Raw genomic sequence first — 57,671 nt, 5'->3', positions numbered from 1 at the left:
GGCCAACCCATGTGGGGCTCGATCGGTTATACCTTGCCCGCTGCACTGGGTGTGGCGATTGCGCGCCCAGAAGATCGCGCGGTGCTGCTCATTGGTGACGGTTCCGCGCAACTGACGGTCCAAGAGATCGGAACGATGCTGCGCGAGAAGGTCAATCCGATCATCGTGTTGATCAACAACAACGGCTATACCGTGGAGCGCGCCATCCATGGACCTGAACGCGGCTACAACGACATTGTCGCCTACGACTGGGCGAAACTTCCGGAAGTCTTCGGCGGCAATGCGGAAAATTACCGCGCCCTGGAGGCCAGCACGCCTGCGGAACTGCGTTCGGCGCTGCAGCAGGCACAAGGGGACGTCGACAAGCTTGTTCTCCTGCAAGTGCATACCAAGAAGATGGATCTTCCCGTGCTTCTTCGATCTGTGGCCAGGGTGCTGCAGGGCAAGCCGCCGCACGGGGATGACTAAAAAGCCCCGCTCAGAAAGCGGGGCAGTGGTCTTAGACGAAGTCGAGGCGGTAATGATCCGGGCGGATGATGCCCGCGCGCTCGAAGAGTCGTACGAACACGATGGAGAGCAGCAAGGGCACCACAATGAAGATGCCGATGATGATCAGCACGTTTCCGAAGGTCCAACCCCAGCCCTCTGCGTTGAGCGCGGTGACTGGCCCCACCAGGCCGGAGATACCGAAGCCCGCAGAAATCGGCGTGCCGGAGATACCCAGCCAGCCGCCGATTGCGCCCACGATAGCCGAGGTGCACAAGATGGGAAGGAAGTTCAGCGGGCGACCCATGATATTGGCCATGTGTACCTTTGGTGAGCCAATCACGGGCAACAGGGACGCGGCCACAGGATTCGCGCGCCAACCGGCAACACACACGCCGAAGGATGCGCAGACACAACCCAGGTTCGCGGTACCAGAAGCAACACCGGCGAGGAAGATCGCCGTGGCGATTCCCACCGTGGAAATTGGGCTCAGGATGAGGAAGGCAAACACCATCGCCATGATGGCGCCCATCAAAATCGGCTGAAGATCTGTGGCACCCACGATGACCTGGCCAAGCCAGCGGCTGAACACGTTGACTACAGGATAGGTGACCAACCAGCCGATGCCGCCTGCAACCACCACCACGATCATGGGCAGGAACAACACAATGTACTGGCCAAGCTTCGGCCCAATGTACTTGGCGAGCAACACGGCGATGGCGGCGGTGACACCGGCGTTAATCACCAAACCGGTGCCCTGAAGGTGGAAGCCACCGTCTGGATCCACCTTCGCCACACCTGAACCCAAGACGGCGGCTACAGCAACCGTGGCGTTTTGGATGGGGTTCAGTTTGAACTGCATGCCCACGAGGAAGCCGATGATCGCGGGCAGCATGGAAGCTGACAGTGCGATGAGCGCGAGGAACTGCTGCAGCGACGGGTAGGAGGGGACAAGGGCTTTGAGCAACTCGCCAAGCAACGCCTGAGGAACAAGTGCCACCACCACGGCAATGGAAATGCCGTTGAGCACCTTCATGGTGAAGCTGCCCACGGTTTCTCGGCTCGGGGGAGTGGTGGAAACATTCGGATTAGCTACTGGCTGCTGCGGCTCCTTGGCCGCGTGTGTCGCTGCAGTGGTCATAATTGCGTCATCTTTCATCCTTGAAAAACGGTCAGGGTAGGTTGCCTGCGGGCGCAGACCCCTTGACTGATAGCGCAGTGGGATTCCATTTTGTTATCAGTTCGATGCAAAAATGTACCGCTTTGTTCGTCCGGAGCCTAAATCCTGCCCCTGATATCGCCCCTACTCGGATGGTCCTGCCGGGCTCTCAAGGTGCGGGGTTCGAGCATGGCGCGGGATAAACTTCGGGCATGTCAAGATTTTTCGATCCCCGCAATGCCCTCAAATCCAAGGAACATATTGAAGTGGCGGCTATCTATGAGCTTGCCTATACCATTGTCGATGTGATCGCTGCCCTCACGTTTTTGGTTGGCTCCTTCTTCTTTTTCAGCGATTCGACGATGGTAGCCGGAACTTGGTTGTTCGTGATCGGCTCGGTGCTGTTCGGCTTGCGACCATGCATCCGTTTGGTGAAGGAATACAAGCTGATGAAGATCGGGGATTTCGCGGACGCGGCCTCAGTGTGAGGTTGAGCGCCATCGGCTTGATCCTCGGGGCGGGTTACTCCCTTCAGGAAAGCCGAAAGGCGGCAAGCGTCGTGCTTGCCGCCATAACGGGGTGGTGATTAGCAGTCGTAGTACAGCTCGAACTCCTGCGGGGTGGGGCGCAGGCGAACCGGGGTGATCTCGTTGTCGTACTTCAGCTTGATGTAGGTGTCAATGAGATCCTCGGTGAACACGTCGTTGTCGGTGAGGAACTCGTGATCCTCTTCCAGAGCCTTGAGCGACTCCACCAAGGAGGTGGGTGCCTGCGGGATGGAAGCGGCTTCCTCCGGGGGCAGTTCGTAGAGATCCTTGTCCACGGGGGCATGCGGCTCGATGCGGTTCTTGATGCCGTCGAGGCCGGCGAGCATCATGGCAGCGAAACCAAAGTAGGGGTTGCCCGATGGGTCCGGCGCACGGAATTCGATGCGCTTGGCCTTCGGGTTGGAGCCTGTGATCGGGATACGCACGGCTGCGGAGCGGTTGCGCTGCGAGTACACCAGGTTGATCGGGGCCTCGAAGCCGGGAACCAGACGGTGGTAGGAGTTCAGCGTCGGGTTGGTGAACGCCAGCACTGCGCCTGCGTGGTGCAGGATGCCGCCGATGTAGTAGCGGGCGATATCGGAAAGTCCTGCGTAACCGGCCTCGTCGTGGAACAGTGGCTTGCCGTCCTTCCACAGCGACTGGTGGGCGTGCATGCCCGAGCCGTTGTCGCCGGCCAGTGGCTTCGGCATGAAGGTGACGGATTTGCCGTGCTGCACGGCGGTGTTCTTGATGATGTACTTGAAGGACTGTAGGTCGTCAGCAGCGTGCAGGAGGGTATTGAACTTGTAGTTGATTTCCTGCTGGCCGCCGGTGCCCACCTCGTGGTGGAAACGCTCGATCTCGAACCCGCACTGCATGAGATTGCGCGTCATTTCGTCGCGAAGCTCAAGGGTCTGATCGTATGGGGGGACCGGGAAGTAACCGCCCTTGAGGCGAGTTTTGTAACCAAGGTTGGGGGTGCCGTCGAGCTTGGTGTCTTTGCCGCGGTTCCACCAGCCTTCGTCTGAGTCAACCTCGTAGAATCCGGCGTGTGCGTCGGTGGCGTAGCGAACCTTGTCAAAGAGGTAGAACTCAGCCTCGGCACCGAAGAAGCAGGTGTCGGCGATGCCGGTGGATGCCAGGTATTCCTCTGCCTTGCGTGCCACGTTGCGCGGATCGCGGGAGAAGGGCTCGCGGGTGAAGGGGTCGTGGACGAAGAACTTCATGTTCAGCGTCTTGGACTTGCGGAAGGGGTCGATCTTAGCGGTGGCGAGGTCCGGCAGCAGGTTCATGTCGGATTCGTCAATGGTGGTGAAGCCGCGAACGGAAGAGCCGTCGAAGGCGAGGCCTTCTTCAATGGCGTCTTCGTCGAGGATATTCGCGGGGATCGAGAAATGCTGCTCGATGCCGGGAACGTCCGTGAATCGGATATCGATGAATTCGACTTCTTCGTCCTTGATGAACTTCAGAACGTCGTCAGCGGATTGAAATGCCACGATGTCTCCTAATAACCACGGGCCGGTGCCGGGGTCGGTTGCGTTGTGCTGTGCCCGGTGTGGGTACAGCAACGAGTGTAATCACTTTTCTATAGCCTGACCAAAATTCGTAGAACTTCTGAGGCGCACTCACCACTATCCTAACCAAACTATTAAGGTGAAGGCCTATGAATAGCTCTGAAAAAAAGCCCCGCAAAGGCGCAGGAACCCCCAAACGTAGCTGGCTCGATGGCCCCCAAATCCCCGCGCAATTCGACGGCGAACGCCCAGCACGCTGGCCCGGAGAGCACCTAGGCTTGCCCAAATCCGGGCCCGGAGCACTTGCCTCGGTCATGCGACGCACCGGCGGCGTGTTCATCGATTGGTTTCTATGTCTCATCCTCGCCAACGGCGTCGTGACCCTCACCAGCGCGCTCGGCGGCGTCTCCACCGTCACCCCCATGATCTACCTCATCATCGGGGTGCTCTCCGTCTGGCTTTTTGCCCGCACCCCAGGTCAAGCGGTGCTCGGCATGGGGGTCGCTCGCGTTGACGCCAACGAGCGCGTCAACTTCCTTCGCGCCTTCGCTCGCACCTTCTTCACCCTTTTCATCTTCCCCGCAGTGCTTGTCGACGCCGACGGTCGTGGTATCCACGACCGAGCCACCGGCACCGCTGTCGTCTTTGGCTAATGCGCCAGCAGGGCGGGTGCGGGGCGTCGAAAAGCCAAAAAATCCCGCCCTAAGGCGGGAGGAGGGCTAGCCCTTCTTGTTGCGCTCAGCGGCGCGGCGAGCAGCGCGATTCATGCCGGACATCTTGCCGCCACCGGGCAACGGCCCCTTGGGAAGCGGCTGACCGGAATTCACCGCGTCCATAGCCTCCAGGCGACCAGCGATCTGATACACCTCATCCTTCTTGTAGCGCTTGGGCATCTTCATCAAGTGGCGCTGCAGGTTCTTCAGAGGTACCTGATCCTTCTCGGAACCAACCGTTACAACCTCAACCGGCACGCCGGGCACCAGCTTTTCAATGCGGCGCTTTTGTTGGTTTACCAAATTCTTCAGGTGATTGGGGTTGCCTTCGCCGACCAGTACCACGCCGGACACACCCACAACGCGGTGCAGGACATCCATCTGGCGGGTCATCGCCACGGCAGTCTTCGTACGCCAGGCAATGCCCATACCGGAGCGGAGATTCTCCAGAGCCCAACCAGCGGCACCAGTTTGGCCATCGGCGCGGTCGTACACACTGTTTTGCAGACGGCGGCTAAACAGCCACATGGCAAGCGCTGCACCAAAGCTCAAGCCCACGATGAGCATGATCCACTGGCCGCCCCACCAAGAACCAAGGAGGAAGAACAGCAATCCCATGCCCAAAAACGCCGCAAGCATGATCGGCACAAGGGCCTTGTCCTGCTTGCGCTGCATCTGGAATGCCTGCCAGATTTGCTTACGGGTGTTCTTGCGCTGCTCGCGCTTCGCCCGCTTCTGAGCCTTCTTGGCTTCCTTGAAATCCTGATTCTTCGAATCTGCCATGTTGAATAACCTTACAAGCTCCGCAGGTGGGATTAGGAATTGGCGCGCGAGGACGTCACCGGGGTGTCCTCGGAGGCACCGTACTTCTTTAGCAGCGTGGTGGCTTCCTGCGCAGTCGATCCGTGTGCGGTTTGCGCGAGGTGGCTCAGGTGCTCGGGGAGTTGTTCGCCACGGGACTCCAGAGCCTCCGCGTAGAGCTTGCCTGCGCGGTAGGAAGAACGCACCAAGGGGCCAGACATCACGGCGCCAAAACCGATTTCGCGGGCGTAGTCGGCGTGCTCGATGAACTCCTCAGGCTTCACCCATCGGTCGATCGGATGGTACATCGGGCCGGGGCGCAGGTACTGGGTGATGGTGATTATGTCGCAGCCAGCGTCGTGGAGATCACACAGCGCCTCCCGGATTTCTTCCACAGTCTCACCCATACCCAGAATCAGGTTGGACTTGGTTACCAAACCATAATCACGAGCTTGGCGGATTACATCGAGGGAACGCTCATAGCGGAAGGCGGGGCGGATTCTCTTGAAGATGCGAGGCACCGTCTCCACGTTGTGCGCGAACACTTCGGGGCGCGATTCAAATACCTGCTCCAGCAGCTCGGGCTTGCCAGAGAAGTCCGGCACGAGGTTTTCCACGCCGGTGTTCGGGTTGAGCGCGTGGATCTGGCGCACCACTTCCGCGTAGAGCCAAGCGCCTTCGTCTTCGAGGTCGTCGCGGGTCACGCCGGTGATAGTGGAGTAGTTGAGCTGCATCTCGCGCACCGATTCAGCAACGCGGCGTGGCTCGTCGCGGTCCAGTGGCTCCGGCTTGGCGGAATTGATCTGGCAGAAATCGCAGCGTCGTGAGCAATTGGCGCCGCCGATGAGGAAGGTGGCTTCGCGGGATTCCCAGCATTCGTGGATATTGGGGCAACCGGCCTCCTGGCACACGGTGTGCAGGCTGGCACCAGAAACCTTCTTCTTCATGTCCTGATACTCGGGCCCGGTTTTCACCGCGGTACGAATCCAGCGAGGCTTGCTCTCGATGGGAGTTTGAGAGTTGCGAGCCTCAACTCTTAACAGTTTGCGTCCTTCGGGTGCAGTAGTCACCCCACGTACCCTACTCGTCTGTAGAAGAACCTGCCGAAGTGCCCCTTGACTTGCGCTTGAGCCCTTTCGTGGGATCGGGAGCAATATCGAATGTGTGATCCGCCACCACAAGTTCTCCGGCGAGAGCTCGCCTGACCTCAGTCACGAGTGGCTGCGTCATGTCCTCGGTGCTCACCTCACGCCTAAGTTCTTGGCTCATGGTGGTCACACCTGCATCGTCGATGCCGCAGGGAATGATGTGTTCATAGAACTCCAAAGTGTTATTGCAGTTCAATGCCAGTCCGTGCATCGTCACGCCACGAGTAATACGGATGCCTAGCGCCGCCACCTTGCGGTGCTGCCCGCCATTCGTGCCGGGCACCCATACCCCGGAACGGCCATCAATGCGTCCGGCGGTGCTGATTCCGGCTTGGCGAACCGTCTGAATCAACGCCTCCTCCAAACGCCGCACATAATCCACCACGTCCACGGGCTCCGCCAAGCGGATAATTGGATAGATCACCAGCTGCCCCTCACCATGCCAAGTAATCCGCCCGCCACGATTCACGTCGATCACTGGCAGCCCATTGGTGGGACGATCTTCTGGTTGTGTACGTTTGCCGGCGGTGTACACGTTGGGGTGTTCAAGCACGAGCACCACATCGCCAATTTCTTCACGGGCTCGCTGCGCCGCCAGTTCGGTCTGCATATCGAAGGCCTGCTGATAATCTATGGTGCCCAAGCATCGCACCTCAATGGGCTCTTTGGAGGCTCGAATTGATTTGTGGGCCGGGAAGAACGGTTCGCGCGGGGCTGTCATGGGCAACAAGGCTACTCCCAACACAAAAGGCGCCGCATATCAATGCGACGCCCTGAAGTTCTGTGTCCGCCAGTGTTAGCTCACGCCATTGGCCTCAGCGTACTCATCGGCGCTCATCAGCTCGCCCACGGACTCCACCTCGACTTCGAACAGCCAGCCTTCACCGAAGGGGTCGTTATTGACCACAGCATAGTCGTCGTGAACAGCGTCGTTGACGGCGGTCACGGTTCCGGTGACGGGGGAGTAGAGGTCAGAGACGGACTTCGTGGATTCCACTTCACCACAGGTCTCGCCTGCTTCTACGGTGTCGCCGACCTCTGGTAGTTCAGCGAACACCACTTCGCCTAGGCGATCGGCGGCAACGGAGGTGATTCCCACGCGCACGGTTTGGCCCACGACCTCATCGGCGGCGGCGTTGATCCACTCGTGATCCTCGGAATATGAGAATGCTTCTGGCAAGTTGGACATGTTCTTTTCCTTTCAGTTCTTTCAAGCTTTTCGACGTTCCCACGCCAGCGCTTACTTAGCGCGCCTATAAAAGGGCAGCGCCGCCACCCTGAAGGGCAAACGCTTGCCGCGCACATCAGCTTCAAGCTGGGTGCCCTCGGCTGTGTGCTCGCGATCCACGTACGCCAATGCGATGGGGTGGCCCAAGGTTGGAGATGGCTGCCCGGAGGTGACCTCGCCCACCTGCTGATCGCCGACAAAGAGCGCTGCCCCGTGGCGGGCGGCGCGGCGTTGCTCGGAGCTCAGTCCCACCAGAAGCTGCTGTGGTTCCGCGGCGCCCAGCATGGCATCCTTTCCCACGAAGTCGCCTTCCTTCTTCTTGCTCACCAGCACCCTCAGGCCCGCATCGGCCGGCGTGCGTTGCAGGCTGAGCTCATTGCCGTAGAGCGGCATTCCTGCCTCCAAGCGAAGCGAATCACGAGCTGCCAAGCCGCAGGGGGTGAGGCCGAAGTCCTCGCCCATGGTGGAGATGGCTCGCCACAAATCAGCGGCCTCCTCATTAGGGATGTAGAGCTCGAAACCGTCCTCACCTGTGTAGCCGGTGCGCGCCAGCAGCGCGCGGTGGCCAGCAACCACGAGCGGAATTGCAGCGTAGTAGCTGAGTTCCTGCACCTTCTCTGCGTCCTCGGGCTGAACAAGGGCCTCCACTAATGCGGCAGAGTTCGGACCTTGCACGGCGATCAGGGCTGTGGAACGGGATTCGTCGACAAGCTCAACATCGAAATCTTTCGAACGCTGCTGAAATTCCTTGAAGACGGTTTCGGCGTTACCCGCGTTCGGGACGACCAGGAATTCTTCCTCACCAAGACGATAGCTAATCAAATCATCGATGATGCCACCGTCGTAATTGACGATCATCGAATACTTCGCCTTGCCAACCTTCAGCGCAGAAAGCTGAGAGACCAGAGCAAAGTCAAGGAACGCGGCGGCGTCCGGGCCGGTGACACGAACCTCGCCCATGTGTGAGAGATCAAAGATGCCACAGGACTCACGTACAGCGCGGTGTTCGGCGAGTTCGGAGCCGTATTTCAGCGGCATATTCCACGCGCCGAAAGGGGTGAAGCTGGCGCCGAGCTCCTCGTGAATTTCATGTAAAGGTGACTGCAAAAGTTCGCTCATTGTTCGCTCCTATCCAGTGCAGCAGAAGTTACGGTCGCCATAGGCCTCGTCCAGGCGGCGAACCGGCGGGAAATACTTGGCTTCGCGCAGCGTGTCTACCGGGTACACAGCTTCGCTACGGCTGAAGGCATAAGGCCATTCATCGCTGCAAGCAATCTCAGCCGTAAATGGCGCGTGGCGCAGCATGGATTCCTCGTAGTCGGTGTTGCCCTGCTCAATCTGCGCAATCTCCTTACGGATGGTGTGCATGGCTTCGATGAAGCGATTCAGCTCGGCTACGTCCTCGGACTCAGTTGGCTCCACCATCAGTGTGCCCGCCACGGGGAAGGACAAAGTGGGCGCATGGAAGCCGAAGTCGATCAGGCGCTTGGCTACATCGGTGGCGGTCACACCAGTAGCGTCGGTGAGCGCGCGCAGATCCAGAATGCACTCATGCGCCACCAAACCACCGGGGCCCGTGTACAGCACGGGGAAATCCTCATGCAGCGCTTTGGCAATGTAGTTGGCGTTCAAGATGGCTTGGGCGGTGGCGTCTCGAAGTCCTCGCCCACCCATCATCGCGATATAAGCCCAAGAAATTGGCAGCACGCCCGCAGAGCCGTAGCGCGCAGATGCAATGGGCACACCGGCGTCGCCGGGCGCAGGGCAGTGAGGATCGGTGCTCAAGGGATCGGCAGGCAAGAAAGGCACGAGGTGCTCGGCCACGCACACCGGACCAACACCCGGGCCGCCACCGCCGTGAGGGATGGTGAAGGTCTTGTGCAGATTCAGGTGCGAGACATCGCCGCCGAACTCACCTGGCTTGGCAATGCCGGCGAGGGCGTTCATGTTGGCGCCGTCGATATACACCTGGCCGCCGTGAGCGTGAATCTTCTTGCACACCTCCCGCACGCTGGCTTCAAATACTCCGTGCGTGGAGGGATATGTAATCATGATGCCGGCTAGGCGGTCCCCAACCTTCTCAATCTGGGCATCAAGATCGTCCAGATCAATAGATCCTTCCTTGGGATCATTCTTGACCACCACGACGTTCATGTTGGCCAGCTTCGCCGACGCCGCATTGGTGCCGTGTGCAGAGGTGGGAATCAGCACCACGTCACGCTGGTCTTCGCCGCGCGCCACGTGATAGCGACGAATCGCCAACAGGCCCGCGAGTTCGCCTTGAGAACCCGCATTCGGCTGCACCGAAACTTTCGCGTATCCGGTGATCGCTTCAAGCCACTGCTCGAGCTCCTCAATCAAATGACGCCAGCCCTTGGTGTGATGCTCAGGTGCAAAGGGGTGGACATTGGCGAATCCCGGCCAGGAAATCGGCTCGAGCCCCGCTGTGGGATTGAGCTTCATTGTGCAGGAACCGAGCGGGATCATGGTGCGATCCAGCGCGAGGTCGCGATCTGAAAGCTTGCGCAGATAACGCAGCATTTGAGTTTCAGAATGCATCGAGGAAAAGACCGGGTGGGTCAACGTCTCACTAGCTCGCCGGAGAGCCTCGGGAATGCGGCTGCAGGAACCTGACTGGGCATCCTGCGCGGCAACGCCGAATACTTCTGCGAGCGTGCGCACGTCATCTTCCGAAGCGGATTCGCCAAAGCTCACGCTGACCTTGTCCTCGCCGATGGCGCGCAGCAGGTAGCCAGCTTCTTCTGCCTTTTGCACGATCGCCTGGGCGCTACCGGGGGTATGAACCGTGACCGTGTCAAAGAAGTGCTCCTGGGCAAGCTCAACAGAGCCAGAGACGGCGGCGGCGAAGCTGCATGCGCGCTCATGTACTCGTTGCGCCATCCGCTTGAGCCCATCGGCACCATGCCAAATGGCATACATCGTGGCGGTGACGGCCAGGAGAGCTTGTGCCGTGCAGATGTTGCTCGTGGCCTTCTCACGGCGAATATGTTGCTCGCGAGTCTGTAGTGCAAGACGCAGCGCGGGGTTGCCCTCAGCATCGCGGGCGATGCCAACCACGCGGCCGGGCAGTTGGCGGGTGAGCTTCGCGGTCACGGCCATGAACGCGGCGTGCGGGCCGCCAAAGAATAGCGGCACCCCGAAGCGTTGTGAAGAGCCAAACGCCACGTCCGCTCCCAAAGTGCCCGGAGATTCCAGCAACTGCAGCGCCAGCAGATCACAGGCCACGGCGGCGAGGCCACCTCGGGAGTGAATATCCTCAATCGCTTGGCGGATATCCGCGACGTCTCCTTTGGTGCCGGGATATGCCAGCACCACGCCGACTAGATCCTCGCCGACCAAGCCTTCGGAAGCGTTGGTGATTTCTACTTCAAGCGCGAGAGTACGGGCGCGCTCTGCGGCAACGGCGAGCACCTGAGGGTGGAGACGCTCATCAAGGATTACGCGGTTGCCTTTGCGGCCGACTCTCGCCATCAGTGCCACGGCTTCGGCGGCGGCCGAGGCCTCGTCGAGAAGTGAAGCTCCAGCCACCGGCAGACCGGTGAGCTCGCTGACCATGTTCTGGAAATGCAGGAGCGCTTCGAGGCGGCCCTGGGAAATTTCCGGCTGGTACGGGGTGTATGCGGTGTACCAGGCCGGGGATTCGAGCACGTTGCGCCGGATCACAGGGGGCGTGGACGTTTCATGAAAGCCCTGCCCGTAGAAAGGTTTGAGCACCACATTCTCAGCGGCGTATGCGCGCAGGCGATCCAGTGCCTGATCTTCGCTCAGCGCCGCGGGAAGCTCTAGTGTCTCAGCGTGTATATCGTTTGGGACGGCGGCGTCAATGAGCGCCTGAAAAGAATCGAAGCCCAGGCCTTGCAGCATCTCGCTGCGATCACCGGCTGTTGGGCCGAGGTGCCGGGCTAGATATGGCGAGGTGGTGGATGTTGAACCCATGAACCTAGTGTCTCCTCACAACGGTGTATGTAGTGACCCTCGTCATTATAGGGGAGTTTGGGTGGGTTGGTTCACGGGATTGCCGTCCGTTGTCAGCGCGAGATGTCAAACACCCCGCCACCTGCTTGCTTGAAGCGGGGGTGGCGGGGTGGGGGGCTGTGCGGCGAATCGAACTAGAGGTTCAGATCCGATTCGAAGTCGCCGGTTTCCAGACGATCCTTGATCGTTGCGGTGAAACGGCCTGCGTCTGCGCCGTCTACGATCTGGTGATCGTAGGAGAAGGGCAGGTAGCACATCTGGCGGATCGCAATGGCGTCTACGCCGTGCTCGGTAACAACCACGGGGCGCTTCTGGATAGCAGCGGTGCCCAGGATGCCTGCCTGCGGCGGCACGAGGATCGGGGTGTCGGACAATGCACCTTCGGAACCAATATTGGTGATGGTGAAGGTAGCGCCCGAGAGATCCTGTGGCTTCAGCTTGTTGTTGCGAGCCTTGTCTGCCAGGTCAGCAATGGCCTGAGCCAATTCCGGCAAGGTCTTCTCCTGTGCCTTGTGGATCACCGGGGTGAGCAGACCACGCGGGGTGTCCACAGCGATCGCCACGTTGACGTCCGCGTGGTAGGTCATTTCCTTGGTCTCCGCGTTGTATGACGCGTTGACGTTCGGGTGGCTGACCAAAGCTTCAACTGCGGCCTTCACAAAGAACGGCAAGTAGGTGAGGTTCAGACCGTACTTCTCCTTGAAGGCAGGCTTTGCGTTCTTACGCAGCTCGGCAACCTTGGTCACGTCTACCTCTTGAAGGTGGGTGAGCTGTGCGGAGATCTGCAGTGCCTCAACCATCTTCTTGGCAGTGATCTCGCGAATACGAGAGACCTTCTGGGTGGTGCCAATCAGTTCAGCCTTGGCAGGATCCACAGACTTGGTGGACCAGTTGGAGCGCTCGCCCTTCGGAGCCTCCTGCTTGGCTTCTTTCGCAGGAGCTTCCTCAGCGGAACCGCCTTCAGCAGCAGCGAGCACGTCCTGCTTGCGGATTCGGCCGCCGATGCCGGTGCCCTCGATGGAGTTCAGATCTACGCCGTGCTTGTCGGCAAGCTTGCGTACCAGTGGGGTGACATAAGGAACCTTGCCGGTGTTCTTCTTGGCAGGCTTCTCCTCGGTCTTTTCGGTCTTCTCAGCCTTGGGCTCAGGCTTTGGCTCTTCCTTCGCCTCGGGCTTCTCCTCAGCTTTTTCTTGCTTGGACTCTTCCTTGGGCTCTGGCTTGGATTCGCTCTTGGCTGCGGAGGCGTCGCCGATGCGGACGATCACTTCGCCAACATCGACGGTGTCGTCTTCTTCGGCGAGGATTTCGAGGATGGTGCCTGCAACCGGGGAAGGTACTTCGGTGTCGACCTTGTCGGTGGATACCTCGAGCAGTGGTTCATCGACCTCGACGGTGTCGCCGACGGACTTGAGCCACTGGGTGATGGTGCCTTCGGTGACGGATTCGCCGAGCTCAGGCATTTCCACGTCGGTAGCTTCACCGGAACCGGAGGCGTCAGAGGGCGAAGACTGAGCGGATTTCGCCTCTTCGACGGTGTCGTTCTGATCCTTGTTCTCAGCTTCCTGGATGGCTTCCTCAGAAGGAACGTCGCGCTCTTCTTCAGGCTTGTCTTCCTTGGGCTCTGGCTTGGATTCGCTCTTGGCTGCGGAGGCGTCGCCGATGCGGACGATCACTTCGCCAACATCGACGGTGTCGTCTTCTTCGGCGAGGATTTCGAGGATGGTGCCTGCAACCGGGGAAGGTACTTCGGTGTCGACCTTGTCGGTGGATACCTCGAGCAGTGGTTCATCGACCTCGACGGTGTCGCCGACGGACTTGAGCCACTGGGTGATGGTGCCTTCGGTGACGGATTCGCCGAGCTCAGGCATTTCCACGTCGGTAGCTTCACCGGAAGCGCTGGAAGACTCCTGCTTCGGCTCTTCCGTAGGCTCCTCAGCGGGCTTTTCTTCAGCAGCCTTCTCGTTGGAGCTGCCGGAATCGGAGGCTTCGTCGGCATCGCCAATGATGGCGATCACTTCACCAACGTCAACGGTGTCGTCTTCCTCGGCGCGGATCTCCAAAATGGTGCCTGCGACGGGGGAGGGAACCTCGGTATCGACCTTGTCGGTGGATACCTCAAGTAATGGCTCATCGACCTCGACAGTGTCGCCGACGGACTTGAGCCACTGGGTGATGGTGCCTTCGGTGACGGATTCGCCAAGCTCAGGCATCTCTACGGAGTGCGCCATGTGAAAAGACTCCTCGAAAGTTTGCGTAATCGAACGTATATATCTTCAGACAGTACCGTGTTTTGGGCGCGAATGTGACCTTGACCAAGCAAGCGCAGGACGTCAAGGCGTTCTTGCTTGTCCACGCCCCACGCCCCGCACTTGATTCTGGGCCTGGCGTGATTACTGCGCTAGGTGCTCAAGCCCAGCTAGGAAGGTGCGCACGGGAGCGCCGGTACCGCGTTTGGGGGTGTAACCATAGGCGCTGGAAGCATAGGCAGGGCCTGCGATATCGAAGTGCACCCACTCCACACCTTCACCAACGAAGTTGCTGAGGTACCAGGCAGCCACCATCATGCCGCCGAAGCGATCTCGGGCAATATTTTGCAGATCCGCCACGGGCGACTTGATGGCCTCACCCATCTCCTCAGGCATTGGCATGGCCCACGCATTCTCTCCTACTTCGTTGCCTTTATCGGCCATGAAGTCGCGGAAGTCATCGGAGCCCATGACACCTGCTGTGCGGCTGCCGAGCGCCACCAACTGTGCGCCGGTAAGGGTGGCAACCTCGATCAGATAATCTGGCTCGTCCTCCGATGCGCGCGCGATGGCGTCGGCAAGCACCAAGCGCCCCTCTGCATCGGTGTTCAGGATCTCGGAGGTGAGCCCACCGTAGTGGGTGATCACGTCGCCTGGGCGGTAAGCACCGCCGCCAGGCATGTTCTCAGCCAGGGGGATAGTGGCGGTGACCTCGACGGGCAGTTGCAAACGCGCAGCACCGACGATCGTGCCAACCACCGCTGCAGAACCGCCCATGTCCGAGATCATGTCGTCCATCGACGCGCCCGGCTTGATGGAAATGCCGCCGGTATCGAAGGTGATGCCCTTGCCCACCAACGCCACGCGCTTCTTGGCATGCTCGGGAGACCAACGCAGGCGGACCAGCCGCGGCTTTCGAATTGATCCCCCGCCAACAGCCACGATGCCGCCGAAGCCTTTCTGCCGAAGTTGCTCATAGTCGAGAACCTCAACCTCAAGATCATAGGTTTCAGCCAGTGTTACGAGCTCGTCTGCGTATGACTCGGGATAAAGGTGGGAGGAGGCGGTGTTCACCAGATCTCGGGCAAGCATGACCGATTCGGCGTTGATGACGCCCCTCTCGAATTCCTTTTGGTCTTCCTCCGCACCCACGAAACTGACAGTGCCCACAGGGGTCTTGCCTGATTCTTTGGAGCGGATACCACGGAAGTTGTAAGCGCCGAGGAGAAAGCCCTCGACCACTGCCTGCATGCCAAAGTTGCCGAAAGTGACCGCGGCGCTGCTCACTCCGGAAAGCGAGCGTGCGGCTTGACCGCATGCGCGGCGAAGCTGCTCGTCGTTGAGTTCTTCGGCTTCACCGAGTCCCACACCAAGCACGAAATCAGCGCTAACTCCTTCTGGAGCCGGAACTCTCGTGAGCTGTCCATGCTTGCCTTCAGCACCGAGTACCTGGAATGAGCGCAGCAATGCATCTGAGTGCTCGCGCTGCAGCTTTTCGGTACCGGCGAGTTCGAGCAAATCCTCCGAAGAAAACAGCGCGACGATCAAAGCGTGGCTGTGATCAGGGAGCTTCTCTGCGAACTCAGCCCTGGTATGGCTTCCGCTGGATGGGAGGTTGGTCGAAATTGTCATATCAATCACCTTGGGTTGCGCGTTGTTTTTTCCTTGGCTGCGAATGTTGTTCGCAGCACACTTCTTCAAGACTAATCAACTGCCCTCGAGCATGGGGACGTGTACCTTGAAATACTATGAGCGACCTTTCATTTAGCATCCATAAAACAGAGAATCCCACCTCCAAAGAGCGCCTGGAAGAAATTTTGGCCAATCCAGGCTTTGGCAAGCACTTCACCGACCACATGGTGACCATCGAGTGGAATGAAGATGAGGGCTGGCACAACGCCCAAGTTCGTCCTTATGCACCATTCCAACTGGATCCCGCAAGCTCGGTGCTTCACTACGGTCAAGCAATCTTCGAAGGCATCAAGGCCTACCGCCACAAAGACGGGCACATCAAGACCTTCCGTCCCGAGATGAACGCACGGCGTATGCAGCGCTCAGCCGAACGCCTCGCTATGCCCGAACTACCCGAAGAGCTCTTCATCGAATCCCTGCGACAACTCGTCGCAATCGATCAGGCTTGGGTGCCAAAGGCCGGCGGGGAAGAAGCCCTCTACCTGCGTCCCTTTATGATCGCTACCGAGACTACGCTGGGCGTTCACCCTTCTGCCAGCTACACCTACTGCGTGATCGCCTCACCTGCTGGTGCGTATTTCTCCGGCGGCATCACTCCAGTGTCCGTGTGGCTTTCCGAGGACTACACGCGTGCCTGCCCTGGCGGCACCGGGGCGGCAAAGTTTGCCGGGAACTATGCGGCTTCATTGGCAGCCCAAGCGCAGGCTGCTGAAAAAGGTTGCGACCAAGTGGTGTGGCTGGACGCCATCGAGCACAAGTACATCGAAGAAATGGGGGGCATGAACCTATTCTTCGTCATGGGCTCCGGCGAAGACGCGCACGTTATTACCCCGCAGCTATCCGGCTCATTATTGCCGGGAGTCACCCGCGATTCCCTGCTGCAGGTAGCACGCGATCACGGTTACAGCACCGATGAGCGTCTCATTTCCACCGCCGAATGGCGCCAGAGCGCGGAAAACGGAGAGATGAGCGAGGCCTTCGCATGTGGTACCGCGGCAGTGGTGACACCGGTTGGCACCGTGAAATCAGCGGAAGGCACCTTTGAAGTCTCTGGCGGCAAAACAGGCAGCATCACTATGGAGCTACGTGAGGCACTCACCGGCATTCAGCGTGGCAGCGTGGAAGATACTCACGGCTGGATGCATACCCTGGTGTAACTCATCGCAGCCAGGCGCTACATCGCCAGCAACACCAACGCAATGGTGGTGCAAAGGTGAATGACAAAACCGCAGCAGTCGCCGTTGAGCCCTTCGAAGCGGCGATTGCAGTGTGCGGCGAGCAACGCGCCAGCGACCGCTACCAGCACTAGCGTGAGCAGCAATGCAGTGGCTAAGCCCAGGCTGATCAGTGCTATCAGCGCAAACAACAGGGCATAGCCAAGTAACCAAGCCACAATATGCCAGGTGAGCACTGTCCCAATGATCTGCGCACCGAATCCGCCCGGGCGCATTGGAGCGTAGCGGTTGTGGCATACAAAGAGCACCCCCAGCCTGCCAATCGACGGTCCCGCGATCACCGCAAGCATGAGCTGCCAGAAGGGGAGTTCGGAGGAGATGAGTGCGCTTATCGACGCCACCTGCGCCAACAGTGACAGCAATCCCGCACCTGCGCCGATGAGTCCGATGTGCGGATCCGAAAGAATGCTCCGTGCCTTTTCTCCTTGGGCGTAGCTGCCAAGCGCGTCGGCGACGTCGCCAAGCCCGTCGAGGTGCATGAAACGCCCGAATAATTCCATCGCGACTACCGCCAATACAGCAATCAACAACGCGGAGGTGCCCAGCGCAACTCCTGTGGCTATCACGAGTGCCGCGAGCAACCCATAGACCATTCCAACAAAAGGTACCGAGCAAATCACTCGACGTCCTGTGATCCGATCGAAGGCGCTAGCCCCCTTGATCGGGAGAATCGTCAGCCAACTGAGCGCTGTTGATGGTCCTTCGATAAAGGCGATTCCGTGCGAACCTTCGACGAAGTCAACTTTGTCCGACATACCTAGATGCCGCGCTCTGGAGGAACCGCGTCGCGCCCGGATACTTGAGCGGACTCGAAGGTTGCCATGTCGTTCATGATGGCGGTGGCCATGTGCACAAAGGGGACAGCAGCAGCAGCCCCGGATCCCTCACCCAGACGCAGTCCCAGACGCACGAACGGATCTAGTTCCAAGTACTCGAGAGCGAACTTGTGGGCGGGCTCAGCAGACTGGTGCCCAGCCTGCATCCAGTGGCGTGCCCCGGGGGCAAATTGCTCCGCCAGCAGCGCTGCGGCGGTTACTACGACCCCATCCAAGAGCACAGGGGTGCGCCGTACTGCAGCTTGAGCCAAGAAGGCTGCCATCGCCACCAGTTCAGGGGAAGTAACGCTACGCGCGAGATCCAGAGGTGCGTGACGGAAGTCGCGAGCGCGGAACATCGCGTCGCGGACGGCGGCGACCTTGCGCATCCACCCTTCATCATCCACGCCCGAGCCACGGCCGGTTACCACGACCGGTTCCTGGCGAGTGAGCAGGCCAATGATCACCGCCGACGGGGTCGTGTTACCGATACCCAGATCGCCAGCCATGAGCAGATCCGCGCCGGAATCGACTTCCTCGTCGGCGATGCGCTTACCAATTTCAATGGCTCGCACCAGCTGTTCGTCACTCATGGCGTCCTCGCGATCAATAGAACCGCAGGACTTGGATACACGTTCATCGCCAAAGACATCGTGGTTCAGGGAAATGTCAGCCACCCGCACACCCGTGCCTGATTGATTCGCGATCACATTCACACCCGCGCCACCGCGGCGAATATTCTCCGCCATTTGAATCGATACCTCGATGGGGTAGGGGGAGACATTCTTCGTGGCAATGCCGTGGTCACCGGCAAAAACAACGAGCCGGGGGCGCAGAATTTTTGCAGGTGGTACTTGTGCCTGGCAAGCAGAAAGCCACACGCCGAGGTCCTCCAGACGCGCCAGTGACCCTGTCGGTTTGGTGAGGTTGAGCTGGAACTCGCGAGCCTCACGTTCATGTTCCGCGCTCGGTTGCTGGATTTTTGGGAAGAAGTCTGAAACGTGCATCTCCACTCTTTCACTGGGCTCTAGTTGCGTGTTGAGAAGATCGAGGATCCTCTGGTTGAAAACTATGCCTTCAACTCTAGCGTTTGGCCCGCGATCACCAGCAGCACACGATCGCTTTGTCCGGCCACCATCTGATTCAAGCTCCCCAGCGCGTCACGAAACGCCCTGGCGCTTGGGTGCTCGGGAATCACGCTCATGCCAACTTCTGCGCTGACCATAATGACATCCGCAGAAGCTGCTGCGAGCGCTTCACAAAGCTCTCGTTCTAGCGAGGGCAGCAGTGCCATGGGCGAGTCCCAGGCATTAGCTGCGTCGATGCGGGCGGTGAGCCAGGTCGCCAGATCGTCGACAAGCAAGATCCCGGTGCTGTGCTGGGCTAGACATTCGCATAGGTCACGTTGATCCTCGGTTGTCCAGTGCGAAGGCCTGCGTTGGCGGTGCGATGCGATTCGCGCTTTGAAGTCCGCATCGAATTCTTTGCCGAAGGGGCGTGCCGTTGCCACATAAACGCAATCGGCGTCACCGACGAGAGATTCGGCGACGCCTGATTTACCTGAACGGGCACCCCCAAGAATGAGTGTGCGCATGGGGCAGTTACTTTACTTTCTCGCCCAGAGCCACGCGAGGCTTCGGGGTGCGCCAGCGACGAGGCTGCGTCGCGCGCGAATATGCGTAGAAACCGATGGAGGAGCCGCGCAAAGTGGTGTCGGGGAACTTCTCACGGGTGGCCTTGGAAGCAGAGCGGCCAAGCACGATGCCTTCAACCAGGAACGCGAGCATCATGAGCATCGCAGCCATGGACACGATGCTGGCGAACTTCGGTGCCCACTGGCCGATGAAGAGCACAAGCAACAAGATGAGCGCAACCGGCATCACGAAGTTGGAGGTGTAGCGCCGCGAATCGACAAAGTCACGGACAAAGCGTTTCTCCGGCCCCTTATCGCGATCAAGTAGATACTTTTCCTCGCCGCGGTCCATCGCAGCTTGAGCCTCGCGAGTACGCTGCTTGCGCTCTTCCTTCTGCTTCGCCTTATATGCCCTCCACTCCTCGGAAGACATCTTGGCTTTGAGCTCTTTGCGCTCTTTTCGTGATTCTCCCCAAGACTTCTGTGGCGCAAAACGAGCTTCGAATGTGCCTCCGTGCTGCTCTGCCTCCTTGCGCTTTGGCGTGGGCTTGCCCTTCTTAGGGGTATACCCCTTGGGCAGGTTCTGCTGAGCGTTATTGTCCTGAGATTGCTTCACGCCTCATAGAGTACAAGGTTGCTGAAGCAATTCGGGAATAGGTTGCAGCCGTACACCGTTGTGTCCGCCGTAAGCGTGCAATAGATGGCGCGCTGGAAAACAAGTAGCGTAGGCTACAACCATCAACCGTTCTTTCATTCGAAAGTTTGAAAATTCGGTGGCGTTTCACAGCAACAAACAGTAACGAGGAGAACCTCCACTCATGACCACTGCAAACACCAACACTGGTGTCATCCTCACTGAGGCTGCGGCCTCCAAGGCGAAGGCTCTGCTGGATCAAGAAGGCCGCGACGATCTTTCCTTGCGCATTGCTGTTCAGCCAGGCGGTTGCGCTGGACTTCGTTACCAGCTTTACTTCGACGACCGCGAACTTGACGGCGACAAGGAGGACGTCGTTGGTGGCGTGCGCCTCGTAGTGGACAAGATGTCCGTTCCTTACCTCACCGGCGCCAAGATCGATTTCGCCGACACGATTGAGTCGCAGGGCTTCACTATCGACAACCCCAATGCCGGCAGCTCCTGCGCATGTGGGGACTCTTTCAACTAAGCCGCGTCGCGCAATAAAAACACCCGCTTCCCCTACTTTGGGGCGGCGGGTGATGTGCGTTGGGGCGTCGAAAAGCTTAGAGGTACACCGGGTAGTCGCGGTCCTCGATGCCTGGATCGATGCGGTGTTCCACAAAGATTCCGTGCCACACCATGAAGGACAGCACCGTCCACAGCCTGCGGGAATGATCGCTCACCCCGGCACGGTGCTCCTTGAGCATTTCGAGCACGGCCTTTTTGTCAAAGATCTCCTCAGTGTTTGATGCATTGATCTGATCCTGGGCCCAACCGAAGAGCTCATCGCCTGCCAGCCAATTACGCATAGGTACGGGGAAGCCGAGCTTCTTGCGGTGCAGCACGTGCGGAGGAACGATCTGCTCCATCGCCTTGCGCAAAGCGTACTTGGTGGTTCCGTGGGAGATTTTTAGATCGTAGGGAATCGCCTCGGCTACGCGGAACACTTCTTTATCTAGGAATGGGACGCGGAGCTCCAGGGAATGCGCCATATTGATCTTGTCGGCCTTCACCAAGATGTCGCCACGCATCCACGTGAACAGATCCAGGTGCTGCATGCGCGCTACCGGGTCCATGTGTCGGGACTGCTCGTAGATCGGGGCAGTGACTTCCCGGTGATCCCACTCGCGCTTGGCCCAGGGGATCACGCGCTGCATCTGCTCAAAATTAAATGAACGTGCGTTGCCATAGTAGCGCTCTTCCATGGTCATGGAACCGCGATCCAGCAGGGACTTGCCCTTCACGCCCTCTGGCATCATCTTGGACAGTTTGCCCAGGCTACGGCGCAGGGGAGCGGGGATCTTCTCAAAGGGCGCTAGCGACAAAGGCTCCTTATATATGGTGTAACCGCCGAAGAGTTCATCTGCGCCCTCGCCGGAGAGCACCACCTTAACGTGCTTGCGGGCTTCTTGGGCGACAAAGTACAGCGGCACGAGCGAGGGATCAGCTACTGGATCGTCCAAGTACCACATGATCTTCGGAATCGCCTCGGCATATTCCTCGGGGCTGACGATCTTCACGATATGTTCGGCGCCGATGGCGGCAGCCGACTCTGCGGCCACATCCACCTCCGAGTAGCCTTCGCGCTCGAAACCCGTGGTGAAAGTGAGCAGGTTGTCGTTGTGGCGCTTGGCGAGGGTGGCGATAGCGGTGGAGTCGATACCGCCGGAAAGGAAGGATCCGACGGTCACATCCGCGCGCATATGCTTTTCCACGCTGTCTTCCAGCGCCTTTGCAATGCGGTCGAACAACTCCTGCTCGGTGCCCTTCGGGACGGGCTGCGCCGGGAACTGTGGACGGAAGTAACGCTCTTGTTTGACCTCGCCACCGGGGGTGACGGTTGCGGTGCAGCCGGACTCCAGACGGCGGATTTCCTCGTGCAGGCTCTCCGGTTCGGGCACATATTGGAGATCCACGTAATGCTCGATAGCGCGGCGGTCAAGTTCGAGACCTAGACCGATTGATTGCGCCATTTCCAGGATGCATTTCTTCTCGGAGGCGAATACCGTGCCGGCACCGGTGGTGGCGTAGTAGAGCGGCTTGATGCCGAATTGGTCGCGCGCGAGGAACAGTGTGCGCTCGTAGGTGTCCCAAATGGCGATGCCAAACATGCCGCGCAGGTGCCGAACAACGTCGGCGCCCCAGTGGTGGAAACCAACGATGATCGGCTCGCCATCCCCTTCGGTATAAAACGAGTAGCCCGCTTCTTCGAGCTGTTCGCGAAGCTCGATGTAGTTGTAGATCTCACCGTTGAAGGTCATCGCATAGCGATGTGGTTGCCCCTCGGGGCCCCAGCGGAGAGGTTGATGGGAGTGCTCCAGATCGATGATGGAAAGGCGGTTGAACCCAAAAACCGCAGTGTCATCGTGCCAGGCACCCGCTTCATCGGGACCGCGGTGCCGCATGCACGGCAGTGCCTTATTAATAGCATCCACAAACGATGCCGCATCGCTGTGGCTAGTGACCATTCCTAGAAGCCCGCACATACTTGGCGAGTCTCCCTTCTATCCGTATCGCAACTGTTGACCCAGCCAAACGAGCGAGAGGAGCGCCGGTGGCGGGTAGTTCAAGAGCACTAATTTACCTTGTCTCCATGGATGGCGTTGTATTTGAGTACTGGGAAGCTGTTCTGGTTGCTTTTCGACGCCCCATGTTCGAGTTCGCTTCGGTGTCATCCGGGGGTGTGTCTGGGGTCAGGTGCGGTAGTCAGTAGCAATAGTGGGGTATCCATAAGGTTGATATGGGCTGAGGTGCTTTGTGATATGGGCTACATGTGTGTGTGGTTCACCTTGGGGCTGTTGGGGAACAAACCGTCGGATCATACGTCTGTGCAGGGGTGAACCCATCGTCGTGACCTGAAAATTGGCTGTACATGCTGCAAAGTGGCTGGGAACAGCATTCAAAAACCACCGCTCAAATGCGCTATCCTGCCTTCATAGACGTGGATGAAATTAGCCATGCCGTTCCTGGGTGATTTTCAGCGGGTTGTCCGTTGCGGTTACGAGGTGACGGGGCTAAATCATCATCCAAAGGACTAGTGCAAAAGGAAGGCAGACGCGCGTGAATCAACAGCAGCAGCGTGGCTTTGGCCGTAAGGCACTGCTCGGCGGTGTTCTGGGCCTCGGTGGCCTCGCCCTGGCAGGTTGCGATGTCACCCCTCCGGGCGGTGTGCTCGGCAAGGCGCTCGCATTCGGCTGGCCAGAAGGAATTACGCCTGAAGCAACGGCGATGTACAACTTCTGGTCTTGGGTGTGGGTTGCGGCTTGGATCATTGGCTTCATCATGTGGGGCCTGTTTATCTACGGCATGTTCGCCTGGAGCGCCAAACGTGCCAAGAAGGCCGGCAAGGACGAGTTCCCTCGCCAAACCCAGTACAACATTCCCCTGGAGCTTGTGCTCACCATTGTCCCAATCGTCATCGTGATGGTGCTGTTCTTCTTCACCGTCCAGACCCAAGACAAGGTCACCGCTTTGGATAAGGATCCAAAGGTGAAGGTGGACGTCACCGCTTACCAGTGGAACTGGAAGTTCGGCTACCGTGAGGTGGCTGGTGAGTTGACTGAAAACGGTCAGGTCTATAACGGTGTCGATGAGGCTCGCCAGCAGCAGGCGGAGGAGACCAAGTACGACGCAGAGGGCGAGGGAGGAAAGCACCCCAACCCCATCAACGGTCGTTCACTGGGTGACAAGTCTTACCTGAACTTCGACAAGATTGAGACCATCGGTACTACCAACGAAGTTCCCGTATTGGTGCTTCCTTCCGATACTGCTATCGAGTTTTCTTTGGCCTCAGATGACGTGTCCCACTCCTTCTGGGTTCCTGAGTTCTTGTTCAAGCGTGACGTCTATAACCACCCTGAGCAGAACAAGCAAGAGCGACGCTTCCAGATTGAAAAGATTGAAGAAGAAGGCGCCTTCGTTGGTCGTTGTGCAGAAATGTGCGGCACCTACCACGCCATGATGAACTTCGAAATCCGCGTTGTGTCTCCCGAGAAGTTCAAGCAGTACCTTCAGTACCGCATTGACAATCCCGAGGCTCCCAACTCTGAAGCGCTGGCCTCCATCGGCGAAGCTCCGTATGCAACCAGCACCTCGCCGTTCAACTCTGACCGTGCGACCGTAGACGGTGTAAACGCACAAGACCCCAACAGCGCGGAACGCTAGAACGAGAGGATTGAACAATGAAGGCTACTTCCAAAATCATGTACGGCATTGCCGTATTCATGTTCATCGTCTCCATCATCTATGTCTTCGCGACGATTCACGTCGAAGACACCGGTAACCTCGTAGGTTACGAATGGGCGGGTGGCGTATCACTCTTCCTCGCCTCGGCACTCGCGTTGATGCTCGGCGGATATCTTCACTTCACCGAAAAGCGTATCGACGTGTTGCCAGAAGACTGGGAGGAGGCTGAGATCTCCGACGGTGCGGGCACCCTGGGTTTCTTCAGCCCCAACTCGATCTGGCCGCTGGCAATGAGTGGCTCCATCGCCCTGCTCGGCTTTGGCATCATCTTCATGCACTACTGGCTCATCGCTTTCGGTGCTGTGTGCTTGATTTACACCACCACCATGTTGAACCTGCAATACGGTTTGCCGAAGGAAAAGCACTAAACTTTCACGTCTGAAACTGGCACCCTGTCCCTTACCCCTGAAAAGTGGGTATGCGGACAGGGTGCTTTTTGCTTTGCCTCCTATCAGGCCACAGTATCGCCGTCAAAAGTGCGAAAATGACCCCGAATTTGGGAGGGGCATACGAAAGTTGGTCATAGGTGTCATGTGAAGATCGCTCGATGTGAATTAAATCTCAACGAACTATGTGGCGACTGGGCTGAGCCTGCGAAGCATTTGAGTTGCCTGGGAGCCTCATCGAGGTTGCCTGACAGTGAATTCTGAATGAACCCCGTAATGACCTGCGGAAAGGGCGCGTCGTAAAAGTCGTCAAAAAAGTTCCACAGTTGCCGGAAAAAATTTTCTACCGGGAGGGGAGTGCGGGGGTAAGAATCGGGCCCCGGAATGGGCCTCAGATGTCGGGGGCAACAACGTGACTCACCGGCTTCGAAGCGCCATACTAGAACACGTGACGACCGCAATTGGAAACAAAGGTATGGCAGCACCACAACGTGTTGCGGCACTGAACCGTCCCAACATGGTCAGTGTCGGCACGATTGTGTTCCTGTCTCAGGAATTGATGTTCTTCGCCGGTCTGTTCGCGATGTACTTCACCTCGCGTGCAAATGGCATCGGCAACGGATCTTGGAAGGAGGGTGCAGATCACCTCAACGTCCCTTACGCTCTGGCTATCACCGTCGTACTGATTTCGTCTTCATTCACGGCACAATTTGGTGTTTTCGCCGCCGAGCGGGGCGATGTCTTCGGTCTTCGCAAGTGGTTTGCGGTGACCATTCTGCTGGGTGCCATCTTCTTGGTTGGCCAGGCATACGAGTATTACCACTTGGTAGAACACGGTATGACGATCCCAAGCAGCGTCTACGGTTCTTCGTTCTTCATCACAACGGGCTTCCACGCGGCACACGTGCTTGCCGGTGTTCTTGCCTTCGTCGTGGTGTTGCTTCGTATTAGTAAGGCAAAGTTCACCCCCGCGCAGGCAACTGCCGCGATGGTGACGTCCTACTACTGGCACTTCGTTGACGTCGTCTGGATCGGCTTGTTCATCACGATCTACTTCATCCAGTAGGAAGCAGATTGAGATTCCGTTCTTAACGGAACCAATATGCGTCCCCACTTTCCGTATTCGAGACAAAAAGGGAAATGATGGATACCAATCCCACCAACTACGAGGCGGTTGAACAGACTGCCTCGGCAACTAAGGCTAAGAAGGTGAAGTCCCGCCGCAAGCTGCGTCGCACCCTCGCAGGTGCATTCGCACTTTCAGTCGGTCTCACCGGCGCTGGTTTGCTTGTGAACGCGGCCACCCCGGATGCCCAAGTTGCTACCGCTCAAAAGGATGAGCAAGCGCTTATTCAAGAGGGTAAGACCATCTACGACACCGCTTGCATCACCTGCCACGGTGCGAATCTTCAAGGGGTGAAAGACCGCGGTCCTTCTCTCGTTGGCGTTGGCTCCGGTGCTGTGTACTTCCAAGTGCACTCCGGCCGTATGCCAATGACCCGTAACGAGGCTCAGGTTCCTCGCAAGCCCGCCCGTTACACCGAAGCTCAGACCCTCGCCCTCGCTGCATACGTGGACGCCAATGGTGGCGGCCCCGGCATTGTGTATAACCAAGACGGATCCATTGCAATGGAGTCCCTTCGCGGTAAGAACTATGACGGAGAGATCGATCCTGCCGATGTCGCTCGCGGCTCCGATCTTTTCCGCTTGAACTGCGCTTCTTGCCACAACTTCACCGGTCGTGGCGGTGCGCTTTCTGCCGGTAAGTACGCACCAGTTTTGGATCCTGCGAATGAGCAAGAGATCTACCAGGCAATGCTGACTGGTCCGGAAAACATGCCGAAGTTCTCCGATCGCCAGCTCACTGCTGACGAGAAGAAGGACATTATCGCGTTCATCAAGTCTTCCAAGGAAACCCCCAACCCCGGTGGTTGGAGCCTGGGTGGCCTCGGTCCCGTGACTGAGGGCATGATGATGTGGCTCGTCGGAATCGTGGTCCTAGTGGCCGCTGCGTTGTGGATTGGATCGCGCTCATGAGCAATAACGACAAGAACTACACGGAAAAAGACCTCAACGGAATGAGCAACGACGACCTGGCTCGCCTGGGTACTGAGCTTGACGGCGTTACCGTTGCGTTCCGTAAAGAGCGCTTCCCGATCGACAATGATCCCGCTTCGAAGCGTGCTTCCCGAACCGTCGGCATCTGGCTGGGCATCGGCATCGTTTCGGCCATTGCATTCCTCGCGGTTTACCTGTTCTGGCCATGGCACTACAAGGCGCTGGGTCAAGAGGGCCTGTGGACGTACACCCTCTACACCCCACTTTTGGGTCTGACTGCTGGCCTCGCGATCCTCGGCCTCGGCATTGGTGCAACGCTGTACGTTAAGAAGATCATCCCCGAAGAGATCGCAGTTCAGCGCCGCCACGATGGCCCTTCGGACGAAGTGGACCGTCGCACGATCGTCGCGTTGTTGAATGATTCCTGGCAGACTTCCACCCTTGGTCGCCGCAAGGTAATCAAGTCCATGCTTGGCGTTGGCGGCTTGCTCGCTGGCCTCGTTGTCATCGCACCGCTCGGCGGCATGGTGAAGAACCCATGGAAGAAGGGTCACCTCGGTATTCAGGGCGACGGAACCCTGTGGACGTCCGGCTGGACCCTTCACGAGGAGGGTGTGAAGCTCTACCTCGGTCGCGATACCGGCGTGATTGCCGAAAAGCACAAGAACTCCGTAGGGGAGCACTACACCACCCAGGGCGTGACCCGCCTGGTTCGTATGCGCCCGGAGGACCTTGCCGCTGCCGCTATGGAAACCGTGTTCCCGCTCCCCGCAGATTTGGTCAACGACGGCGACAAATACAACGCCAAGGCCGACGTCTACGAAGAGCACATGCACTCCATCCATGGCCCACGTAACGCAGTGATGCTAATTCGCCTTCGTTCTCAGGACGCTAAGCGCGTTGTTGAGCGCGAAAATCAGGAGAACTTCCACTACGGCGACTACTACGCATATTCAAAGATCTGCACGCACATCGGTTGCCCCACCTCGCTTTACGAGGCACAAACCAACCGTATTCTGTGCCCCTGCCACCAGTCGCAGTTCGACGCATTGCACTACGGCAAGCCGGTATTCGGCCCCGCTGCTCGTGCTTTGCCACAGCTGCCGATCACCGTTGACGAAGAGGGTTACCTCGTCGCCGCAGGCAACTTCATTGAGCCTGTCGGCCCGGCATTCTGGGAGCGTCGTTCATGAGCAACAAACTAGCCGACATCGGCAACAACATTGATTCCCGGTACACGGCATCTGCCGGTATCCGGCGCCAAATCAACAAGGTTTTCCCCACGCACTGGTCCTTCATGCTTGGTGAAGTGGCTCTGTACAGCTTCATCATCCTGCTGCTCACCGGTGTCTACTTGACCCTGTTTTTCGATCCTTCGATCACCAAGGTCATCTATGACGGCGACTATCTGCCCCTCAACGGTGTGGAAATGTCCCGCGCTTACGAGACTGCGCTCAATATCTCCTTCGAGGTACGCGGTGGCTTGTTCATCCGTCAGATGCACCACTGGGCTGCACTGATGTTCATGGTCGCGATGACCGTGCACATGCTCCGTATCTTCTTCACCGGAGCATTCCGTCGCCCACGTGAGGCTAACTGGATCATCGGTGCAGTGTTGCTGCTCCTGGGCATGGTTGAAGGGTTCATGGGTTACTCCCTGCCTGACGACCTCCTCTCCGGAGTGGGTCTGCGCATCATGTCCGCCATTATCGTGGGCATGCCGATCATCGGTACCTGGCTGCACTGGCTGATTTTCGGTGGAGATTTCCCCTCCGATCTGATGCTTGACCGCTTCTACATCGCCCACGTGCTGCTGATTCCGGGCATCATCCTCGGACTCATCGCGGCTCACCTGGCTTTGGTTTGGTACCAAAAGCACACTCAGTTCCCGGGTGCTGGACGTACCGAGAACAACGTTGTTGGCGTGCGCATCCTCCCACTGTTCGGGCTGAAGGCTGCGGCATTTGGTCTGCTTACTGCCGGTGTCCTCGCACTCATGGCAGGCCTGACCTCCATCAACGCTATTTGGAATCTTGGGCCGTACAATCCATCACAGGTTTCCGCAGGTTCCCAGCCTGACATCTACATGTTGTGGACTGACGGTGCAGCTCGTGTTATGCCGGCATGGGAGCTCTACATTGGCAACCACACCATCCCCGGCGCATTCTGGGTAGCGATGCTCTGCTTGGTTCTGGTAATTCTCCTGGTGACCTACCCCTTCATCGAGAAGAAGATCACTGGTGATGATGCACACCACAACCTCTTGCAGCGTCCTCGAGACGTGCCAGTGCGCACCTCTTTGGGTGTCATGGCAGTCGTGTTCTACTTCTTGCTCACTCTCTCGGGTGGTAACGACTTGTTCGCGTACCACTTCCACGTATCGCTCAATGCGATGACCTGGGTTGGCCGCATCGGCCTGATCGTCTTGCCACCACTGGCATACTTCGTTACCTACCGCATCTGCATTGGCCTTCAGCGTTCGGACCGCGAGGTGCTGGAACATGGTATCGAGACCGGTTCTATCAAGATGCTGCCCAACGGTGCGTTCATCGAGGTTCACCAGCCGCTCGGCCCAGTGGACGAACACGGACATGCGGTACCGCTCGAGTACGCTGGCGCCGCTGTTCCGAAGCAGATGAACCAACTAGGCTTTGCTGGCTCACCAGGTCGCGGTAGCTACTTCTCGCCGGATCCTGAGGATATCCGTCGTAAGGCTGCCGAGATCGAGGCCGCGAACCATCACGAAGAAGTGGAGATGTACGAAAATCTCCAGCGCCTCAACCGCGCAAGAGACGAAGAAGCAGAGAAGTAACTTCTTCGAATCCTTGAATACGGAAACGAAAAAGGAGACCAGCATCAGCTGGTCTCCTTTTTTCATATATGAATACCAGAGCAGTCTCTTGCGCAGCCGGTTTAGCGATGACATGAGGCAGGAACGAATTGCACATAACGCGGATGGCGAGCGCACTGTTTCGTGAGCCGTCCATTGCAATGAACACCCAAGACAACGTCTTGCTGGCCGCGCTGACGGGTCGCTTCAGCAGTAATCAAACGCCATTTCCTTCTATAAATCCGTGATGTGAGTAAGCTCACATAGCATTTCTGCTGCCGCTATCGCAAATGGATCGGCTATAACAATGCGTCAGTTCTGGCTGGTGTAAAACTCCTGAAATCCCATGTCAGCCGACTATTGCTCGTATTTCTCTATTTTAAGTTCAAAGCTTCAGCTATCCTTTCCTAAGATTCCTCAAGGGGCGTATCGGCGGATTACGACTTGATAACGAAATGATTACAGCGGTTCGACTAGACAAGTCTTGTTGCAATTTCGTAACCTAATCGAGACATTTCGTGAAGGGCTTCAGTTGAAGCGTGGAGCGGACAACGAAGAACTGAAACGTCTTCGAAGTCTCAAAGTAAGTGAAGAGAAATTGAAGCCGTAACGGGTTTCCCGTTGGACAAAAGAAATGATTTGGAGAATCACACGTGGCTAAGCACCGTCGCAACAAGCAGACCGCCCGCAACGCAGCTGTAGCATCCGCTGCAGTAGTAGGCGCAGCTGTCGCCCTGACTCCCGCCGCCCAAGCCCTGGAGGTAAATGTACCGCTCACCGGTCAGTCCGTTGACGTGCCAGGAGCTGATCTCCTCAACGTTGGCGCAGTTTCCGGCGGTACCTCTCAGGTGCCTTTCATTGGCCAGGGTCAGGATTTTGGCCTGGGTGTCCTGCAAACCGCAGCCCCTGCCTCCCCGTTGTCTTCCGAGGGGCAGAAGATCGTGGATGCAGCTCGTTCAAAGATCGGCGCTCCCTACGTCTGGGGTGCTGCAGGTCCGGACGCTTTCGATTGCTCCGGTCTGACCTCTTGGGCGTACAAGCAGGTAGGAAAGAGCATCCCGCGCACTTCCTACGATCAGGCTGCAGGCGGACGTCAGGTTTCCCGTGACCAGCTCCAGCCCGGCGATATTATCGCTTTCTACTCCGGCGCTTCCCACGTGGGCATCTATACCGGGCACGGCACCGTGATCCACGCGCTGAACGAGGGCACCCCCCTTTCTGAATCCTCCATCGATTCCATGCCTTACCACAGCGCCGTGCGCTTCTAAGGATCGAAAACCTTAACCGTCCCCCACGATGTGGGGGACGGTTTTGTCATTACTGTACTCTATTCACTCCTTTCACAGTGCTTGGCCTCGTTATATAAGTGCGCTGTACAAGGGGATATAGTGTTCTAGTATTCGGTATTCCACCCATGACTAAGGCGAAGATTTGTGAGACTTTCTACCTCAACCAAGCTGCTCACCCTTTTAACTGCGAGCACGGTGTATCTCGGTATGACGCCGACCGTTCACGCTGATGAAGTTGATGCTCTGATTGCACAGATGGATCAGATTTCGCACGACACCAACGCGAAGAATGAAGAAGTCAAGCAACTGCAAAACGAGCTAGATGCCGGAAATCAAAAGCTGGATGACTTGCAAAGGCAGGCGCAGGTTGCCACTGATGAGGCGAATGCAGCTTTAGCCCAGGAACAAGGTTTGCGTTCTGAGGTCAATCGTCTTGCAGGAGCAAAGTATCGTGGTGCCACCATTGATCCAATCACGAACGCTCTGGGTGCCGATTCGCCTCAATACGCAATTGACCGGGCCGCCTATATGGGTACGTTGACGCGGAATGCGAAGCAGTCCCTCCAGGATTTGCATTCAGTCACCGAAGTTGCTGCGGAGAAACGTAGCGAGGCGAAGCGAACCATCGCTGAAGTGAGCTTCGAGCAAAACGAACTGAAGCGCCAACAGGCCGATCTGAAGAAGCAGCAAGAAGAGCTCGAGGCTCGTACTCAAGAGGTGCTCGATCGGGTGAATGGTCTTTCAGCGGATCAGCGCGCCCGTTGGATCGCGAAAAACGGTCCAGTTGATGTTGATCCGGTGGTCTTTTCTTCAGTCGCGTCTGAAGCAGTGCAGGCAGCACTGAGCAAGCTGGGCGCACCGTATGAATGGGGTGCGGCCGGTCCTGATGCTTTCGATTGTTCTGGACTGGTGGTGTGGGCTTACCAGCAGCAAGGAAAGCAACTGCCACGCACATCGCAGGCACAGATGGCCGGTGGGACGCCGGTCAGCAGGGGAGAGCTTCAACCGGGAGACGTCGTTGGTTACTACCCGGGAGCCACGCATGTAGGCATTTACATTGGTGATGGCAAGCTCGTTCACGCCTCCGACTATGGAATTCCTGTGCAGGTAGTACCGGTTGACTCCATGCCGATCTACGGGGCACGTCGATACTAACGTGCCTCGGGTTCTACTGGTCACCAACGATTTCCCTCCAACTATCGGAGGGATTCAGTCCTACCTCAGGGACTTCCTAGCGCAATTACCACCGCGAGATGTCGTGGTATTTGCCTCTACCCAAAACGCAGATGAGGCAAAGGTCTACGACGATTCCCTGGATATGAAGGTCTACCGCTGGCAGCGGCGCGTGATGCTGCCTTCCGTTCCAGTGGCTCGACGGATGCAGGAAATTATCCGGCGTGAGCATATTGACGTGGTGTGGTTCGGCGCTGCTGCTCCGCTTGCACTGCTGGCTCCCGCTGCGCGCAGGGCGGGGGCTTCGCGGATTGTCGCCTCGACGCATGGTCACGAGGTTGGTTGGGCCATGTTGCCGATCGCGCGGCAACTGCTGCGCAGAATCGGCAATCACTGTGACGTGATCACTTATATCTCCCAATACACGCTCGGAAGAATCCGAGGAGCCATAGGCGCCCGGCCCGAGTACGTTCGCTTGCCATCCGGCGTAGACATTCACAGGTTCCACCCTGCTGCCGATCAGCAGGGTGTGAGAAGCCAATTGGGATGGAGCAATGATCTGGTGGTGCTGTGCACCTCGCGCCTGGTGGCGCGTAAGGGGCAGGACTCTCTGATGCAGGTGTGGCCTCAGGTCAAAGAAGAATTTCCCAACGCCCGCCTGGTGATCGTCGGCAGCGGCCCGTATCAATCGCGCTTGCGTGCCATGAGAGCCTCCATGGGCTCAGTGGCGCGCAGCGTGAGCATGCCCGGTCGCGTTTCTGAACATACGATGGAGAAGATGCTGCAAGCTGCCGACGTCTTTGCCATGCCGTGCCGCACTCGAGGTTACGGTTTGGACGTTGAAGGACTAGGCATCGTGTTCCTAGAAGCGCAGGCAAGCGGGCTGCCCGTCGTCGCCGGAGACTCCGGCGGAGCCCCGGAAACCGTGCCAACTGACGTTGGTGTGGTTGTATCAGGGAAAGATCTGGAACAGCTTGCCAATGCGTTGCGCAAGATGTTGGCGGACGGGGGACGTCGAAAAGCGTGTGGAGCGGCTGGACGACGCCACGTTGAGCAAGCCTGGACGTGGGAGATTATGGGAGCCAAACTTCGCTCGGTGCTGGGGTTTGGGTAAAGCACGCCACCCGAAGATATAATGCTGGGGTTATCATAAGCGTCGTTGAAGAAGGCTCCACCATGCCGCACTCAGTGCAGGAACACCCCGTCACCGTTGGATTTGATATCGGTGGAACGAACCTGCGGGCGGCGGTGGTTCGAGATGGCGCGATTATTGATCGTCGATCAGTAGACACACCTAAAGATCCAAACACGCTGCAGCAAAGCATCGTTGAGTTGGTGGATGAACTGCGCGAAAGTTATCAGGTAAACGGCGTAGGTCTTGCCATTGCGGGGTTTCTAGACCCCACTTGTGAGATCGTGCGCTTTGCTCCTCATCTGCCGTGGCGCGACCGCAACGTTCGAGCGGAACTTAGCGAAGCGCTCAAGTTGCCCGTGCGCTTGGAACACGATGCCAACTCCGCCGCCTGGGGGGAATACCGTTACGGGGCAGCGAAGGACGTGGACAATTGGGTGCTCTTCGCCGTTGGCACCGGCATTGGTGCCACCCTCATGAATGGGGGAGAGATCTATCGTGGCGCGTTCGGTACAGCGCCCGAATTTGGACACCTCTGTGTTGTTCCAGACGGACGGCCGTGCCCATGCGGTAAACGTGGATGCCTTGAGCGTTACTGCTCCGGTACAGCGTTGGTGCAAACCGCACACGAGATGCTCGACGCACAGCCACACAGACCATCAGTGCTGCGAGAAACAGAGGACTTTAGCGGAAAAGCAGTGATGGATGCAGCGCGCGCAGGAGACGAACTCGCGCTTGCTGTATTTGAGGACTTTGGAACATGGTTGGGCAAGGCGCTGTCGATTGTGGCAGACGTGCTCGATCCTGGGCTCATCGTTATCGGCGGCGGAGTCGCTAGCGCCTGTGACTTATATATGGATCGGGCCAAGGCTGCCCTCGCGGAGTCCATTGTGGGGGCTGGTCATCGGCCTTTGCCGGATGCGCGGTGTGCAAGCTTGGGAGGCGATGCGGGCATGATCGGAGTGGCGGATCTGGCGTTGCGAAGTGTGGAGCCTCAGGCGGGCTAAGCGGATAGCTCCGGCCAGCTGAGGTGGGGTTATTTTCTTTGAAAAAATCTTTCGTGCTGGGCTATTCTCGAACCATGAGCATCCTTGGAAGCACCAACATTCCGAACAAGTGGTACTGGGCATTCAAGTACGTCCTTGTTGGTCCACTGCTTCGAGTCTGGAATCGCCCCGAGGTGGAACATTTAGAAAGGATTCCGGATAAGGGTGCTGCTATTTTGCCGTCGAATCATCAGGCGGTGATGGATTCCTTCTACTTCCCCCTGGTGTGCAAGCGCCAACTTACTTTTCCAGCAAAAAGCGAGTATTTCACGAACACCTCTTTCGTGGGCAAGCTGCAAAAGTGGTTTTTCACCTCCGTTGGTCAAGTGCCGATCGAACGCGGATCTGCTGATGCTGGCGATCAACTGCTAGAGGCCGCGACGGAGGTGCTCGAAAGGGAGGATTTGTTCGGGATCTATCCCGAAGGCACGCGATCCCCGGACGGACGAGTCTACAAAGGTAAAACGGGCATGGCTCGCATCGCGCTGCAAACAGGTGTGCAGGTTATTCCAGTTGCCATGATTGGTACGCGGAAGGCGAATCCAATAGGTTCTTGGATCCCGCGGCCAGCTAAGGTGCGCATGCGGATTGGTGAGCCAATTGATCCTCGGGCGTTTGTTCTTGAGCAGGGCCTTGACCCTGAAAGCTATGAGGCAACCCGCTACCTAACCGATCATGTTATGCACACTTTGGCGGATCTCGCTGGTGAGGAATACGTCGATGTCTATGCCGCCGACGTCAAAGCGGCTTTAGAGGCCGGCAGAGGATATCCCGAAGGCGTATAACATTCCAGAGGACGCCGCTCGCGCCTCCCCGGAAGGCGTGACACGACATCTGAGGGGATCTGTATGGATCCCCTCTTTTGCGTCAAGTGTCTAGGTAGTTTCCGCTGGCTTGGATACACTAATTCACTGCACCCCTGTCCTGCAGTGTTTTCCCGTGCTCCGGCTTGGGTTGCGTCCGTACCAAAACCTGTGACCACCCAAGACGAGGAGCCTGAGGTGTCTCAAACGCTGAAGCCGCGAATGGCCTGGCCAGACGTGGCAAAGGGACTCTCTATCTTGGGGGTTGTGCTGCTGCACATCACGCTGGCGGTTCCTGAAGGGGACAAGACTTTTGCAGCTGAAGCGAATGAGCTCATCGCACCGCTGCGCATGCCACTGTTCTTCCTCGTCAGTGGGTTCTTTTCGCTGAAGGTACTGGGCTACCGCTGTTATGAGCTTTTCACCAAGAGGATTTGGTTTCTTGCAGTCCCGTATGTGATTTGGGCTCCGATTGAAATTTGGTTGAAACACCTGGAATGGCACGTCTTTCTAGACAAACCGATGCCCGACCGAGAGTATTTGGTTGAGTCGGTTGTGGAATCCAGCAATATGTACTGGTTCTTGCATTCCCTCGTACTGTTCACTGTGGTGCTATGGGCATGCAAATTTGTGCCACCTTGGGCTCGATGGTTGATCTTCGGTCTAATACTGTTTGCCGCCCCATTGTTGCCTTATCCACCACTGATGGCCAAGGTTGCCACGTACTTGCCCTGCTTCCTCTTCGGCGCTTTTGCCCGCCCGTGGATTACTCGATTTGCAGAACAAGCGTTTAAGCCTTGGGCATTGGTATTGGGGCTGATGAGCTATTTCGGCGCCCGTGAGTTGCTTATGATCCTCGCGGGAACTGAAGACCCATATGTGGCCCAGGTGATGAGCACCGTGGCGACGTTGCTGCATCTTCCTGGTGGCATCATATTGGTGGTTGGTTTGGCAAAGATCCCGCTGCTCGGTGAAATGTTGCAGCGCATCGGCCGTCACACGTTGATCATTTACATTAGTCACCCCATCGCCTTGACGGTGATATTTGGGTACTACTTCCGCTATCGAGACGGCGGCATTGGGCTTGATGCCACAGGTTTGATGGGCCACACCAATACGTGGATCCTGCTTTGTATTCCAGTGACTGTGTTCGGCGCATTCGCTTTCCAATTCTTGAGCAAGGTGCCCGTCATCGGTTGGACGATTTTCCCACCGCACATCGACCACCTCGTAGCCCCGATCGCGAGGCGCTGGCATCCAGGCGACGCTCCCCGGGCGGGCACACCAGACGCTCGCCAGGCGGGGGCACAAGGGCAGCCTTCATCCGTGGGAAGTGGCAACTAGGGGCGTTGTTGTTCAAAGACAACCTGTTCGTGTTTCGCGGGCAGGAAGATGGCGATGACGATCCACAACACTGCCACCCAAACATAAGCATTGCCCAGGAACTGCTGAAGCAGCGACCAAGTATTCTCCAGGCCGTTTTCTCGAGGCATTCCCCAATGCGGTGAGCTGACTGCGACGAAGGCGCTGAGGAACCATCCCCCTCCAAGTGCCCAGCTTTTTCTGCGCACTACTGCCACGAGGATCACCAACAGCGAAGGTGCGAACCACACCCAGTGGTGTGACCAGGACACGGGAGAGCACAGCAGAGCCACTGCAGAGTTGAGCATGATGGCAGCGACGTCATTGCGCTGTTGAATCATCCTCCACATCGCATAAGCAATGGCGAGCATGCCGATGATCACGAACAGCAGCCAGACACCAGAAGCTTCCTGTCCGGCGCGGTAGAGCACGCCCTTGAAAGACTGGTTGCTTGGCCATGCCAGTACACCGATGCGTCCGGTGTCGTGCAGCGTTTCAAGCCAATAGGTTTTTGAGCTTGTTGGTGCCATGAAGAAGGCGAGTGCGCTGGCTGCCACACCGCTGACTACCGAGGTGATTGCAGCGCGCCAATCTCGCTTGAGTAGGAAATACAGACCGAAGACTGCGGGGGTAAGCTTGATCGCTGCGGCGAGGCCAACGAAGAGCCCGCGCGGGAGACGTTTGTTCGCGGGAACGGTGTCTAAGACCACCATCCACATCAAAACGATGTTGACCTGGGCGTAGCTCATGGTCTCACGCACCGGTTCGAGCACGAGCATCAAGGGGAACACGACCGTTGCCAAACCGAGTTGGGCCTTGGTGCTCCACGAGGGAAGGATTCGCTTGCTCACCATGAACAGCACGTGCCACAGCAGCAACGCGCTAAGGAGATTGAGGATCGCGCCGCCGGTGTTCACGGGCACCAACGTAAAAGGGGCGAATACGATGGCCGCTAGCGGGGGATAGGTGAAGGGCAAATTTATGCCCCACACGGAGTAATCCCTGGTGTAAAGGTTATCCCCAGCCAGGTAGGCTTTGGCGCCTTCACGGTAGACGTCGAAATCGATGTGGTAGTGGAACCATTCATCCACGCTGAGGGTTCCAAACGGAACGGCGTACAGCGTGGGGGAGAGATTCCAGAAAAGGAACCACGCCAACGACACAACACAGGCGAGGCCGATGATAAGGGGATTGCTGACACTTCGTTGAAGTTGATGCAGGGTTTGAGGCTGGGTCACACACGTTGATCCTAGTGCTCGACGCGGTGTGTGAGGCCTTCGGGGCAGTGGTTTAGGCTTGGGTGGGCGTTGCGCCAAGCTTGTCGACGCCCCAAGTCACCATCGGAGCCTGTGAGGAAAAGCTGTGCGATATTTCTACGACACCGAGTTCATTGAGGACGGAACCACCATTGAACTCGTTTCCATTGGCATCGTTGGAGAAGACGGCAGCGAGTACTACGCGGTCTCGACTGAGGCGAATCATCACCTGGCTAATCGTTGGGTTCGGGAAAACGTCTTAGCTAAATTGCCGAACCCTTCAAATAAGGCGTGGAAATCCCGCGACACGATTAGGCGTGAGGTGCTGGAGTTCTTGACCCGGGTGGATCAGCGTCCGCAGTTGTGGGCCTGGGTGGGAGCCTATGACCATGTCGTGCTTGCGCAACTGTGGGGCGATATGCGCTCGATGCCAAAACAACTGCCCCACTACACTCGCGAGCTGAAGCAGCTTTGGGAAATGGCCGGCAAGCCCTCATTACCAGGTGTGCCAGAGGGCAGCCATGACGCGTTGGTCGATGCGCGACATAACCTGCAAAAATTCCGGGCATGTGTGGAGGCTTTGCCCATGGATGCAGCCAATGTGGTGCGGGTGGGGGCGTCGAAAAGCTAGAAAAGCGCTGAAAAGGGGGATCGGGCATAGGGAATATTGCGTGCTCGTGCTACACATATGAGTGTGAGTTGGACAGTAGATATCCCCAAAGAAGTGCTCCCGAGCCTGCCGCCGCTGCCAGACGGGTTGCAGCAGCGTTTCGACGACGTCATCTCCCGCGATGCTAAGCAGCAGCCCACCTGGGATCGCCAGATGGCGGATAACGTGCGCAAAATCCTCGAATCCGTGCCGCCGGTGGTGGTTGCACCCGAGATTCGGACCCTCAAGCAGCAGCTTGCCGACGTCGCCAATGGCAAAGCTTTCCTGCTTCAAGGCGGCGACTGTGCCGAAACCTTCGAATCGAACACCGAGCCGCACATTCGCGCAAACGTCAAGACTCTGCTGCAGATGGCTGTGGTGCTCACCTACGGTGCTTCCACGCCCGTTGTGAAGATGTCTCGTATTGCTGGCCAATACGCCAAGCCCCGCTCTTCTGACCTCGACGGCAACGGTTTGCCGAACTACCGCGGCGACCTGGTTAACGGCGTGGAAGCCACCGAGGAATCCCGACGTCACGACCCAGCCCGCATGATCCGCGCTTACGCGAACTCCTCTGCGGCAATGAACCTGGTGCGCGCTCTTACCACTTCAGGAACCGCGGACCTTTCGCGCCTGACCGAGTGGAACCGTGAGTTCGTGGCGAAGTCCCCGGCTGGTGCCCGCTACGAGGCGCTGGCGCAAGAGATCGAGCGTGGACTCGACTTCATGAACGCCTGCGGCGTGCGTGACGATACGCTGCGCGCAGCAGACATCTACTGCTCCCATGAAGCCCTGGTGGTGGATTATGAGCGCGCCATGTTGCGCCTTGCCAAGAACGACGACGGCGAGGTGGAATTGTACGATCTTTCCGCTCACCAACTTTGGATCGGCGAGCGTACCCGTGGCATTGATGATTTCCACGTCAATTTCGCCGCGATGATCTCCAACCCCATCGGCATCAAGATCGGCCCCACCTGCACGCCCGAAGAGGCCGTGGCTTACGCGGACAAGCTCGATCCCAATTTCGAGCCCGGCCGCCTCACCATGGTTGCGCGTATGGGGCACGATAAGATCCGCAGCGTGCTTCCTGGCATCATTGCCGCCGTGGAAAACTCCGGACACAAGGTGATCTGGCAGTCCGATCCTATGCATGGCAATACGCACACTGCCTCCAATGGGTACAAGACCCGCCACTTTGACAAGGTTATTGACGAAGTGCAGGGCTTCTTCGAAGTACACCGTGCATTGGGAACCCACCCGGGTGGCATCCACATCGAGCTCACCGGCGAAAATGTCACCGAGTGCCTGGGTGGTGCGGAGGACATCACGGATATCGACCTGCCGGGGCGCTACGAGTCTGCTTGCGATCCACGCTTGAACACCCAGCAATCCCTGGAGCTGGCGTTCCTCGTGGCAGAAATGCTTCGCTCTTAAGCACAGAAGAAACAAGCCGCGCCGAGGCCTGAGTGATAAGGCTGGGCGCGGTTTTTCTGTGCAGTGGTTTGCGCTACCTTGTTTAAGTTCCAATCACCTTGAGCTTGATTGTGCTTCCGGGCGCTGCGCTACCGCCACGGGGGCTCTGGGAATAAACGCGGGCCGCGTTGTTCGTGGAATCTACATCGACCACGAATCCGGCATTTTCAAGAATTCTGATGGCATCTCCAAGCTTCTTGTTTAACACGCTTGGCACTTTGACCTCCCCGGGCAGCTCCAGATCCACTTCTGCGGTTGCTGGGTCCAGCAGGGTGCCGGCCGATGGGCTCATGGCCACCACCTCATCGGGGCGATCCCCGCTCAACGTAGTGGAGGTGAGTATGCGTCCTATCCGCACGCCTGCTTCAGCCAGCTCACGCTGAGCTTCCTGCTGCGATTTCCCAACTACATTGGGAACTTCTACAGCCGTGGAAACTTTTAGCGTCACCGTTGAATCCTTCGGTACCGCCGTGCCCGAGGGTGGATCGGTTTCGATGGCGTCGCCACCTTCAACTTCGGCGTCGAACTGCTCGATTTCCGTCACCTTCAATCCGGCGCGTTCCAACCGCGTGCGTGCATCACTAGCGCTATCGCCCCGGACGCTTGGGATTTTGATTGGTGCGGGGCCTTTTGAAATTTTCAAACGTACCTGACTATTAGCAGGTACGGTGGTTCCGGCTTTTGGGTCGGTGCTGATCACCTGGCCCGCGGGGATGGAGCTGTGAAATTCCTGTTCCTGCCCCGAGACGCTGAGGGTGACTCCCCGCAAGACGTTGGTGGTGTCCGCGATAGTTCGGCTCGGCGGAACGGCTGGCACTTCCGGTTGTCCCTTCGAAACCACCAAGGTGATGGTGTCGCCTTTCACAGCCCTGGATCCTACTTCCGGCATGGTTTGGATCACCGCGTTTTCGGGTTCATTTGAGTACTGCTGTTCCACGACGCTGGGAAACCCAGCATCTTGTGTGACAGCCGCGGCGTTTACTTGATCCATCCCTAGTACTTGCGGGATTTCCCCATACCTACCGGATCCAAACCACCAAGCGCCAATGGCGATGCCTGCGGTGATGAAAAGCACCAGGATTGCCCAGACAGCGAATTTCCACGGCGAACGGTTTGTGACGGGAGGCGAGGACGCAGGCTGGCGTATAGCTGGCTCTTGCGGGCGCTGCGGATAGGCCGGCGATGCCTGCTGTACCGGAGCCGGAAGCGGCGCGATGGGCGGTTGCGGGTCAAGCGCCGCAGTCTCGGGCTGAACCGGTTCGAACTGGCGGGTATGCAGATCCTCCTCAACTGATCCGCCGGGAAGAATCGAAGTCTCATCCGACTGCGGGGTAGCGTCGTAGTTGTGGAAAGGCTCATTGACGATGGTCGTCGGATCTTCTTCCCGCGGAAGGTCGGTGGTGAGCAAATCGGTGGGGCCTATCGGCGCCGACATCGAAGCTGATGCGCGGTGCGCGGCCGCGTCCTGGGGCACGGGCACCTTAAATGCTGGAAGTGCGAGCTCAGCGGCTACATCTTCTAGAGCTTGAAGAAATTCCTCGGCATCGCTGAAGCGATCTTCTGGATTTCGTGCAGTGGCCGTTGCCACCAGATGATCCACCAGGGAGGGAACTCCTGCGATGCGCGAACTCGGTGCGGGAACGTCGTGATCGAGGCGCGCATATGCGTGGGCAAGTTGCGTGTCGCCACCGAAGGGGGTGGTGCCGGTGAGCAGCTCAAAGAGCATGATGCCAGCGGAATATACGTCACTTGCGGGAGTAAGTTCCTCGCCCGTGACCTGCTCTGGTGAAAGATAGCTGACAGTGCCAACGATTTGGTTGCTCGTGGCTTGAGCCTTCGAGGCTGCGCGCACAAGGCCAAAATCAGCGAGCTTCACCCGATGATCGGCGTTGATGAGCACATTGTCTGGTTTGAGATCGCGGTGAATCATTCCAGCGCTGTGCGCCACCGAGAGGCCGGTCAGCACTGGGCGCATGACAGCAGTAGCTGCGTGGGGAGGCATAGGTCCGCGCTCTGCTAGCAGCTCTCGCAGGGTGCCTCCGGTGATCAGCTCCATGATGAGGAAGACTTCGTCGTGATCTGCGGAGAAGTCGTACACGCCCACCAGGCAGGGATGCGAAAGCTGAGCCATGGACCGAGCTTCGCGTTGGAATCGTTGGCGGAACACCGGGTCGTCGACAAAATGCTGGTGCATCACTTTCGCTGCAACCAGCCGCCCAAGGCGGATATCGAGGCAGCGGTACACCGTGGACATGCCTCCCCGGGCAATGGGGGCTTCAATTCGGTAACGCGCATCGAGGAGATCGCCAGTGTTCAGCTCTGCCATAAATAACAGTATGGGGGATAGGCGTTAGCTATTGCGAACTAGGCATCGGCGGTGGCGCCATTTTGCCTAGATTGCATCTGGGCCATAAAGCACTAGATTTGGCTAGGTGAGTTCAGAAAAAGTTTCCTGGAAGGTGTTGGACGAAGATGAGCCTTTGCTCACCGTCCCCGACTACGCAGAGCGCCTTAATCTGCCCGTCACCCGCGTATATGACCTCATTGGCGAGCACAAACTCATCGTGGTGGTCAAAGATGGCGTGAAGATGATCCCTGAGGCATTTCTTTCCGCCAAGGGCACAACCAACAAGTTCGTCCCCGGTTGCATTGCATTGCTATCCGACGGCGGGTATTCCGATGAGGAAATCTTCCAGTATCTGTTCACTGAAGATTCCTCCCTGCCGGGCCGCCCGATCGATGCGCTGCACGGCCATCTGGCTCGGGAAGTGATGCGCCGCGCCCAGGCGGCAGCGCTCTAGCTCTCTTGGGCCTGGCCTTGATCTTTCGGCCGGGCACAGCGGTGGATTTCGCGGGTCATGTACCAAGCGATGAGCACTAGGATCGTCATCCATACAGGGTTGTAAAGCTGGTGGTTTCCACTGCCCGTAAACGCCATCGCCACGACAAAGGATGCGCCGATGACAAAAGAGCGTAAAGGTCGTTGCATCTTGAATGTGCCCAAGATGGACAGCACGCTAGCGTAGTACCACGGGAGGGTGACGGCGTTGAAGATGAACGCCACGGTGTAGGCAGCCGTGGTGCCTTTGATGGCGTCGCGTTGTGTCTTGCGGAAGATCCACCAACAAACCACCAACCCAATCACCATTGCGATCATGCAGATGGCTCGCACCACGGCCAGCACTGCGTTGTAGGGGAAGGGCTCGATGAAGAGGCCACCGACGCTCGCCGCGATTCCCGCGATCAGTGAAGGTAGTGCTAGGGGATTAATCACCTTTGAGTTGCCGGTGAGCGCCTCGATCCATCCCCAGGAGGCCCCGGAGAGCCACGTCACCACAGCGAGCACTGCGATTGTTTCAATCGCCCCGGCGATGGCATAAAAGCAGAAGGTCTTGAGTTTCTGTGCTCGACCCGTAGCCCGAGCCACCACGATCCACACCACGAAGGGCAAGGCGATGGCCGCTGTGGCCTTCAGCGACATACCGATGGCTATTAGCAAGACGCCGAGGAAGAAGCGCCCACGCAAAGCGGCCACGAGCCCAACGCTGACCAAGCCAACCATGATTGCCTCGTTGTGCATCCCGCCAATCAGATGAAACACCATGACGGGGTTGAGGACACCCAGCCAGAGCGCGAAGGCGGGATCGCCCCCAATCATGGTGGCGATGCGGGGAACGGACCACGCGATCGTCGCAAAGCCGAGGACCGAAAGGATTTTAAAAACGGCAATCTGCGCCGCGATACTGCCGGGGAATATGGTGGTGATGATTTTGCCGATCCACAGGTGAAGCGGGCCATAGGGGGTGGTGGTGTTGCGCCAATCGTGTGACACCTCAAAGAGCAGGTCTCCAGGATTGGCTGATGCGCCCTGAGTGTAGGGGTCAAAACCATCGCGGAGCAGGGCTCCCTGCATGAGATAGGAATAAATGTCGCGGGACATCATGGGTGCTGCGAACACCAGCGGCAAAACCCACCAACACAGCGTTCGGGTCAGCTCAGCGGCATTGGTTTGGCCAGCGACAACGCGACGGCCAAGCAAGAACCAAGCCCCAACAAACAGTGCGGTTCCCACCCAGAAGGTGATGTTGGAAAAACCGGCCCCGTGGCCATAAGCAAGGAATTCCCAGTGCAGCGCCTCCAGCAGACCGCCTCGATGGCGAATCGCGCCGCCACCAAAGGACCCCACGAACATGAGCATCGATGCGATGATGCCGAGACGGGTGTGGTTGATCCTGTCGAACCCCGTTCTTGGTGGTGCAGGCGCAGTGCTGGGCGATGCCATTGCTAGAACTTTCTGGCTGTAGCGAGTTCGGTGAGCACTTCCAGCAGAGCCATCGCCTCTGCCGGCGCACCGAGTTGGCGAGCAGCATCGAGGCTGGCGATGCCGCGATCGGTGAGCTCGTCGATGTGCTGCTCCACTTCCTCAACGGCGCCGGTTTCCTTAATGTGCTGAGCCAGGGCCTGAATCTGCTCAGGGTCGTTTACGTTGCCCACCTGCTCGCGAATCATCGCTGCGCAGGCCGCATCTCCGGCCTCAGTCGACAATTGGATAGCGCGGGTGACCAGCACGGTCCTCTTGCCTTCGCGCAAATCATCCCCGGCAGGTTTTCCGGTTTTTGCTGGGTCGCCGAACACGCCGAGGAGATCGTCGCGAAGCTGAAATGCGATGCCAATGTCGCGGCCGTATTGCCGTAACACTCGAATGATTTCGGGGCTGCCGCCTGCCAGGCACGCCCCGACATGGAGAGGGCGTTCGATGGTGTACGCAGCGGATTTGAAGCGATTGACGTTGTTGGCGAGTTCGAGGCTTTCGCTGCCCTCAGATTCAAGGAAAATGTCCAGGAGTTGGCCACCGATCACTTCGGTGCGCATGCAACGCCATGCTTGCAGGGCATCCACGAGACGCTGCGGTGAAACATCGGCTGTGCTGAACATGTCATCGGCCCATGCCAGCGCTAGGTCTCCGGCCAGAATAGCTACTGACTCGCCGAAGTGCGCGGATTCGCCGTGCCATCCATTTTCCCTGTGATGGGCTTCTGCGGCACGGTGAATGGTTGCTTGGCCTCGGCGGGTGTCGGACGCGTCGATGACGTCGTCGTGTGCGAGGGCGCAGGCCTGGATCAGCTCGAATGCGCTGGCTACTTGCAGCAGGGCGTCGTAGCCGAGCTCAGCGTCGGCGTTGGTGGTGCCACCCGCGGCGAGGAAGCCGGCGACGGTGTAAGCGGGGCGAATGCGTTTTCCTCCGCCGAAGACGAGGCTGCGCAGGAAATCGACAGCTTGCACTGCGGGTGGGCCGATGCGTTCCAGTTCGGGTTGGCGCAGTTCAAAGTATTGCCGGAGAGTTTGTTCGACGTCTTCGACCAGTCGGCTCAAATTGAGCGCTTCTGCACTCGGATTTGCTTCGGCCATCGTGTGCGGGCACGACCTTTCACTTCGGGGCTCAAGGACCAGCAACGCGGAGATCCGCGACAGCGGCGGTTGTTGCTTTCTACCCTATGTTAGAGGTTGAAAGGTGTAGCAGACGGCTTAGCTTTTCGACGTCCAGCGGAATCATAGCGCCCGTAAAGCATAAGAAATACCGTATCGATGAATGAAATTGCCAGGTGTTTTGTTGGAATAGGCGCGAAATAGCTGCAGCTTCTTCTACACTCTGCACCCATGCCCACTCCCGCGCCAGCGCGTTTTCAGCGCCCAATCACCGACGTTATCGCAGATACTCCACCCGGAATTGTGCCTTTTTCCGTGGAGTTCATGCCTCCGAGGGACGACGCTGCAGAGGCAAGGTTGTGGAATGCTGCTGTTGATTTTCATGACCTTGGCGCGGCCTTCGTCTCCGTCACCTACGGCGCGGGTGGGTCGAGCCGCGAGCGAACGCTGCGAGTAGCAAAGAAGCTGGCTCAGCATCCACTCACCACACTGGTGCATCTCACGTTGGTGAATCACACCACTGAGGAACTCGAGCAGATTTTGCAGGACTATGCAGATGCTGGCTTGTCCAATCTGCTGGCATTGCGGGGAGATCCGCCCGGCGCCGATCCTCTGGGGCCGTGGGAGGCGACCGAGGGGGGATTGGAATACGCCAGTGACCTCATTGAGCTGAGTAAACGATTCAGTGCGAGCGAACACTTTCAGGTTGGTATCGCCAGTTTCCCTGAAGGGCATTTCCGTTGCGAAAACCTTGAACAGGACACCGAAATGACGTTGAAGAAACTGCGCGCTGGAGCTGATTTCTCTATCACGCAGATGTTCTTTGATGTGGACTATTTCTTGCGGCTCCGCGATCGTCTGGTAGAGGCCGACCCGGAACACGGCGCTAAGCCGGTTATTCCAGGGGTGATGCCTATTACGAGTATCCGTTCGGTGAAACGCCAAATCGAACTTTCCGGTGCCACTCTTCCAGAGGGCCTCCGCCGAAGATTACTGCGGGCTGAGCAGTTGGCTGCTGAAAGCGGCCAGGATGAAGTGCGCAAGGTTGGCATTGAGATCACCACTGAAATGGTGGAGCGTCTGATCGCAGAGGGCGTGCCTGATCTGCATTTCATGACCATGAATTTTGCTCGGGCGACGCAAGAAGTGCTTCACAATCTTGGCATGGCGCCAGCGTGGGGCACGGAGTTGGGGCACGACGCACTGCGCTAGGTGTGGTGCCTGTTCGAAGTGACTATTGGGTTGCGTGCTGGCTTGGGGCGCGAAGTACCGCGAAGGGGCGGGCGTCGCCCGCGAAATGGAAATGCCTGAGCATGTCTTCGAATCCCAGTGATCGATAAAGCCCGAATGCGGCATTCGATTCCATTGGAACTTCTGGTGTAGATAACAAGATGTTGGGGGAGTGAACCTGGTTGAGGACGTGCTGGAGCAAGGCGCGTCCGATGCCCCGACCCTGGTGGTGTGGGCTAACGTGTATTTCTGCCAGCTCGAAATAATTTCTCAGCCACAGTGCCGGCGGCTCCAAGGGATTGGTATGTGGGTGTTGTTGCCTTAAGCCTTGGCTCAGTTGGCGATACCACCAGTGCTCTGGCCTGCCCAAGAAGCCGTACGTGACTCCCAGCAGTTCTTCGCCACTGACGGCGCAGCACGCTACAAATCCTGCTTCCATCACGGCGGAGCGCCAAGAGTGAACCGCGCGCGACTTCAAGCTTCTGGGATATCCCATCGCCTCGATATAGAGATCCACCAGGGTTGCTGCGTGGGTGGAGAAAGCCGCGGGTGGCAGATCGAGGATGGAATAACTCACGCGTTTTATCGAATCATGATTTCTTTGCTCATGGGGCAAAAAGAAGATGCGATTGGCCAAAACATGTAAGCCTCCGGCGCGATCCGAACAGAGATTCTAATTCTGAGGTAGGGGGGGGGTAGGGGGTTGGGCTTTAGGGTGCTGGATACAAACACCACGTAAGAATCGTGCGACAACAAAAGCGAAAAGGATGAACGTGATGAATGCCGTTGTATCTGCCACCACCGGAGTCCAACGCGTGGGTAGGAGTGGGGAATTGCTCGCTAGCGCGGAGGCTTTGCTGCGAGAGGCAGCATTGATGCTGGAGCGTAAAGACAGCGCAGTGGGGCTCGAATACGCCTATCGTGCTGCGCTGCGAGTAGCTGGGGCGTGGGTTGCGCAGACACCCGTTGCGCGACGTGTGAGAAAACCGCGATCGATGTGGGAGCAATTGAGGCTAACTGGTGCGGCTGGTGTTGGTTGGGCTGAACAATTCCATGAGATTGCCCAGTTACGTTCTCGGGTGTCCATGGGCTTGAGTGTGGAGCTTAAGGTGGAAGAAGTTGAGGAGCTGATGGCCAAGGTGCGCGAATTTGCCGTCGCGGTGCAATATGGGGAATCGCTCGCGGCTTAATCTTGAAAGCGGAATAGGAAGCGGGGAACTTCCACGCGGTGTCGAGCGTTGGACACTGTGAATGATCAATCTCCAACGGCGTGTTGATCCATGAGCAGGGTAGTATGAACTCGTGATCGGCATCGGCTCGTGTAGCTGATGGAGATGGGCCCACTAACACTTTTCCGGAGGCACAACGTGGCACTTTCAGAGCAGGAGCAGCGCGCACTGTACGAGATCGAACGCTCGCTCATGGCCGAAGATCCTAAATTTGGAAAATCGGTATCACGCAGCGCCGGTGCTGGGCTCTCGTTGCGGGGCATTGCTGTAGTGGTTATCGGCTTAGTTATGCTCGTGGGTGGCATAGCACTTGCCCAGTCGAATCTCATGTTTGTTGCTCTGAGCGTTCTGGGGTTCCTCGTTATGCTGGGTGGTGCGATCTGGATGCTCCGAGGTGGCGGCAAAGTGCAATCGCGCAAGCGGCCCGCAAAGCCGCGTGAAAAAGCCCCAGCGCAAAAAGGCGGTATCGCCAACAAGATGGAGGAGAATTTCCGCCGACGCTTTGAAAGCTAGGTCAGGTAACTTCGTTACCTTCAATTGCCCGGTGCTCACTGTGAAGTGACGCCGGGTTTTTCTCATGCCCTCCCCGATCCTCCACTTTCCCCCACAATGCTTTAAGTTTGAACCCTCGTTTTCGGCCCTTATGCGAAATGCTCGAATGTTGACGAGGGATACGGCCTCAAGTGTCGCGCTTTTTCCGTTCATTATCGAGTCGAGATGCATCATTCCCCACAGGTTTGACTGGTTATTTATCCTGCTTAAAGCGGTTTTGTGTAGATTGCTTTGGAAAAGTTGGTGTTGTTGCTGTTGTCGGTGGGGGAAAGTGGGGTAAGGTGGGCGACAGTAGATCACTGGCGATAGCAATGTGGCTGGTGTGAAACAAGGGAAGATCCGCAGAGTCACACAGCAGGTTGGGAGGTGGGTCGTTCAATGTTTCTCGGTACCTACACCCCGAAACTGGATGACAAAGGCCGCCTCACCCTGCCCGCCAAGTTCCGCGATGAACTTGCGGGAGGGCTCATGGTGACAAAAGGGCAGGATCACAGCCTGGCTGTGTATCCACGCGAGGAGTTCGCCGCACGTGCACGCAAAGCCGCCGCAGTGTCGCGCACAAATCCTGAAGCCCGAGCGTTCATCCGCAACCTTGCCGCTAGCGCCGATGAGCAACGCCCAGACGGGCAGGGGCGCATCACGCTTTCGGTACCGCATCGCGAATATGCGGGGTTGAAAAAGGAATGCGTCGTGATCGGCTCAGTGGATTTTCTCGAGATCTGGGACGCCGAGGCATGGCATGCCTACCAGGAGCAGACCGAGGCTGCGTTCGCTGCGGCCGAGGGTGAGTTCTTGGGCGACTTGATCTAAACAGCGGCAATCTGCGGAGTGTACGTAAGACCTCTGCTCGAGGCTGGCTCTGGTGTACTTCCCCGATACCAGAGCTGCCTCGGGTGGGGATCTATGTGCGCCCCGCGCAATACTTTTAGCGATTGACTTGGAAGGCAGGGGGATAGGCATGACGCAACCCACGCATCACGGCCATGTCCCAGTCATGCGCGACCGAGTTGCAGAGCTCATCGCGCCGGGTGTGGAAGCGATGGGGGAGCGCGCTGTCATCCTTGACGGCACGCTTGGTGCCGGTGGACACAGCGAGTACTTCCTGCAACGCTTTCCCCAAGCCAGCGTGGTCGGACTTGACAGGGATACCCGATCGCTTGTCGACGCCCGCGCGCGCCTCGAACCCTTCGGTGACCGTTTTCTCGCGTTGCACTGCCGATTTGACGAGTTTGCCGACCCGATGCAGGAAGCTGCTGAGGAGGGCAACCAGGCCGCTCGGAAGGCGATCGACTTTGGTCTGGGGGGAGCACTTTTTGATCTCGGTGTTTCCTCCATGCAGCTCGATGAAGAAGAGCGTGGCTTCGCATACCGCGTGGACGCACCACTGGACATGCGCATGGATCCGAACTCTTCACTGACCGCCGCGATAGTGCTCAACACTTACTCTCACGGTGATTTGGCAAGGGTGCTCAAGGTGTACGGCGAGGAACGCTTCGCCGGAAAAATCGCAAGTGCTGTGCTTAAGGAGCGAGAAAAAGCTCCGTTTGAGACTTCGGCGCGGCTCGTTGAACTCTTGTACAACACCATCCCGGCAGCCACCAGAAGAACCGGTGGACACCCAGCAAAACGAACGTTCCAGGCGTTACGCATCGAGGTGAACAAGGAGCTGGAAAGTATTGAATTAGCGCTTCCTGCGGTGTGCGAGAGGCTCGCACGCGGCTGCAGTGCAGTGTTCATGGCGTATCAATCGCTGGAGGACAAGCTGGTCAAACGCTACTTCCAGGAGGTTTCGACTTCCAGCTCACCACCAGGACTGCCGGTGGAGTTACCGGGTTACGAGGCGAAGTTTCGCGTTGTCACCCGCGGCGCTGAAAAGGCATCTGAAGAAGAAATTAACCAAAACCCAAGAGCAGCATCTGTTCGCGTTCGCGCGATCGAAGCAATTTAACCCCCGGCAGGATCAGCCGAAGGAGCCAGCACCATGACGATGACGCAAGGCACACGCCGCACATCGAGTCACACCTCCCGCGACTTCAGCACGCCAACTTCCACGATGGAGGCGCCCGCCCGTGGTGCCCGAACCCTCCAGCCCAGCAAGACTCGCCGTCGCTTCCAGCACAAACCTGGATCCCAGCAGGTGTTTAGCCATCGCGGGCGTCGAATTAGCCAGAAGAAGGCTGACCGTGGACTCATTCGCTTCGTGATCACGCTGACATTGGTGCTGGTCGTGGGTGTCGGTGTCGCCATGGGGTTGTCCGGCATGACAACAGCGCAGTCCTTCAAGCTTCAGGAACTTCGCGGGCAAGAGGCCACCCTGGGCAACCAAATTGAGACGCTCCAACGTGATTTGGCAAACGTGAGCTCCACGGGTGAACTGGCAAAACGTGCTGCAGAGATGAACATGGTGGTGCCGGATCAGCCCGGTGTACTGGCCACTGACCCTCAAGGCCAAGTGTTTGAGCAACGCCCCGCTTCCGACCTCACGCGCCCGATTGTTGACATCAATGGTGATGTGATTCGTTCCCGGGCGGCATCGTCGAATCCGGAAAAGACTAAGGAGATAAGCGATCAGCTCAACGCTGTTCCTAACCAAACGGCGCCACGTTCCGGCAATACCGCACCAAATGGCGCTACGCTAGCGCCGTACCCGGGCCAAGCGCCGCAGGCTCCCCCTGCGCCCCCGCAACCAGCCCAAGACACAAGAGGTGAGGCTCGCTAGTGGATCACTACTCGAACGACCCCCGCGACGGGCACCAACCCCGAAACGCGCGTTCGGGTGGCTCCCGTTCACAATCCAGGGCATCGCGGCAGCGCACCCCACGCCCCCAGGATGATGACGCGGCGATCAAGCGTAAGTTCAACGCACCGAAGAAACCACGCAAGCAACGAACCCTGTTGCAAAGAAGGCTCAAGACCGCCGTAGCAATTGGTAGCACCATGGCGATTGTGCTTACTGGAAGGCTTGCGTGGGTGCAGTTGGTGTGGGGGCCGGATCTCAGCGAAAAGGCCTCGGAACAGCGCACCCGTGTCTTTGTTGATCCCGCACGTCGCGGTGAAATCTCCGATATTCGGGGCCAGCAGCTCGCGTACACCATGCAAGCGCGATCGCTGACTGCAGCGCCGGTGGTATTGCGTAAAGAAATGCGCACTCGTGCAGAATTCAAACTGCAAGAAAGCGGGGAGTATTACGACCTCAGTGAGCAAGAGCGTAATAGGCGTCTCGACGAGGCAGTTAAGCAAGAGATAGAGCGCTACTCAAAAGAGATCCCAAAGGCGATTGAAAAAGCTGGTGCCTCGAGCGCCGAGGTGGATGCCAAAGAAATCAAGAACAAGTTGGAGTCCGATTCCACCTACCAGGTGCTCGTTCGCAACGTCGACCCCGACGTTGCCGAACAGATCGCCAAGGATTTCCCGGGTATCGCGGCTGACCTACAGAGCATTCGCCAGTACCCGAACGGGGCAATTGCCGAAAACGTCATTGGCAAAATCAGCCAGGATGGCGAGGGACAATTCGGATTCGAGGCCTCCAATGACGGCATCCTTGCAGGTGTGAACGGACGTCAAACGTATGACGTTTCGCCCGACGGCGTGGTCATTCCGGGCACGATGCGGGACAATATCCCCGCAACCGATGGCGCGAAAGTCACGCTCACGCTCGATCTTGATCTGCAGACATACGTGCAGCAGCAGGTTGAGCAGGCCGTAGCCAACTCGGGAGCCAAAAGCGCGTCCGCTGTGGTTCTCGACGCTAAGACGGCGAAGGTTATGGCCATGGCGAATTCGGCCACTATCAACCCGAATGGGGACATTGAAAAGCAGTTAGACAAGGGCAAAACCTTTGCCAACACCACCATTTCTGCACCCTTTGAGCCAGGATCGGTGGCAAAGGTGATCACCGCTGCCGGGGCGATCGAAGATAACAAGACCACCCCGGATGAGGTGCTCCAAGTTCCCGGGAGCATCGACATGTCTGGTGTAAACGTTCGTGACGCTTGGGCGCACGACGTCGCGCCGTACACCACCACCGGTGTGTTTGGTAAGTCCTCGAACGTCGGCACGCTCATGCTTGCCCAAAGGCTCGGTGAAAAGCGCTTCAATGATTTGCTGCTGAAGTTCGGTATCGGACAAACCACGGGCATCGAATTGCCAAGCGAGTCCGCCGGTTTGCTCCCGAACCTTTCCCAATGGTCGGGTGGCACCTTCGCTAACCTCCCCATCGGGCAGGGAATGTCCTGGACTCTTTTGCAGATGGCGGGTGTGTACCAGACCATCGCTAATGACGGCACCAGAATTGAACCTCGCATCATCGAGTCGGTTGAAGATGCTTCTGGCAACACGATTGAGCAGCCGGAGCCAGACAGTGTTGAAGCTGTTTCGCCAGCAACAGCCAAAACCGTTCGCAACATGTTCCGTGCGGTTGCTCAGGATGATCCAGCCGGCGTACAGCAGGGGACCGGGCCGCAAGCGGCCATCGAGGGTTATCAAGTTAGCGGCAAAACTGGAACGGCGCAGCAGGTAGATCCGAACACCGGCGCGTACTCCAACTCCATGTATTGGATTACTTTCGCTGGTATCGCGCCGGCCGATAATCCCCGCTACGTCATTGCCATCATGTTGGATCAACCAAAACGTGGTGTGCACGGTGAAGGCGGACAGTCCTCGGCGCCGCTGTTCCACGACATTGCGTCGTGGTTGCTTAACAGAGACAATGTTCCGCTTTCGCCTCCGCCAGAAGGCCAATTGGTGTTGGAGGCACGATGATCAGCGGCCATGTCGTCGATAGAGCAGCGGTGCTAGCCTTAACACTTTGGCCTCAAAGTGTCGGCACATCGCATTCGGAAGGGAGCATCGCGTGAGCATGCGGGTGAAAGAAGTAGCAGAGATCGCGGGCGGCGCAGTCTTTGGCGATGCTGATGTGCAGTTCCAAGGGATCGGTTTGGATTCCCAAGAGCTGCCTCAGGGAGCTGTGTTTGCCGCGCTTCCTGGAACCCGCAGCCACGGTGCCAAGTACGCGGCAGATACCAATGCTGCCGCCATTTTGACGGATCGCGAAGGGCACGAAATCCTCCAGCAAAACGGTGATCAACGCCCGGTCATCGTGGTCGACGATATCCGCGCCATCTTGGGTGCTGTGTCTTCCGTGATGTACGGGGAACCGTCGAAAAGCCTCACCATCGTCGGAATTACCGGAACCTCTGGAAAAACAACCACCAGCTACCTGCTCGAAGCGGGATTGATGCATGCGGGACTGAGCGTTGGGCTGATCGGTACTACTGGCACCCGGATTAATGGTCGGAAGATCCCCACCCAGCTCACCACGCCCGAGGCTCCGAAACTGCAGCAGCTTTTTGCCCTGATGGTCGAAGAAGGCGTGACCCATGTGGTGATGGAAGTAAGCTCCCACGCGCTTTCTTTGGGTCGCGTTGGAGGAGTGGACTTTGATGTTGCGGGGTTCACAAACCTTACTCAGGATCACCTGGATTTCCACCCGACGATGCAGGATTACTTCGATACTAAGGCCAAGCTTTTTGCCGCCGAATCCGCGTTGAGTGCACCGAAATCGGTTATTTGCATTGACGATGCCTGGGGTGAAGCGATGCTCGATATTGCGCGCTTTCCGAAGTCCTTGAGCACGAACGCGAACAAGCACGCCGATTACGTAGTCAGTCAGGTGGAGGTGCGCGCCGCTGGTACGCAGCATTTCTCGCTCATTCACGAAGGCCAAAGCATCTCCGTGGATCTGAACATGCCAGGGGCTTTCAACGTGACCAACGCTAGTTTGGCGCTGGCGCTCGCTGCGGAAATCGGCGTGGACCCTGAAGCAGTGGCAAAAGGGATTGCAGGCGTGGGCGTTCCTGGACGCATGGAGCGGGTAGACGCTGGCCAAGAGTTCGTCGCAGTAGTGGATTATGCGCACAAACCGGCTGCTGTTGCGGCGGTGCTGGACACTATTCGCGCGCAGGTGCCCGGGCGAGTGGGGGTGGTCCTCGGCGCGGGTGGTAACCGTGACGTGTCTAAGCGTCCCGTGATGGGCGCAGAGGCGATCAAGCGAGCCGATTTGCTGATCGTCAGCGACGACAATCCGCGTGACGAAGATCCGGCGCAAATCAGGTCGGCCATCATTGAAGGTGCCCAGCAAGCTTTGAGCGCTCAGCCTAGCGCCGAAGCGATGCCGAAGGTCATCGAAATCGGCGATCGAGCCGAGGCCATCGCCCGCGCTGTGCAGTGGGCTGAGCCTGGCGACGCCATCGTGATCGCCGGCAAAGGCCACGAAGTGGGACAACTCGTGGCCGGAGTCCAACACCACTTCGATGACCGCGAAGCACTACGCGAGGCCATTGAACTCCGCCTCGAAAAGCAGGAGGGCCGACAATGATTCCAATGAACCTCAGCGAGATTGCCAAGGCCGTTGGTGGCCAATTGAGCGAGAACGCCACCGGCGAAGAGCAGATCACAGGTGGTGTGGAATTCGATTCCCGCCAAGTGGCGCCCGGTGATCTGTTTGTGGCGCTGCAAGGCGCGAGAGTTGACGGGCACGATTTTGCTCAGGCGGTAATGGAGCAAGGCGCCGCAGGTGCTTTGTTGTTCCGAGACGTCGGCGTGCCGGGAGTCATCGTTGCGCCCGTGGATTCAGGCCACTCAAATGCTTATGCCACGGCACATGATGCCACGGGCGCTGCGGCGGCTGTTATTGCCGCCATGAGCGCTTTGGCGCGGAACCTCTGTGACGCGCTTGCCCCCGGACTCACGGTGATTGGTGTGACTGGATCGGCCGGGAAAACTTCGGCCAAGGACATGATGGCTAGTATCTTCCGGGCTACTGGTGACACCGTAGCTCCTCCTGGTTCATTCAACAACGAAATTGGGCACCCCTACACAGTGCTTCGCTGTACGCAAGACACCCGTTATTTGGTCAGCGAGTTATCCGCGCGCGGTGTCGGGCATATCGCGGCGTTGGCGGAAGTTGCGCCACCGAAGATTGGTGTGGTGCTCAATGTCGGCAGCGCTCATCTAGGGGAATTTGGATCGCAGGCAACTATTGCTCAAGCCAAAGGAGAGCTCGTCGAGGCGCTTCCCGCGGATGGCCATGCCGTTTTGAATGCCGATGATCCGCACGTCGCTGTCATGGCTGACCGCACTCAGGCGCAAGTGTGGCGTTTCGGACAAGGTGAGGATGCGGACGTGCAGGCAAGCAACATTCGTCTCGATGCGTTGGCGCGCCCCAGTTTCTCGCTGCGCACACCCCAAGGGGACGCGGAAGTGAACTTACAGGTCAGTGGTGAACATCAGGTTTCGAACGCCCTGGCCGCTATCACCGCCGCCCTTGCCGCGGGACTCGAGTTGGATCTCATCCTGACGGCGTTGCGCGCTCATCAGGGTGCTTCTGCCCACCGCATGGACGTACACCACCGGAGCGATGGCCTCATCGTGATCGATGACGCGTACAACGCCAACGCGGAATCCATGCGCGCAGGGCTGCGCGCCGCGGTGAGCACTGCCCAAGCCCGCGGTGGCCGCGCCTTCGCGGTGTTGGGTCCCATGGGGGAACTCGGTGAAGATGCCATTGAAGCGCATCGCGCGCTCGGCGCGGAGCTGAAAGAGATCGGTATTCGGGGCGTCGTCGTGGTTGGAAACAACGAAGATGCACGCGCGCTCGCTGATGCTGCAGGGCAGCTCACCATCGCCGTGGTGGACAGCAACGAGGACGCAGCCACCGCCATCGATCCGGTGCTGCGTGATGCGGACACCGTCTTGGTCAAGGCATCGAACGCTTTTAAGCTTTGGCAGGTCGCAGAAAGCCTTCTGAACACAAATGCAAATGAACAATCCGAACTGCAGGTGAATGACAAGTGATGCAAATCATCATCTCCGCCGCGGTGGCACTGTTGGTTTCAGTGCTGCTTACTCCGGTGCTGATTCAGCGTTTTAGCGCGGAAGGCATTGGTCAAGAAATCCGCGAGGAAGGGCCAAAGTCTCACCTCCGCAAGCGTGGCACACCCACGATGGGTGGTATTGCCATTATCACGGCGATCAGTGTTTCGTACTTGGTCACGGGCATCTATGGCGAAGTGACTGGCAACGGTGGCTTCAGCGCGACTGGCGCGGTGGTCATGTTCTTGATGCTCTCGCTAGGCGGTCTCGGTTTTGCCGATGACTTCATCAAACTCTTCAAGGGCCGCAACCTAGGGCTGAATAAGAAGGCTAAGCTGATCGGCCAATTCGCCGCCGCCATGATCTTTGGCGTGCTGATTCTGCAATTCCCCGACGAAGCAGGTCTGACTCCGGGTTCCACCCACCTCAGCTTCCTGCGAGACATCGGCACGATCGACCTTGCCGTTGGCCCGCTGTTCATCGGCATGATCGTGTTCCTGGCGTTCATCTACATTCTGGTCTCGGCGTGGTCCAACGCAGTGAACCTCACCGACGGCCTTGATGGTCTTGCAGCGGGTGCTACCGCGGTGGTGATGGGCGTGTACACCCTGATCACGTTCTGGCAGTATCGCAACTCTTGTACCGCTGGTGCGGAGCCGGGATGTTACAACGTACGAGATCCGCTGGATCTGGCTGTGTTGGCCGCTGCGGGCTTGGGTGCTTGCTTGGGCTTCTTGTGGTGGAATGCGGCTCCGGCAAAGATTTTCATGGGCGACACTGGCTCGCTAGCGCTCGGCGGACTCGTCGCAGGCATTTCCGTGGCTTCACGCACCGAGCTGCTGATGATTGTGATTGGTTTGCTCTTTGTTGCCGAGGCAGCGTCCGTGGTGATCCAGGTTGCAAGTTTTAAGACCACTGGCAAGCGCGTGTTCAAAATGGCACCTCTGCACCACCACTTCGAGCACCTCAATTGGGCTGAAACGACAGTGGTAATTCGTTTCTGGTTGCTCGCGTTGATCTTCGGCATGCTCGGCTCGGCGATTTTCTACGGCGAGTGGCTCTCCTTAGCGGGGGTGTAACTTCATGACGCTTCCAGAAGTACTCCGGGGCAAGATCTTGGTCGCCGGCGCCGGAGTGTCCGGTATTGGCACCGCAACGTTGCTGCACAACCTTGGTGCGGATTTCTTGCTTGTCGACGATTCCGCGGGAGCCCTTGAGCGCGCCGCAAATGTGCCCACTGCGGTACTCGATCCTGCGTTACTCGACCACGCCGATCTGGTTGTGACTTCGCCAGGGTGGCGGCCAGATGCTGAGTTCTTGGTAGCCGCGCAGCAGCGGGGAATTCCCGTGATTGGTGACGTTGAACTGGCGTACCGTCTTGATCGCGCTGAGGTCTTTGGTCCGCGGCGGACATGGATGGTAGTCACCGGCACTAACGGTAAAACCACTACCACCGCCATGTTGGCATCCATGATGCAAGCAGGTGGCTTCAAGGCACAGGCGGTGGGCAATATTGGCGTTTCGGTAGCCGATGCGTTGACCGCGTCGCGCGTCGATGTGCTGGTTGCTGAGCTTTCGAGTTTTCAATTGCACTGGTCCGAGCAACTGACTCCAGATGTGGGTGTGTTGCTGAACTTGGCGGACGATCACATTGATTGGCACGGCAGCTTCCAAGCCTATGCCGAGGCAAAAGCCAAGGTGTTGCGGGCGCCAATCAGTATTGCCGGCAAGGATGATCCGGAGGTGTGGCGCTTCGCTCATGCATCAACGGTGGGGTTCGGCTTAGCATC

General features: G+C 58.0%; 51 protein-coding genes (2 of these 51 running past the window's edge). 31 read left to right on the top strand and 20 right to left on the bottom strand.

Features of this window, described 5'->3' with window-relative positions; translation table 11 throughout:
• Nucleotides 1-468, top strand: partial view of an alpha-keto acid decarboxylase family protein gene (locus CGERO_RS07495; RefSeq protein ID WP_123934707.1) — the end only. It extends 1,215 nt beyond the left edge of the window; 468 of the gene's 1,683 nt are visible here — the last part of the coding sequence; its start codon lies off the left edge, out of view; it ends in the stop codon at nucleotides 466-468.
• Nucleotides 469-499: 31 nt separating this feature from the next.
• On the opposite strand, the gene CGERO_RS07490 is transcribed toward CGERO_RS07495, so the two are convergent.
• Nucleotides 500-1,522 carry a PTS sugar transporter subunit IIC gene (locus CGERO_RS07490; protein WP_123936046.1) on the bottom strand — a complete coding sequence of 341 codons (1,023 nt, stop codon included), beginning with the start codon at nucleotides 1,520-1,522 and terminating at the stop codon, nucleotides 500-502.
• A gap of 335 nt (nucleotides 1,523-1,857) precedes the next feature.
• Between CGERO_RS07490 and CGERO_RS07485 the strand changes: the two genes are divergently transcribed.
• The gene (locus CGERO_RS07485; RefSeq protein ID WP_123934706.1) at nucleotides 1,858-2,133 is read left to right on the top strand and encodes a YrhK family protein; all 276 of its coding nucleotides are present in this window, start codon (nucleotides 1,858-1,860) and stop codon (nucleotides 2,131-2,133) included.
• 98 nt (nucleotides 2,134-2,231) lie between these two features.
• Here CGERO_RS07485 and glnA read toward each other — a convergent pair whose 3' ends face one another.
• A complete protein-coding gene (gene glnA / locus CGERO_RS07480; RefSeq protein ID WP_123934704.1) occupies nucleotides 2,232-3,668 on the bottom strand; it encodes a type I glutamate--ammonia ligase in 1,437 nt (478 codons plus the stop codon).
• 167 nt (nucleotides 3,669-3,835) lie between these two features.
• Here glnA and CGERO_RS07475 point away from each other — a divergent pair, with 167 nt between their 5' ends.
• Entirely contained in the window at nucleotides 3,836-4,339 is a 504-nt protein-coding gene (locus CGERO_RS07475; RefSeq protein WP_123934702.1) for an RDD family protein, read from the top strand.
• Between the two features lie 66 nt (nucleotides 4,340-4,405).
• Here the strand turns inward: CGERO_RS07475 and CGERO_RS07470 are convergent, their stop codons facing one another.
• The 8 genes from CGERO_RS07470 to CGERO_RS07435 form a co-directional block, all read right to left on the bottom strand.
• Nucleotides 4,406-5,182, bottom strand: coding sequence for a DUF4191 domain-containing protein (locus CGERO_RS07470; RefSeq protein ID WP_123934700.1), 777 nt, complete (start codon nucleotides 5,180-5,182; stop codon nucleotides 4,406-4,408).
• 32 nt (nucleotides 5,183-5,214) lie between these two features.
• Nucleotides 5,215-6,270, bottom strand: coding sequence for a lipoyl synthase (gene lipA, locus CGERO_RS07465; protein WP_123934698.1), 1,056 nt, complete (start codon nucleotides 6,268-6,270; stop codon nucleotides 5,215-5,217).
• A 10-nt stretch (nucleotides 6,271-6,280) separates the two neighbouring features.
• The gene (lipB, locus tag CGERO_RS07460) at nucleotides 6,281-7,069 is read right to left on the bottom strand and encodes a lipoyl(octanoyl) transferase LipB (protein WP_123934696.1); all 789 of its coding nucleotides are present in this window, start codon (nucleotides 7,067-7,069) and stop codon (nucleotides 6,281-6,283) included.
• Between the two features lie 75 nt (nucleotides 7,070-7,144).
• On the bottom strand, nucleotides 7,145-7,537 hold the full coding sequence (gene gcvH, locus CGERO_RS07455) for a glycine cleavage system protein GcvH (RefSeq protein WP_123934694.1): 393 nt from the start codon (nucleotides 7,535-7,537) through the stop codon (nucleotides 7,145-7,147).
• A 51-nt stretch (nucleotides 7,538-7,588) separates the two neighbouring features.
• A complete protein-coding gene (gene gcvT / locus CGERO_RS07450) occupies nucleotides 7,589-8,695 on the bottom strand; it encodes a glycine cleavage system aminomethyltransferase GcvT (protein WP_123934692.1) in 1,107 nt (368 codons plus the stop codon).
• A gap of 9 nt (nucleotides 8,696-8,704) precedes the next feature.
• Nucleotides 8,705-11,533: an aminomethyl-transferring glycine dehydrogenase gene (gene gcvP / locus CGERO_RS07445; RefSeq protein ID WP_123934690.1), complete on the bottom strand. Its 2,829-nt coding sequence runs from the start codon at nucleotides 11,531-11,533 to the stop codon at nucleotides 8,705-8,707.
• A 173-nt stretch (nucleotides 11,534-11,706) separates the two neighbouring features.
• Nucleotides 11,707-13,800 (bottom strand): 2-oxoglutarate dehydrogenase, E2 component, dihydrolipoamide succinyltransferase, encoded by a 2,094-nt coding sequence (sucB, locus tag CGERO_RS07440; protein ID WP_123934688.1) that lies wholly within the window; start codon nucleotides 13,798-13,800, stop codon nucleotides 11,707-11,709.
• Nucleotides 13,801-13,962: 162 nt separating this feature from the next.
• Complete coding sequence (locus CGERO_RS07435; RefSeq protein ID WP_123934687.1) at nucleotides 13,963-15,450, bottom strand: leucyl aminopeptidase; 1,488 nt, start codon at nucleotides 15,448-15,450, stop codon at nucleotides 13,963-13,965.
• A 116-nt stretch (nucleotides 15,451-15,566) separates the two neighbouring features.
• Here CGERO_RS07435 and CGERO_RS07430 point away from each other — a divergent pair, with 116 nt between their 5' ends.
• On the top strand, nucleotides 15,567-16,667 hold the full coding sequence (locus CGERO_RS07430) for a branched-chain amino acid aminotransferase (protein WP_123934685.1): 1,101 nt from the start codon (nucleotides 15,567-15,569) through the stop codon (nucleotides 16,665-16,667).
• Nucleotides 16,668-16,684: 17 nt separating this feature from the next.
• Here CGERO_RS07430 and CGERO_RS07425 read toward each other — a convergent pair whose 3' ends face one another.
• The 4 genes from CGERO_RS07425 to CGERO_RS07410 form a co-directional block, all read right to left on the bottom strand.
• Nucleotides 16,685-17,500 (bottom strand): adenosylcobinamide-GDP ribazoletransferase, encoded by an 816-nt coding sequence (locus CGERO_RS07425; RefSeq protein WP_123934683.1) that lies wholly within the window; start codon nucleotides 17,498-17,500, stop codon nucleotides 16,685-16,687.
• Between the two features lie 2 nt (nucleotides 17,501-17,502).
• Nucleotides 17,503-18,567, bottom strand: a complete 1,065-nt coding sequence (gene cobT, locus CGERO_RS07420) for a nicotinate-nucleotide--dimethylbenzimidazole phosphoribosyltransferase (protein WP_123934681.1) — start codon at nucleotides 18,565-18,567, stop codon at nucleotides 17,503-17,505.
• 62 nt (nucleotides 18,568-18,629) lie between these two features.
• Nucleotides 18,630-19,154: a bifunctional adenosylcobinamide kinase/adenosylcobinamide-phosphate guanylyltransferase gene (locus CGERO_RS07415; RefSeq protein ID WP_123934679.1), complete on the bottom strand. Its 525-nt coding sequence runs from the start codon at nucleotides 19,152-19,154 to the stop codon at nucleotides 18,630-18,632.
• A 7-nt stretch (nucleotides 19,155-19,161) separates the two neighbouring features.
• On the bottom strand, nucleotides 19,162-19,809 hold the full coding sequence (locus CGERO_RS07410) for a DUF3043 domain-containing protein (RefSeq protein WP_123934677.1): 648 nt from the start codon (nucleotides 19,807-19,809) through the stop codon (nucleotides 19,162-19,164).
• Nucleotides 19,810-20,011: 202 nt separating this feature from the next.
• Between CGERO_RS07410 and CGERO_RS07405 the strand changes: the two genes are divergently transcribed.
• Nucleotides 20,012-20,356 (top strand): HesB/IscA family protein, encoded by a 345-nt coding sequence (locus CGERO_RS07405; protein ID WP_123934674.1) that lies wholly within the window; start codon nucleotides 20,012-20,014, stop codon nucleotides 20,354-20,356.
• A 76-nt stretch (nucleotides 20,357-20,432) separates the two neighbouring features.
• Here the strand turns inward: CGERO_RS07405 and asnB are convergent, their stop codons facing one another.
• Nucleotides 20,433-22,355 (bottom strand): asparagine synthase (glutamine-hydrolyzing), encoded by a 1,923-nt coding sequence (gene asnB / locus CGERO_RS07400; protein ID WP_123934672.1) that lies wholly within the window; start codon nucleotides 22,353-22,355, stop codon nucleotides 20,433-20,435.
• Nucleotides 22,356-22,929: 574 nt separating this feature from the next.
• Here asnB and ctaC point away from each other — a divergent pair.
• From ctaC to CGERO_RS07340, 12 genes are all read left to right on the top strand, one after another.
• On the top strand, nucleotides 22,930-24,033 hold the full coding sequence (gene ctaC, locus CGERO_RS07395) for an aa3-type cytochrome oxidase subunit II (RefSeq protein WP_123934670.1): 1,104 nt from the start codon (nucleotides 22,930-22,932) through the stop codon (nucleotides 24,031-24,033).
• A gap of 17 nt (nucleotides 24,034-24,050) precedes the next feature.
• Entirely contained in the window at nucleotides 24,051-24,482 is a 432-nt protein-coding gene (gene ctaF, locus CGERO_RS07390) for an aa3-type cytochrome oxidase subunit IV (RefSeq protein WP_123934668.1), read from the top strand.
• A 466-nt stretch (nucleotides 24,483-24,948) separates the two neighbouring features.
• Nucleotides 24,949-25,566 carry an aa3-type cytochrome oxidase subunit III gene (gene ctaE, locus CGERO_RS07385; protein ID WP_123934666.1) on the top strand — a complete coding sequence of 206 codons (618 nt, stop codon included), beginning with the start codon at nucleotides 24,949-24,951 and terminating at the stop codon, nucleotides 25,564-25,566.
• A gap of 74 nt (nucleotides 25,567-25,640) precedes the next feature.
• The gene (qcrC, locus tag CGERO_RS07380) at nucleotides 25,641-26,537 is read left to right on the top strand and encodes a cytochrome bc1 complex diheme cytochrome c subunit (RefSeq protein WP_206423890.1); all 897 of its coding nucleotides are present in this window, start codon (nucleotides 25,641-25,643) and stop codon (nucleotides 26,535-26,537) included.
• Nucleotides 26,534-27,751, top strand: a complete 1,218-nt coding sequence (qcrA, locus tag CGERO_RS07375; protein ID WP_123934664.1) for a cytochrome bc1 complex Rieske iron-sulfur subunit — start codon at nucleotides 26,534-26,536, stop codon at nucleotides 27,749-27,751. The genes qcrC and qcrA overlap by 4 nt, the downstream gene beginning before the upstream one ends.
• Nucleotides 27,748-29,370 (top strand): cytochrome bc1 complex cytochrome b subunit, encoded by a 1,623-nt coding sequence (gene qcrB / locus CGERO_RS07370; RefSeq protein WP_123934662.1) that lies wholly within the window; start codon nucleotides 27,748-27,750, stop codon nucleotides 29,368-29,370. The genes qcrA and qcrB overlap by 4 nt, the downstream gene beginning before the upstream one ends.
• Before the next feature lie 671 nt (nucleotides 29,371-30,041).
• On the top strand, nucleotides 30,042-30,656 hold the full coding sequence (locus CGERO_RS07365; RefSeq protein WP_123934660.1) for a C40 family peptidase: 615 nt from the start codon (nucleotides 30,042-30,044) through the stop codon (nucleotides 30,654-30,656).
• A gap of 228 nt (nucleotides 30,657-30,884) precedes the next feature.
• Nucleotides 30,885-31,832 (top strand): NlpC/P60 family protein, encoded by a 948-nt coding sequence (locus CGERO_RS07360; RefSeq protein WP_123936043.1) that lies wholly within the window; start codon nucleotides 30,885-30,887, stop codon nucleotides 31,830-31,832.
• A 1-nt stretch (nucleotide 31,833) separates the two neighbouring features.
• On the top strand, nucleotides 31,834-32,964 hold the full coding sequence (locus CGERO_RS07355; RefSeq protein WP_123934658.1) for a glycosyltransferase family 4 protein: 1,131 nt from the start codon (nucleotides 31,834-31,836) through the stop codon (nucleotides 32,962-32,964).
• Between the two features lie 62 nt (nucleotides 32,965-33,026).
• Nucleotides 33,027-33,989, top strand: a complete 963-nt coding sequence (locus CGERO_RS07350; protein ID WP_123934656.1) for an ROK family protein — start codon at nucleotides 33,027-33,029, stop codon at nucleotides 33,987-33,989.
• Nucleotides 33,990-34,087: 98 nt separating this feature from the next.
• On the top strand, nucleotides 34,088-34,813 hold the full coding sequence (locus tag CGERO_RS07345) for a lysophospholipid acyltransferase family protein (protein WP_123936041.1): 726 nt from the start codon (nucleotides 34,088-34,090) through the stop codon (nucleotides 34,811-34,813).
• A 216-nt stretch (nucleotides 34,814-35,029) separates the two neighbouring features.
• On the top strand, nucleotides 35,030-36,175 hold the full coding sequence (locus tag CGERO_RS07340) for an acyltransferase family protein (RefSeq protein WP_164470282.1): 1,146 nt from the start codon (nucleotides 35,030-35,032) through the stop codon (nucleotides 36,173-36,175).
• On the opposite strand, the gene CGERO_RS07335 is transcribed toward CGERO_RS07340, so the two are convergent.
• Nucleotides 36,172-37,431 (bottom strand): glycosyltransferase 87 family protein, encoded by a 1,260-nt coding sequence (locus tag CGERO_RS07335; RefSeq protein WP_164470281.1) that lies wholly within the window; start codon nucleotides 37,429-37,431, stop codon nucleotides 36,172-36,174. The two genes, CGERO_RS07340 and CGERO_RS07335, sit on opposite strands and share 4 nt — an antisense overlap.
• Before the next feature lie 124 nt (nucleotides 37,432-37,555).
• On the opposite strand from CGERO_RS07335, the gene CGERO_RS07330 reads away from it, so the two are divergent.
• Together CGERO_RS07330 and CGERO_RS07325 are read left to right on the top strand one after the other, a co-directional pair.
• The gene (locus CGERO_RS07330) at nucleotides 37,556-38,080 is read left to right on the top strand and encodes a polyadenylate-specific 3'-exoribonuclease AS (protein ID WP_123934650.1); all 525 of its coding nucleotides are present in this window, start codon (nucleotides 37,556-37,558) and stop codon (nucleotides 38,078-38,080) included.
• 63 nt (nucleotides 38,081-38,143) lie between these two features.
• A complete protein-coding gene (locus CGERO_RS07325) occupies nucleotides 38,144-39,532 on the top strand; it encodes a class II 3-deoxy-7-phosphoheptulonate synthase (protein ID WP_164470280.1) in 1,389 nt (462 codons plus the stop codon).
• Between the two features lie 82 nt (nucleotides 39,533-39,614).
• Here the strand turns inward: CGERO_RS07325 and pknB are convergent, their stop codons facing one another.
• Nucleotides 39,615-41,897 carry a Stk1 family PASTA domain-containing Ser/Thr kinase gene (gene pknB / locus CGERO_RS07320; protein ID WP_123934646.1) on the bottom strand — a complete coding sequence of 761 codons (2,283 nt, stop codon included), beginning with the start codon at nucleotides 41,895-41,897 and terminating at the stop codon, nucleotides 39,615-39,617.
• 106 nt (nucleotides 41,898-42,003) lie between these two features.
• Between pknB and CGERO_RS07315 the strand changes: the two genes are divergently transcribed.
• The gene (locus CGERO_RS07315; protein ID WP_123934644.1) at nucleotides 42,004-42,372 is read left to right on the top strand and encodes an Rv2175c family DNA-binding protein; all 369 of its coding nucleotides are present in this window, start codon (nucleotides 42,004-42,006) and stop codon (nucleotides 42,370-42,372) included.
• Here CGERO_RS07315 and CGERO_RS07310 read toward each other — a convergent pair.
• Both CGERO_RS07310 and CGERO_RS07305 read right to left on the bottom strand, forming a co-directional pair.
• Nucleotides 42,369-43,853, bottom strand: a complete 1,485-nt coding sequence (locus CGERO_RS07310; RefSeq protein ID WP_123934642.1) for an alpha-(1->6)-mannopyranosyltransferase A — start codon at nucleotides 43,851-43,853, stop codon at nucleotides 42,369-42,371. The genes CGERO_RS07315 and CGERO_RS07310 overlap by 4 nt on opposite strands.
• A 2-nt stretch (nucleotides 43,854-43,855) precedes the next feature.
• Nucleotides 43,856-44,980: a polyprenyl synthetase family protein gene (locus tag CGERO_RS07305; RefSeq protein ID WP_123934641.1), complete on the bottom strand. Its 1,125-nt coding sequence runs from the start codon at nucleotides 44,978-44,980 to the stop codon at nucleotides 43,856-43,858.
• A gap of 249 nt (nucleotides 44,981-45,229) precedes the next feature.
• Here CGERO_RS07305 and CGERO_RS07300 point away from each other — a divergent pair, with 249 nt between their 5' ends.
• Nucleotides 45,230-46,210 carry a methylenetetrahydrofolate reductase gene (locus CGERO_RS07300; protein ID WP_123934639.1) on the top strand — a complete coding sequence of 327 codons (981 nt, stop codon included), beginning with the start codon at nucleotides 45,230-45,232 and terminating at the stop codon, nucleotides 46,208-46,210.
• A 22-nt stretch (nucleotides 46,211-46,232) separates the two neighbouring features.
• Here CGERO_RS07300 and CGERO_RS07295 read toward each other — a convergent pair whose 3' ends face one another.
• Nucleotides 46,233-46,805 (bottom strand): GNAT family N-acetyltransferase, encoded by a 573-nt coding sequence (locus CGERO_RS07295; protein ID WP_245998806.1) that lies wholly within the window; start codon nucleotides 46,803-46,805, stop codon nucleotides 46,233-46,235.
• Nucleotides 46,806-47,004: 199 nt separating this feature from the next.
• Between CGERO_RS07295 and CGERO_RS07290 the strand changes: the two genes are divergently transcribed.
• The 10 genes from CGERO_RS07290 to murD all read left to right on the top strand — a co-directional run.
• Nucleotides 47,005-47,418 (top strand): SAV_6107 family HEPN domain-containing protein, encoded by a 414-nt coding sequence (locus CGERO_RS07290; protein WP_123934637.1) that lies wholly within the window; start codon nucleotides 47,005-47,007, stop codon nucleotides 47,416-47,418.
• A gap of 177 nt (nucleotides 47,419-47,595) precedes the next feature.
• On the top strand, nucleotides 47,596-47,970 hold the full coding sequence (locus CGERO_RS07285; RefSeq protein WP_123934635.1) for a DUF3040 domain-containing protein: 375 nt from the start codon (nucleotides 47,596-47,598) through the stop codon (nucleotides 47,968-47,970).
• A gap of 417 nt (nucleotides 47,971-48,387) precedes the next feature.
• Nucleotides 48,388-48,819 carry a division/cell wall cluster transcriptional repressor MraZ gene (gene mraZ, locus CGERO_RS07280; RefSeq protein WP_123934633.1) on the top strand — a complete coding sequence of 144 codons (432 nt, stop codon included), beginning with the start codon at nucleotides 48,388-48,390 and terminating at the stop codon, nucleotides 48,817-48,819.
• Nucleotides 48,820-48,967: 148 nt separating this feature from the next.
• Nucleotides 48,968-49,957 carry a 16S rRNA (cytosine(1402)-N(4))-methyltransferase RsmH gene (rsmH, locus tag CGERO_RS07275; protein ID WP_123934631.1) on the top strand — a complete coding sequence of 330 codons (990 nt, stop codon included), beginning with the start codon at nucleotides 48,968-48,970 and terminating at the stop codon, nucleotides 49,955-49,957.
• Between the two features lie 33 nt (nucleotides 49,958-49,990).
• Entirely contained in the window at nucleotides 49,991-50,728 is a 738-nt protein-coding gene (ftsL, locus tag CGERO_RS07270) for a cell division protein FtsL (protein WP_245998805.1), read from the top strand.
• 218 nt (nucleotides 50,729-50,946) lie between these two features.
• Nucleotides 50,947-52,770, top strand: a complete 1,824-nt coding sequence (locus CGERO_RS07265; RefSeq protein ID WP_123936037.1) for a peptidoglycan D,D-transpeptidase FtsI family protein — start codon at nucleotides 50,947-50,949, stop codon at nucleotides 52,768-52,770.
• A 97-nt stretch (nucleotides 52,771-52,867) separates the two neighbouring features.
• Nucleotides 52,868-54,385: a UDP-N-acetylmuramoyl-L-alanyl-D-glutamate--2,6-diaminopimelate ligase gene (locus CGERO_RS07260; RefSeq protein ID WP_123936035.1), complete on the top strand. Its 1,518-nt coding sequence runs from the start codon at nucleotides 52,868-52,870 to the stop codon at nucleotides 54,383-54,385.
• Nucleotides 54,382-55,863, top strand: a complete 1,482-nt coding sequence (locus tag CGERO_RS07255; RefSeq protein WP_123934629.1) for a UDP-N-acetylmuramoyl-tripeptide--D-alanyl-D-alanine ligase — start codon at nucleotides 54,382-54,384, stop codon at nucleotides 55,861-55,863. Before CGERO_RS07260 ends, CGERO_RS07255 begins: the two co-directional genes overlap by 4 nt.
• A complete protein-coding gene (gene mraY, locus CGERO_RS07250; protein ID WP_123934627.1) occupies nucleotides 55,860-56,960 on the top strand; it encodes a phospho-N-acetylmuramoyl-pentapeptide-transferase in 1,101 nt (366 codons plus the stop codon). Before CGERO_RS07255 ends, mraY begins: the two co-directional genes overlap by 4 nt.
• A gap of 4 nt (nucleotides 56,961-56,964) precedes the next feature.
• A protein-coding gene (gene murD, locus CGERO_RS07245; RefSeq protein ID WP_123934625.1) for a UDP-N-acetylmuramoyl-L-alanine--D-glutamate ligase crosses the window boundary here: on the top strand, nucleotides 56,965-57,671 show its 5' portion. It continues 664 nt past the right edge of the window; 707 of the gene's 1,371 nt are visible here — the first part of the coding sequence; it begins with the start codon at nucleotides 56,965-56,967; its stop codon lies off the right edge, out of view.

This window comes from Corynebacterium gerontici (assembly GCF_003813985.1).
In the GTDB taxonomy this organism is placed as follows: domain Bacteria; phylum Actinomycetota; class Actinomycetes; order Mycobacteriales; family Mycobacteriaceae; genus Corynebacterium; species Corynebacterium gerontici.
Note: the sequence above shows the minus strand (reverse complement) of the source record. Positions and strands in the feature narration are given on the sequence as shown.

Coding starts and splice junctions, on each gene's coding strand:
- qcrB (WP_123934662.1), top strand. CDS start 27,748: ATGAGCAACAAACTAGCCGACATCGGCAACAACATTGATTCCCGGTAC.
- CGERO_RS07290 (WP_123934637.1), top strand. CDS start 47,005: ATGAATGCCGTTGTATCTGCCACCACCGGAGTCCAACGCGTGGGTAGG.
- CGERO_RS07350 (WP_123934656.1), top strand. CDS start 33,027: ATGCCGCACTCAGTGCAGGAACACCCCGTCACCGTTGGATTTGATATC.
- sucB (WP_123934688.1), bottom strand. CDS start 13,800: ATGGCGCACTCCGTAGAGATGCCTGAGCTTGGCGAATCCGTCACCGAA.
- CGERO_RS07475 (WP_123934702.1), top strand. CDS start 3,836: ATGAATAGCTCTGAAAAAAAGCCCCGCAAAGGCGCAGGAACCCCCAAA.
- CGERO_RS07490 (WP_123936046.1), bottom strand. CDS start 1,522: ATGAAGGTGCTCAACGGCATTTCCATTGCCGTGGTGGTGGCACTTGTT.
- CGERO_RS07255 (WP_123934629.1), top strand. CDS start 54,382: ATGATTCCAATGAACCTCAGCGAGATTGCCAAGGCCGTTGGTGGCCAA.
- CGERO_RS07430 (WP_123934685.1), top strand. CDS start 15,567: ATGAGCGACCTTTCATTTAGCATCCATAAAACAGAGAATCCCACCTCC.
- CGERO_RS07300 (WP_123934639.1), top strand. CDS start 45,230: ATGCCCACTCCCGCGCCAGCGCGTTTTCAGCGCCCAATCACCGACGTT.
- lipB (WP_123934696.1), bottom strand. CDS start 7,069: ATGACAGCCCCGCGCGAACCGTTCTTCCCGGCCCACAAATCAATTCGA.
- qcrA (WP_123934664.1), top strand. CDS start 26,534: ATGAGCAATAACGACAAGAACTACACGGAAAAAGACCTCAACGGAATG.
- CGERO_RS07360 (WP_123936043.1), top strand. CDS start 30,885: ATGACGCCGACCGTTCACGCTGATGAAGTTGATGCTCTGATTGCACAG.
- ctaF (WP_123934668.1), top strand. CDS start 24,051: ATGAAGGCTACTTCCAAAATCATGTACGGCATTGCCGTATTCATGTTC.
- CGERO_RS07435 (WP_123934687.1), bottom strand. CDS start 15,450: ATGACAATTTCGACCAACCTCCCATCCAGCGGAAGCCATACCAGGGCT.
- cobT (WP_123934681.1), bottom strand. CDS start 18,567: ATGCACGTTTCAGACTTCTTCCCAAAAATCCAGCAACCGAGCGCGGAA.
- ftsL (WP_245998805.1), top strand. CDS start 49,991: ATGACGATGACGCAAGGCACACGCCGCACATCGAGTCACACCTCCCGC.
- pknB (WP_123934646.1), bottom strand. CDS start 41,897: ATGGCAGAGCTGAACACTGGCGATCTCCTCGATGCGCGTTACCGAATT.
- CGERO_RS07425 (WP_123934683.1), bottom strand. CDS start 17,500: ATGTCGGACAAAGTTGACTTCGTCGAAGGTTCGCACGGAATCGCCTTT.
- CGERO_RS07310 (WP_123934642.1), bottom strand. CDS start 43,853: ATGGCATCGCCCAGCACTGCGCCTGCACCACCAAGAACGGGGTTCGAC.
- CGERO_RS07260 (WP_123936035.1), top strand. CDS start 52,868: ATGCGGGTGAAAGAAGTAGCAGAGATCGCGGGCGGCGCAGTCTTTGGC.
- mraZ (WP_123934633.1), top strand. CDS start 48,388: ATGTTTCTCGGTACCTACACCCCGAAACTGGATGACAAAGGCCGCCTC.
- qcrC (WP_206423890.1), top strand. CDS start 25,641: ATGATGGATACCAATCCCACCAACTACGAGGCGGTTGAACAGACTGCC.
- CGERO_RS07415 (WP_123934679.1), bottom strand. CDS start 19,154: ATGCGCACACTCATTCTTGGGGGTGCCCGTTCAGGTAAATCAGGCGTC.
- asnB (WP_123934672.1), bottom strand. CDS start 22,355: ATGTGCGGGCTTCTAGGAATGGTCACTAGCCACAGCGATGCGGCATCG.
- rsmH (WP_123934631.1), top strand. CDS start 48,968: ATGACGCAACCCACGCATCACGGCCATGTCCCAGTCATGCGCGACCGA.
- CGERO_RS07485 (WP_123934706.1), top strand. CDS start 1,858: ATGTCAAGATTTTTCGATCCCCGCAATGCCCTCAAATCCAAGGAACAT.
- gcvT (WP_123934692.1), bottom strand. CDS start 8,695: ATGAGCGAACTTTTGCAGTCACCTTTACATGAAATTCACGAGGAGCTC.
- CGERO_RS07405 (WP_123934674.1), top strand. CDS start 20,012: ATGACCACTGCAAACACCAACACTGGTGTCATCCTCACTGAGGCTGCG.
- gcvH (WP_123934694.1), bottom strand. CDS start 7,537: ATGTCCAACTTGCCAGAAGCATTCTCATATTCCGAGGATCACGAGTGG.
- gcvP (WP_123934690.1), bottom strand. CDS start 11,533: ATGGGTTCAACATCCACCACCTCGCCATATCTAGCCCGGCACCTCGGC.
- CGERO_RS07265 (WP_123936037.1), top strand. CDS start 50,947: ATGGCGATTGTGCTTACTGGAAGGCTTGCGTGGGTGCAGTTGGTGTGG.
- CGERO_RS07305 (WP_123934641.1), bottom strand. CDS start 44,980: ATGGCCGAAGCAAATCCGAGTGCAGAAGCGCTCAATTTGAGCCGACTG.
- CGERO_RS07470 (WP_123934700.1), bottom strand. CDS start 5,182: ATGGCAGATTCGAAGAATCAGGATTTCAAGGAAGCCAAGAAGGCTCAG.